The organism is Streptomyces sp. NPDC015139, assembly GCF_043079785.1.
Taxonomy (GTDB): Bacteria; Actinomycetota; Actinomycetes; order Streptomycetales; family Streptomycetaceae; genus Streptomyces; species Streptomyces albidocamelliae.
On sequence record NZ_JBIBUW010000004.1, the window covers coordinates 349,797 to 406,277 of the forward strand.

A 56,481-nucleotide genomic window follows, 5' to 3' on the forward strand; every position below is an offset into this window, starting at 1 on the left:
GCGCCGACGGCGTCGCGGTCGTGCAGTCCTATCTGCGGGGAGCGCGCGGGATGGAGTCGCCGGTGCTGGTGCTGCGCAACGGCAGCCGGCTGGTCAAGAAGGACGACGTGGGCGAAGCCGGGCTCTTCCCCACATACCGCGAGGAATTCGAGGTGGCCTGGGCGGATTCGCGCCCGGTGTCCTGAACTGTCCGCGGGGACGGTCGGAAGGCGGTCCCCGGATTGTCAGTGCCGCGTGCGAAGGTGGAGACCACTGGGGGAAAGCACCACCAAGAAGCAAGAAGGGGGGCCGCCGATGGGCTGGCACCGGGAGCTGCTGATCGGCTTCGACCTGGAGACGACCGGGACCGATCCGCGCGAGTCACGCATCGTCACCGGCGCGGTGATCGAGGTCAGGGCCGGTGAGCCCATGGGACGCCGGGAATGGCTCGCCGATCCGGGCGTGGAGATCCCGGCCGACGCGGTCGCCGTGCACGGCATCAGCAACGAACGCGCCTCCGCCGAGGGCCGCCCCGCCGACCAGGTCGCCGAGGCCATCGCCGGCGTCCTGGTCTCCTACTGGAGGACCGGCGTCCCGGTCGTCGCGTACAACGCGGCCTTCGACCTCACCCTGCTCTCCGCCGAACTGCGCCGGCACGGACTGCCGTCCCTCTCCGACCGCCTGGGCGGCGCGCACCCCGGTCCCGTCATCGACCCCTACACCATCGACCGCCGGGTCGACCGCTACCGCCGCGGCAAGCGCAATCTGGAGGCGGTCTGCGCGGAGTACGGCATAGCCCTCGACGCGGCCCACACCGCCTCGGCCGACGCCCTCGCCGCGGCGTGCCTGGCGTCCGCGATAGCCGAACGTCACCCGAAGATCGCCGCCCTGGGCGCCGCGGAACTGCACCGGCAGCAGATCCGGTGGTACGCGGAGTGGGCGGCGGACTTCCAGGACTTCCTGCGCCGCAAGGGGGACGCCACGGCGGTGGTGGACGGGACCTGGCCGCTGCGGGAGCTGGTGGACGAAACCGTCTGACCCGGCCGCACCGGTGCCGCCGGTGGCCGCGGTTCCGGCCGCTCCGCACCGGATTCAGAACGGATACCAGCGCACCGTCTCGTCCCCGTCCCGCAGGGACGCCACCCGGCGGCGGAACTCGGCCGGCGCCTTCGGATTGCTCGGCGCGTGCTGGGCCACCCACGCACAGCTGGCCGTCTCCCGGGCGCCCCGCAGCACCGCGCAGCCCTCCCACTCCCGCACGTCCCACCCGTACGCCTCGGTGAAGGAGTCGTACGCCTCGGCCGGCAGTCCGTACCGGTCGCGGGAGAGGGCCATCACCACCAGGTCGTGCTCGCGCAGATCGGCGGAGAAGGTCTCCAGGTCGACCAGGACCGGCCCGTCCGGGCCGATGTGCACGTTGCGCGGCAGCGCGTCGCCGTGGATCGGCCCCGGCGTCAGACGCGGTGTCAGGGCGGCCGCGGCAGCCGCGAAACCGTCCCGGCGCGCCCGGAGGTAGGCCGCGTCCGCGGGGTCGATCGCGTCTCCCGCCAGCCGCAGCCAGCGCTCCACACCGCCCAGCAGCTCCCGCGGCGGCAGCGCGAAGGGCGGCGCGTCCAGCGCGTGCACGATCCGCAGCAGCCGCGCCAGATCGCTCGGCTCGGCCGGGCGTACGGCGTCGGGCAGCCGGTGCCACACGGTCACCGGGTGCCCCTGGACCAGCCGCGGCTTCGGCTCGGCCGCCCGTACCGCCGGGACCTGCGCCCCGGCGAGCCAGCCGGCGATGTCCAGCTCGCGCCGGGCCCGCTCCAGCAGCTCGGCGTCCCGGCCGACCTTCACCACCAGGTCGCCGGCGGCGAACACCGCGTTCTCGCCGAGGGCGAGGAGCCGCGCGTCCCGGGCCCGGCCCGGGACGACTCCCGCCGCGTCCAGTACGTCCCGCGCCCGCGCCTCGTCCATCGTCGTGCCTCCGTGCCGTCTGCCCGTGCGGTCCGTGGGCCCACCGGGCGTGCCGGGTGCGGGCCGTTCCGGCCAGTCTCGCATCCGCACAGGTCGGCCCATGTGCGCGCCCCGGGAGGACGGCAGTACCGAAAATCGATTAGACGAGACGGTTCGTCTCGCGTACGGTCCTGCACATGACCGCGAAGACCGTCACCCCCGCCCACATCGCCATGTTCTCCATCGCCGCCCACGGCCATGTGAACCCCAGCCTGGAGGTGATCCGCGAACTCGTCGCCCGGGGGCACCGCGTGACCTACGCCGTCCCGCCGGTGTTCGCCGACAAGGTGGCCGCCACGGGGGCCCGGCCCGTGCCCTACACCTCCACCCTGCCCGGCCCCGACGCCGATCCCGAGGTCTGGGGGAGCACCCTGCTCGACAACGTGGAGCCGTTCCTGGACGACGCGATCCAGGCGCTTCCGCAGCTCGTTGACGCCTATGCCGGCGACGAACCCGACCTCGTCCTGCACGACATCGCCTCCTACCCGGCCCGCGTCCTCGCCCGTCGCTGGGGCGTCCCCGCGGTGTCCCTGTCCCCGAACCTGGTCGCCTGGGAGGGTTACGAGGAGGAGGTCGCCGAACCGATGTGGGCCGAGCCGAGGAAGACCGCACGCGGGCGGGCCTACTACGCGCGGTTCGAGGCATGGCTGACGGAGAACGGGATCAGCGAGCACCCGGACCCGTTCACCGGCCGCCCGGCACGCTCCCTGGTGCTCATCCCGAAGGCGCTGCAGCCGCACGCCGACCGTGTCGACGAACGCGTCCACAGCTTCGTCGGCGCCTGCCAGGGTGACCGGGCCGAGCAGGGCGACTGGCAGCGGCCCGCGGGCGCCGAGAAGGTCGTCCTGGTCTCCCTCGGCTCGGCCTTCACCCGGCAGCCCGCCTTCTACCGCAGCTGCGTCCGCGCCTTCGGTGACCTGCCCGGCTGGCACCTGGTCCTGCAGATCGGCGCGCACGTGGACCCGGCCGAGCTGGGCGACGTACCGTCCGGCGTCGAAGTACGCGACTGGGTGCCCCAGTTGGCGATCCTGCGGCAGGCCGACCTGTTCGTCACGCACGCGGGCGCAGGCGGCAGCCAGGAGGGGCTCGCCACCGCCACACCGATGATCGCCGTGCCGCAGGCCGTCGACCAGTTCGGCAACGCCGACATGCTTCAGGCGCTCGGGGTGGCCCGGCGCCTGTCCACCGAGGAGGCCACCGCCGAGCGCCTCCGCGAGACCGCCCTCGCGCTGTTGGACGACCCCGACGTCGCCCGACGTCTGAAGACCATTGGGGCGGAGATGGCCCGGGAGGGCGGCACCCTGCGTGCGGCCGACCTCATCGAGGCCGAACTGCCCACCGCACGCCGGCAGTAGCGCCGGGCGGGCACCCCGTGCCCCGCAACGGGCAGGGCCCGCCGGTTCCTCGGGGAACCGGCGGGCCCTGCGGGGTGGGTGGGATCAGACCGGCAGCCGTTCGCTCTCGCCGCGCACCGGCTCGGCGATCACCTCGGGCGCCTCGTCGTGGGTCAGGTCCGGGAGGCGGTGCAGCCACTTCGGGAAGTACCAGTTGCGCTCGCCGAGCAGTGCCATCACCGCCGGCAGCAGCACCCCGCGGATGACCGTCGCGTCGATCAGGACGGCCGCGGCGAGACCCACGCCCATCTGCTTCATGGACTGCATGGACAGCGTGCCGAAGATCGCGAACACGGCGACCATGATGACCGCGGCGCTGGTGACCACCCCGGCCGTGGTGACCACGCCGTGCCGGATGGCGTCCCGGGTGTCGCGGCCGCGCATCCGGGCCTCGCGGATCCGGGAGACCACGAACACGTGGTAGTCCATGGACAGTCCGAACAGGATCACGAAGAGGAACAGCGGCAGCCAGGTCACGATCGCGCCGACGCCCTCCGCGCCCACCAGTGAGGCGCCCCAGCCGTGCTGGAAGACGGCGACGAGGACGCCGTAGGCGGCCGCCACCGACAGCAGGTTGAGCACGATCGACGTGAGCGCCACGGTCAGCGAGCGGAACGACAGCAGCATCAGCAGGAAGGCGAAGACGACCACGAACGCGAAGACCGGCACCACCGAGCCCATCAGCTGGTCGTTGAAGTCGCTGTTGCCCGCGACCTGTCCGGTGATCGGTGCCTCCACCCCGTCGACCTTGCCGAGGGTCGCGGGCCGTACCTCGTCCCGCAGCTTGTCGAGGCTCTTCGTCGCCCTGTCCATGTCGGAGCCGCCGACCAGCGGCACGGACACCAGCGCCACGTTCTGCGCCTTGTGCAGCTTGATGTCGACCGGGCCGCGCGAGGCACCCGAGGAGATCGCCCGCTCCTTGAAGTCGGCCAGTGCCTGCCGGACTTCCGGTGCGCCGATGTCCTGGGCCCGTACGACGACCTGGGCCGGTTCGCTGCCGCCCGGGAAGGCGTCGTTGACGCGGTTGTAGGTCTGCACCATCGGCAGCGAGTCGCCGAACTCCTGGTCCAGGGTGAGCTGCTGGGTCTTCATGCCGAGCGCGGGTGCCGCGATCGCCAGCAGCGTGCCGCCCGCGACGACGACCGAGACCAGCGGCCTGGCGAGCACGCCCCGCAGCACCGCCGACCAGAACCGGCTCCCGCCGTCGGTGCCCCGCTCCCGGCGCCGCCGGCCCACGAAGGGCAGGCGCCCCTTCTCGACCCGCTCGCCGAGCAGCGACAGCAGCGCCGGCAGCACCGTCACCGACCCGACCATGGCGACCGCCACGACCATCAGCGAGGCGAGCCCCATGGCCTCGAACTCGGCGAGGCCGGTGAACAGCATGCCGGCCATCGCCACGCACACCGTGACACCGGAGACGACGATCGCCCGGCCACTCGTGGCGGCGGCGATCCTGAGGGCCGTGCCCGCGTCCCGCCCGGCGGCCCGCTCCTCGCGCTCGCGCCGCAGGTAGAACAGGCAGTAGTCGACACCGACGGCCATTCCGACCAGCAGCATCACGGAGTTGGCGGTGTCGCTCATCGGCTGGAGGTGGCTGACGATCCCCATCAGCCCCATCGTCGCCATGATCGCGGTGATCGCGAGCGCCACCGGCAGCAGCGCGGCCACCAGGGCACCGAAGGCGATCAGCAGGATGCCGAGGGCCACCGGCACGGCCGAGTACTCGGCCTGCTGGAAGTCGTCCCCGAAGGCGTCCTTGTACTGCTTCTGCATGCTGGCGCCGCCGATCTCCTCGATCCGCAGCGAGCCGTGGTCCTTCTGCACCCCGGCGACGGCGTTCAGCACCGGCTCGATCCGGTCGGCGGCCGTCTTCGCGTCACCGCGCAGATCGAACTGCACCAGCGCGCTGCGGCCGTCCCGGGAGATGGTGTGCGCGTCGTACGGCGAGGTCACACCGGTCACCTTGCCGGTGCCGCGCACCGCGTCGACGACATCGGCGACGGCGGCCCGGAACTCGCCGCTCGTGGCCTCGACGGAGCCGCCCTTCGACTGGATGAGCACGGTCTCACCGGCCGGCTCCTCGATCCCCGCGTCCTCGATGATGCGGGCCGCGGTGTGCGTCTCTCCCTTGAGCTGGTCGCTCTCGTCCACGTCGACCCGACCCGCCGCCGAGCCGAGCCCCATCGCCAGGACCACGAACAGCACCCATATGCCGACGGCGGCCCAGCGGTGCCGCGCGCTCCAGCCGCCGGCGCGGGCGGCCAGCCCCCGCACCTCTGTCTTCCCCATGACGGGTATGCCCCCTCGTGTGCGGTGGCGACCCCCTGCCGCCACTTCCGTGCTTTCTCCGTTCGACGGTATGGGCCCTGCGGGCGCGTCTCGTCGTGCTGCCCGGTGAGCTGCGGCGGCCCCGGCTCACCGCTGGGGAGGACGACGGGCCCTTACATCTATCGGGGATCCACCGGTACGAGGCTCAGGGGTGCCGCGTCTCGAGTGCGCGCGACGGTGTCCGATCCGCCACCAAGATCCACTTTGTGATTACGAAACCTTGTTGAACAAGTCACAGCTGCGTGTAGGAGTTGATCCGCACCCCGCTCATCCGGGAGAGTTTCGCGCAACCCGGCGCACGCCGGGCGCGGCCGTCGTGCCCACCCCCACGGGGCACGACGGCCGCTCTAAAGTGGGCCGGATGACGACCTATGCGGCGCTGCTGCGCGGAATCAACGTCGGCTGCACCAGGAAGCTCCCCATGGCCGACCTGCGCACCCTCCTGACCGGTCTCGGCCACTCCGGCGTACGCACCCATCTGCAGAGCGGCCAGGCCGTCTTCACCGCCGACCGCGGCGACGCGGAGTCCCTGGCCGCGGAGCTGACCCGGGCCATCGAGGAACGGTTCGGGTTCTTCGTCGACGTGCTCGTACGCGACCACGGCTATCTGGCGGCGGTCGCCGAGGCCTGCCCCTTCCCGGCCGCCGAACTGGCGGCCAAGCAGCTGCACGTCACCTACTTCTCCGCACCCGTCACCCCGGACCGCTTCGCGGACATCGACCCGGCCGCCCACCTCCCCGAGGAGTTCCGGCTCGGCGACCGCTGCCTGTACCTGTACGCCCCCGACGGCCTCGGCCGCTCCAAGCTCGCGGAGGCACTGGCCCGGCCGCGGATCACCAAAGGCCTGATCGCCACGAGCCGGAACTGGAACACGGTGGCCAAACTGGTCGAGCTGACGGCTCCGGGGGCGTGACCGCGCGTACGTCCCGCCGCCCGGGCGCGGGCCCCGACCGCATCGGCGAACCGCCCCGCGAGCGGCCCGGGTTCACCGATCCCGCACGTGGGCGACGGGTGGACACGGCACATGGTGTGCGAGGCTCTGCCCCATGCGCTACATCATCATCGGGGCCGGAGCGGTCGGCGGCACCGTCGGCGGCCGGCTGGCCCAGGCCGGGCGCGAGGTCGTCCTGGTCGCACGCGGCCGGCACCTCGCCGCGCTGAACGCGCACGGGCTGCGGCTGCGGGTGCCGCAGGGCGAGTCGACGTACCGGCTGCCGGCCGTCGAGGCGCCGGGCCCACTCGGCGAACTGCGCGCCGACGACGTGCTCGTCCTCGCCGTGAAGACCCAGGACACCGTGGCCGCCCTGGACGCCTGGGCGGCCGTGCCCGTCGCGGGCGGCGGCACGGCGGCCGAACGACTGCCGCTCGTCTGCCTGCAGAACGGTGTGGAGAGCGGACGGCTCGCCCTGCGCCGCTTCCGCCGGGTCTACGGCGTCTGCGTCTGGCTGCCCTCCACCTTCGTGGAACCCGGCGTCGTCTCGGCGGCCGGCACCCCGCTCACCGGCATCCTGCACCTCGGCCGCGTCCCGCACGGCACCGACGGCACCGCCCGCCGGATCGCCGCCGACCTCCAGGACGCGCACTTCGAGGCGCCGGTGGTACCGGACGTGGCCCGCTGGCAGTACGCCAAGCTGCTGGGCAACCTCGGCAACGCCCTGGAAGCGGTGAGCGGGCCCGTCACCGGCGAGACGGCCGAGGCCCTGTACGCCCGGGTGCGGGCCGAGGGGGAGGCCGTGCTCGACGCGGCCGGCATCGCCCACGCGAGCGCCGAGGAGCAACGCGCCGCACGCGGCGACAAGGTCACGCCGGTCCTGCTGGACGGGGCCGTGCGCGGCGGGGGTTCGTCCTGGCAGTCCCTCGTCCGGGGCACCGGCTCCATCGAGGCGGACTACCTCAACGGCGAGATCGTCCTCCTCGGCCGGCTGCACGGCGTGCCGACCCCGCTCAACGAGCTGCTCCAGCGGATCGCCGGAGAGTTCGCGCGGGAACGCCGGGCGGCCGGCTCCCTGCCGGTCGCCGAACTGGCCGCCCTGGCCGACCGGGCCGGCGGCGCGGCGGCACAACACGGTTGATCTTCCGGCCGGTTCGGTGTTTCGTGGCCCCGTCCGGGGCGCGCGGCCGCTCAGGACCGGCGGGCACAGGGGAGGACGGGAAACGGTGGACGACTTCACGGGGGACGCCGGACAGCGGCTGGCCGCGCGGTTCGAGGCGGACCGGCCGCACCTCGCGGCGGTGGCCTACCGGCTGCTCGGGTCGGCCACCGAGGCCGACGACGCGCTGCAGGAGGCCTGGCTGCGGGCCCGGCAGGCCGACACCGGCGAGGTCGGCAACCTCACCGGCTGGCTGACCACCGTCGTCACCCGCGTCTGCCTGAACCTGCTGCGGGCCCGCCGCAACCGTCGCGAGGACGCTCTCGACGCCCACGACTCCCCGGCCGCGGCCGTCACCGAGTCCGGCGACCCGGCCCGTGAGGCACTGCTGGCCGACGAGGTCGGCATCGCGCTGCTGGTCGTCCTCGACACCCTGAGCCCCGCCGAGCGGGTCGCCTTCGTACTGCACGACATGTTCGCGGTGCCGTTCGAGGAGATCGCCCCGCTGATCGAGAGGAACCCGGCCGCCACCCGGCAACTGGCCAGCCGCGCCCGGCGCCGGGTCCGGGGCCGGGAACCCGTGCCCACCGCCGACGCGGGCCGCCGCCGCGAGGCCGTCGAGGCGTTCCTGGCCGCCACCCGCGGCGGCGACTTCACGGCACTGTTCGCCCTGCTCGCCCCGGACGTCGCGCTGCGCGCCGACGCCCTGGTCGTCCCCACGCCCGAACCGCTCACCGTCCAGGGCGCCGAACCCGTCGCCCGGGGAGCCATGGCCGCCATGGCCCGGGCCCGGCTCACCGGGGTCGCCCTGCTGGACGGCCGGGTCGGCCTGGTCATGGCGGAGCGCGGACACCCGCGCCTGGTCCTGGCCTTCACCTTCGGCACGGACGGCCTGATCACCGGCATCGACATCACGGCGGACCCGCAACGCCTGCGCGGAATCGACATCGGCCCCGCGGACACCGACCGCTGAGCGGCGCCGGGGGTCCGGAAGCCGGCCGGGCCGGGGTTGGCCGATAAACGCCCATCGAGCCCGGATACCCCGCTTCACCTGTGACACACGGGGCGTGCCCGGCGCAGAACGAAGAGCCACCGCGGTCCGACGTCACAGGGGAACGCCGGACCGCGGGGGCCGTTACCACGGCGCCGCCCCCGAAGGGCCCGGGTCGCCGAACTCCGCGAGAAATCCGTGACCGCTCCCTAGTCTGGAGCGCGCGGAACAGCCGGAGGGGAGACGGATGAAGGCGACGGGCGGGCCCCTGCCCCCGTGCGGCGGCAGGACGAGCCCTCCGCACAGGCCTCCGGCCACCGGTCAACGGACCGTCGTCACCCGGACGGGTGGCGGTTTTCGGCCCACTTGGCGTACGTGCCGCCGTCCGTGGCACCGTGCCGGCGAATCCGCACCCGACGCGGCCCGCCGGACCGTCCTCCCCGCCCGAACGGCGCGTCGATGCGCATGTCACGGCGTCCGTCAAGGCGTACGTCAATGCCGCACCATACGGCCGTACTCGGACCACCGACATCGGTAACGTCGGCCCCCGGCACCGCGCGCCCGAATCCGGACCCGAGCCCGCCACGGCCGCTCAGGACCGAAGCCCCAGGACCAGAAGCGAGGACAGGACATGAGCACGTACAACTTCGGACATGTCAACGGACCGGCCGGCCTCGGTGATCCCGGCGGCACCGCCGACCCCTACGCCCTGGACCTCGAAAGCCTGATGAACACCGCCGACCGGCTCACCGCGACACTGCACGCCGAGTACCCGGCGCTCGTCGGCCACGGCGAGGTCATCCAGCGCGAGCTGGCGCTCTCCGCCGAGGACGGGCTGCCGCCCAACCGCGGCCGGATCCGCACCGCGCTGGAGGTCGTCGCCATCCGGGCGTCGGCCGGGACCGGCAGCCTCACCTACACCCAGCACCTCACGCACGCCCTCGGTCTGTGACCGGCCTGAGCCGCACCGGGCGCGGCGGCCGGGATCAGGCGCCGATCGCCGCGAGGACCGGCCGGCGGGCCGCGTCGTAGCGTTCCAGCAGCACGCGCGCCACCTCCGGCGCCGGGCCCAGCACATCCGCGAGCACGTCCGCCTCGGCCGCGCCCCGCGCGATGCGATCCGGCAGGAAGCCGGGGGCCAGGACGTACGGCGCGACGGCCACCCGCTCGCAGCCGAGGGCGCGCAACTCCCGTACGGCGTCCTCGGTGCGCGGAAGGGATGCGGAGGCGAACGCAGGCCGCACGGCGCACCAACCGGTGTGCCACCACTCCCGCGCGATGTCGGCGATCACTGCGCTCGCCTCCGGGTCCGATGACCCCGCCGAGGCCAGCACGACCCCGGTCGAGGACTTGTCGGCGGGCGTCAGTCCCGCCTCGTACAGGCGCCGTTCCAGCGCCGAGACCAGCAGCGGGGAGGGGCCGAGAACCTCCGCCTGCCGGATCCGCAGCCGCGCCGGCGCCTCCCGCAGCACGGCCGGGATGTCGGCCTTGGCGTGGAAGGCGCGGGTCAGCAGCAGCGGCAGGGCGACGACGTCCCGCACGCCCTCCGCCGCCAGGGACTCCAGCACCCCCTGCACCGAGGGGACGTTGAAGTCCAGGAAGCCGGTCTCCACCCGCAGCCCCGGCCGCAGCGACCGCACCCGCTGCACGAGGGCGTGCACGGTCGCGGCGTGCCGCGGATCGCGGCTGCCGTGGGCGACGACGAGGAGAACGGGCTTCGTGTGCACGCTGATCAGCTCTTCACCATCAGGCCGCGGCTGCGCAGCACCCACCGCTCCAGCGGGCTGAAGATCAGCAGGTCGATGGCGATGCCGACGAACAGGATGAGCAGGATCGCCTCGAACACCATGGCCATGTCGCTCGCGGTGCGGGCGTTCTCCAGCAACTGGCCGAGGCCCACGCCCAGATCAGGGAACTGGGCGATGATCTCGGCGGCCATCAGCGACCGCCAGGAGAACGCCCAGCCCTGCTTCAGACCCGCCACGTAACCGGGCAGCGCCGCGGGAAGGGTGACGTACCAGACGCCCTTGACGCCCGTCGCGCCCATCGTGCGGCCCGCGCGCAGGAACAGCGGCGGGACCTGGTCGACACCGGACACCAGCCCGTTGGCGATCGAGGGGACCGCGCCGAGCAGGATCACCGCGTACATCATGGAGTTGTCCAGGCCCAGCCAGATCACGGCCGGCGGCACCCACGCCACCGACGGCAGCGACTGCAGACCGGACAGGATCGGGCCGATGGCCGCGCGCACGAACTTCACCCGCGCCACCAGCAGTCCCAGCGGGGTGCCGATGAGCAGCGCGAAGAAGAAGCCCAGCAGACCGCGCGAGACGCTGGTCCAGATGTAGCCGAGCAGATTGCCCTGCACCCAGGCGTCCCGGAACGCGTGCCCCACCGCCGACGGCGAGGGCAGCTTGGTCGGGTCGTCGACGACCGGGTAGAGCAGGGACCAGACCACCAGGACCACCGCGATCGCGATGACCGGCGGAAGGACCTTGTTGACGAGGGTCTGCCGCAGGGTAGGCCGCCCGGTGGCCGCCGTCTCCAGTGCGTCCAGGCCCGCCTCGACGCTCCCCGCGTCCTGGCCCGGCTTCGTCTCAGTGCTGGCCATGACGGCGGATCTCCCCACGCAGTACATCGGTGATCTCGAGGGACAGTTCGGCCACGGGCGCGTCCTCGATGCGGCGCGGCTGCGGGATGTCGACCGTCCACTCGCGCGCGATCCGGCCCGGACGGGAGGACAGCAGGACGACCCGCTGGGCGAGCCGCACCGCCTCGCGCACGTTGTGCGTGACGAACAGGACCGACAGACCCGTCTCCTGCCAGATCCGGGTCAGCTCGTCGTGCAGCACGTCCCGGGTGATGGCGTCCAGGGCCGCGAACGGCTCGTCCATCAGCAGGATCTGGCTCTCCTGGGCCAGCGCGCGGGCCAGCGCCACCCGCTGGCGCATACCGCCCGACAGCTCGTGGACGCGCTTGCCGTACGCGCCCTTCAGCCGGACGAGTTCGAGCAGCTCCTCGGCCTTGCCGCGCCGCTCGTTCTTCGGCACCCCCCTGAGCTTCAGGGCGAGTTCGATGTTCTTGCCCGCGGTCAGCCACGGGAAGAGGGCGTGCTCCTGGAACATCAGGGCCGGGCGGCCGTCCGTCCGGATGGCACCCGCGGTGGGCCGGTCGAGGCCGGCCACCAGGTTGAGCAGCGTGGACTTGCCGCAGCCCGATGCCCCCAGGAGGGTGACGAACTCACCCGGCGCGACATCGATGCTGATGTCGTCCAGCACGAGCTGCTGCCCCGCCGGGGTCGCGAAGGACTTCGAGACGTGCTCAAGGCGTGCCGCGTACTCGACCGACTCGGCGGCCTTGGCGAGAGTCGTGGTCGTGGCCATGGTCGTCACCTCCTGGGAACTCGTCGGATCCGTGTCAGCTGCCGAGACCGGCGTCGCCGACCGCGCTCGCGCCCTCGGCCTTGAGGACCTTGTTGAGGAGCGTGAGGTCGTAGATCCCGTTCAGGTCCGGCTTCTCCAGCAGACCGGCCTTGACCGCGTGGTCCGCCTCGGTGTGGAGCGTGGACGCGAGCGGGTCGTCGGTGAACCGGATCGACTTCCACGCCGGGTCGAGGACGTCGGCGGGCAGCGCCTTGCCGGAGTCCGACTCCAGCTGCTTGTTCGCGGCGGCCTTCGCCTCGTCCGGGTTGGCGTTGATCCACTTGTTGGTCTCGACCGACGCCTTCAGGACGGCCTCGACCGCCTTCGGGTGCTCCTTGAGGAAGGCCTGCCGCACGATGATGTTCGTGATCACGAACTTCTTGTCCGGCCACAGCGACGACTCGTCCAGCAGCACCTTGCCGCCCTCGGCGACCAGCTTCGACGCGGTCGGCTCCGGCACCCAGGCACCGTCGACCGACCCCGACTTGTAGGCGTCCGGGGTGATCTTGTTGTCGGTGCGGACGACCGTCACGTCACCCTTGCCGCTCTGCGCGTCGACCTTCCAGCCCTGCTCGGCGGCCCAGTTGAGAAAGGCCACGTCCTGCGTGTTGCCCAGCTGCGGGGTGGCGATCCGCTTGCCCTCGACGTCCTTCAGGGACTTGATCTTCTTCGGGTTCACCACGAGCTTCACACCGCCCGACGCGGAACCACCGATGATCTTCAGGCTCTTGCCGCCCGACTTGGTGAAGCCGTTGATCGCGGGGGAGGGGCCGATCCAGCCGATGTCGATGGAACCGGAGTTCAGCGCCTCGATCTCGGACGGGCCGGCGTTGAAGGTCGCGTACGACGCCTTCGTGGCGCCGAGCTCCTTCTGGAAGAAGCCCTTCTGGTTGCCGACCAGCGCGGTGGCGTGCGTCAGGTTGCCGAAGTAGCCGATCTTGACGGAGTCGAGACCGTCGATCTTCTTCGCCCCGGCGGCGACCTTGGCGGTGTCGTCGTCCTTGGCCTCGGAGCCGTAGCCGCAGGCGGCGAGGGTGACAAGAGGGAGCGCGGCTATCACCGCGAGGGTACGGCGGAACGCTTGTGTTGCAGGCACGGGAGGTGTTCCTCTCGGAGGCCCGGCGGTCACGGTCTTTCAGGTCGTGGCCGGGAGGTCGGCAGGTCTGCGTCTACGGCTGTGGGGGGTCAGGGCGCGCGGGCAGTGCGCGTACGTCAGCACGCACATCGCGCCACTCCGCCCTGTCCGCTGCCGAGCGCTCCGCTGCCGACGCGGCCGCCCTCCTTCGCGAACGTGGAGAAGTAGTCGGTGGAGTTCATGGTCAGAAGTCCCACCCGTCGTCGTCGGTCGCGTCCTTGACCGGCTCGGGGGACGCGAACGACTCGCCGACCATGCCCGCGGTGAGCGTGGTGCCGTCGTTCGGGTCGATGAGGATGAAGGAGCCCGTGCGGCGCGAGTCGGCGTAGGCGTCGACCGGCAGCGGCTCGGCGGTACGGATCTTCACCCGGCCGATGTCGTTGGCGGCGAGCCGGCCCGGGTGCGGGTGCAGGGACAGGTCGTCGAGCGTCAGCCGGGACGGGATGTCCTTCACGATCGCCTTGACCGTGCGGGTGCCGTGCTTGAGCAGGACCCGGTGGCCGACGGTGAGCGCGGCGTCCGCGACATGGCAGACGGTCGCCTCCACGTCCTGCGTGGTGGCCGGCGCGTCCTTCGTCGGCACGATCAGGTCGCCGCGCGAGACGTCGATGTCGTCCTCCAGCAGGAGGGTCACCGACTGCGTCGTCCAGGCCACGTCGACCGGCGTGCCCAGCAGGTCGATGCCGGAGACCGTCGTCGTCCGGCCGGACGGGAGGACCGTGACCCGGTCGCCGACGCGGAACGTACCGGCCGCGATCTGGCCCGCGTAGCCACGGTAGTCCGGGTGCTCGGCGGTCTGCGGCCGGATCACGTACTGCACGGGCAGCCGCGCGTGGCAGTGCGCCAGGTCGTGGCTGACCGGCACGGTCTCCAGGTGCTCCAGCACGGTCGGGCCGCCGTACCAGTCCATGTTCGCGGACGGCTCCACGACGTTGTCGCCGGCGAGCGCCGAGATCGGGATCGCGGTGACCTCCGGGACGCCCAGCTCGGTCGCGTACGCCGTGAACTCCTCGGCGATCGCCGCGAAGACGCTCTCCTCGTAGCCGACGAGGTCCATCTTGTTGACGGCGAGGACGACGTGCGGGACCCGCAGGAGGGCGGCGATGGCCGCGTGCCGCCGGGTCTGCTCGACCACCCCGTTGCGGGCGTCGACCAGGACGACCGTCAGCTCCGCGGTGGACGCGCCCGTGACCATGTTGCGCGTGTACTGCACATGACCGGGGGTGTCGGCCAGGATGAAACGGCGGCGGGGCGTGGCGAAGTAGCGGTACGCCACGTCGATCGTGATGCCCTGCTCCCGCTCGGCACGCAGGCCGTCGGTGAGCAGCGCGAGGTCCGGGGCGTCCTGTCCACGGCTGGCGGAGGCGCGCTCCACGGCCTCCAGTTGGTCGACGAGGACCGACTTGGAGTCGTGCAGCAGCCGTCCGACCAGCGTGGACTTGCCGTCGTCGACGGAGCCGGCGGTGGCGAACCGCAGCAGCGTGGTGGCCGAGAGAGCCTCGGTCGTGGTCGTGCTCATGCTTAGAAGTACCCCTCGCGCTTGCGGTCTTCCATCGCGGCCTCGGAGAGCTTGTCGTCGGCGCGGGTCGCGCCGCGCTCGGTGAGCCGGGAGGCGGCGATCTCGGCGATGACGGCGTCCAGCGTGGTGGCGTCGGAGTCGACGGCGCCGGTGCAGGACATGTCGCCGACGGTCCGGTAGCGGACCAGGCGCCGCTCGACGGTCTCCCCGTCCTTGGCACCGCCCCACTCACCCGCGGTCAGCCACATGCCGGCGCGCGCGAACACCTCGCGCTCGTGCGCGAAGTAGATCTGCGGCAGCTCGATGTCCTCGCGGGCGATGTACTGCCACACGTCCAGCTCGGTCCAGTTGGACAGCGGGAAGACGCGGACGTGCTCGCCCGGGGCGTGCCGGCCGTTGTAGAGGTTCCACAGCTCCGGGCGCTGGCGGCGCGGGTCCCACTGGGAGAACTCGTCGCGCAGGGAGAACACGCGCTCCTTGGCGCGGGCCTTCTCCTCGTCCCGGCGTCCGCCGCCGAAGACGGCGTCGAACCGCTCGCTCTGGATCTTCTCCGTCAGCGGGAGGGTCTGGAGCGGGTTGCGGGTGCCGTCGGGACGCTCCTTGAGCACACCGCGGTCGATGTAGTCCTGGACGGAGGCCACATGGAGGCGCAGACCATGTGCGGCGACCACCCGGTCCCGGTACTCCAGCACCTCGGGGAAGTTGTGCCCGGTGTCCACATGCAGCAGGGAGAAGGGGACCGCCGCCGGGGCGAACGCCTTCAGCGCCAGGTGCAGCATGACGATGGAGTCCTTGCCACCGGAGAAAAGGATCACCGGGTTCTCGAACTCGCCCGCCACCTCACGGAAGATGTGGACCGCCTCGGACTCCAGCGCGTCCAGGTGCGAGAGCGCGTACGGGCTCTCCGTGCCTTCCTCCGCCTTGAAGGCCGTGGTCATGCCAGTCCCCTCTCGCTCAGCAGCGTGTGCACGGACGCGGCGGACTCCCGCACCGTCTGGTGCTGCGACTCGATCCGCAGATCGGGCGTCTCCGGCTCCTCGTACGGGTCGTCGACCCCGGTGAGTCCGGACAGCTCGCCCGCGGCCTGCTTGGCGTACAGCCCCTTCACATCGCGCTCGCTGCACACGTCGACCGGGGTCGCCACATGGATCTCCAGGTACGGCGTCCCGTTCTCCTCGTGCCGCTTGCGCACCGCGTCCCGGCTGTCCGTGTACGGCGCGATCACCGGCACCAGCGCCTTGACGCCGTTGCGGGCCAGCAGTTCGGCGACGAAGCCGATGCGCTGCACGTTGGTGTGCCGGTCCTCGCGGGAGAAGCCGAGCCCCGCCGAGATGAACTCGCGGATCTCGTCGCCGTCGAGCACCTCGACCCGGTGGCCCTCGGCACGCAGCCGGCCCGCCAGTTCGTACGCGATGGTGGTCTTGCCGGCGCTCGGCAGACCCGTGAGCCAGACGGTGGCTCCGGTCGTCACGTGGTTCTCCTGAATCCGCTCGTCGGTCATCCGTGCAGCCCGCACTCGGTCTTGTTGCGCCCCGCCCAGCGGCCGGCGCGCGCGTCCTCGCCCTCCAGGACCCTGCGGGTGCACGGGGCGCAGCCGACGGACGCGTAGCCGTCCGTCAGCAGGGGGTTGGTCAGCACGCCGTGTTCCGCGACGTACGCGTCCACGTCGTCCTGGGTCCAGCGGGCGATCGGGGAGATCTTGACCTTCCGCCGCTTCTCGTCCCACCCGACCACAGGGGTGTTCGCCCGGGTCGGGGACTCGTCGCGGCGCAGGCCGGTCGCCCACGCCCGGTAGTTCCGCAGGCCCTCCTCGAGCGGCCGCACCTTGCGCAGCCGGCAGCACAGGTCGGGGTCGCGGTCGTGCAGCTTCGGCCCGTACTCGGCGTCCTGCTCGGCGACCGTCTGCCGCGGTGTGAGGGTGATGACGTTGACGTCCATCACCGCTTCCACGGCGTCCCGGGTGCCGATGGTCTCCGGGAAGTGGTAGCCGGTGTCGAGGAAGACGACGTCGACGCCCTTGAGCACGCGCGAGGCGAGATGGGCGACCACGGCGTCCTCCATCGAGGAGGTGACGCAGAATCCGCTGCCGAAGGTGTCCACCGCCCACTGCAGGATCTCCAGGGCGGAGGCGTTCTCCAGGTCGCGGCCCGCCTGCTCGGCGAGCTGCTTCAACTCGTCGTCGGTGCGCTGGTCCTGAGCGGTCGTCATATGCGCTCGTCCCCTCCGTCGTCGGCTCGCTGCAGGCCCCGGGCGAGCAGCCCGAGGAACTTCAGCTGGAATGCGCGGTTGCACGCCCCGCATTCCCAGGCGCCGTGACCCTGCTCGTTCGGACGCAGGTCCTCGTCGCCGCAGTAGGGGCAGAAGAAGGGTGCGGCCCGTTCACTCACGACAAGGCCTCCTCGGAAGCGCGCGCGGTCCACGTGGCGAACCGCTCGCCGTCCTCGCGCTCCGCCTGGAAGCGCTTCAGGACCCGCTCGATGTAGTCGGGCAGCTCGTCCGAAGTGACCTTCAGACCGCGGACCTTGCGGCCGAAGCCCGCTTCCAGGCCGAGCGCGCCGCCGAGGTGCACCTGGTAGCCCTCGACCTGCTCGCCCCGCTCGTCGAGGACGAGCTGGCCCTTGAGACCGATGTCCGCCACCTGGATGCGGGCGCAGGCGTTCGGGCACCCGTTGAGGTTGATGGTGATCGGCTCCTCGAAGTCCGGGAGCCGGCGCTCCAGTTCGTCGATGAGCTGGGCACCGCGCTGCTTGGTCTCGACGATGGCGAGCTTGCAGAACTCGATGCCGGTGCAGGCCATGGTGCCGCGCCGGAAGGTGGACGGTCGGGCGGTGAGGTCCAGCGCCTCCAGGCCCTCGACCAGCGACTCGACCTGCCCCTCCTCGACGTCGAGGACGATCATCTTCTGCTCGACGGTGGTGCGGATCCGGCCGGAGCCGTGCGCCTCGGCGAGGTCGGCGACCTTGGTGAGGGTGGCGCCGTCGACGCGGCCCACGCGCGGCGCGAAGCCGACGTAGAACCGGCCGTCCTGCTGCCGGTGCACGCCGATGTGGTCGCGCCACTGCCGGCTCGGCTGCTCGGGGGCGGGCCCGTCGACCAGCTCGCGCCGGAGGTACTCGTCCTGCAGCACCTGACGGAACTTCTCCGCGCCCCAGTCGGCGACGAGGAACTTCAGCCGGGCGCGGTTGCGCAGGCGGCGGTAGCCGTAGTCACGGAAGATCGAGATGACGCCCTCGTAGACGTCCGGGACCTCGTCGATCGGCACCCAGGCGCCGAGCCGCACACCGAGCTTGGGGTTGGTGGACAGACCGCCGCCGACCCACACGTCGAAGCCCGGGCCGTGCTCGGGGTGGACGACGCCGACGAACGCCACGTCGTTGATCTCGTGCACCACGTCGAGCAGCGGTGAACCCGAGATGGCCGTCTTGAACTTGCGCGGGAGGTTCGAGTACGCCGGGTTGTTCAGGACCCGGCGCTTCATCTCCTCCAGCGCCGGCGTGGCGTCGATGATCTCGTCCTCGGCGATGCCCGCGACCGGCGAGCCGATCATCACGCGCGGGGTGTCGCCGCAGGCGGTGACCGTGGACAGGCCCACACCCTCCAGCCGGTCCCAGATCGCGGGCACGTCCTCGATCCGGATCCAGTGGTACTGCACGTTCTGCCTGTCGGTGATGTCCGCCGTACCGCGCGCGAACTCCTGCGAGATCTCCCCGATCACCCGAAGCTGCCGGGTCGTGAGCGCGCCGCCGTCGATGCGGACCCGGAGCATGAAGTACTCGTCGTCCAGCTCCTCCGGCTCCAGGATCGCGGTCTTGCCGCCGTCGATCCCGGGCTTGCGCTGGGTGTACAGCCCCCACCAGCGCATCCGGCCGCGCAGGTCGCTCGGGTCGATCGAGTCGAAACCACGCTTGGAGTAGATCGTCTCAATGCGTGTCCGCACATTGAGACCGTCGTCGTCCTTCTTGACCTGCTCGTTGCCGTTGAGCGGGGTGAAGTGCCCCGCTGCCCACTGACCCTCACCACGGTGACGACTCACCTTGCGGCGGGGCGCGGAGGCGGCAGGGTTCTGTGGGGTGGCGGCCATGGTTTGTACGTCCTTCGGGACAGGCGGAAAGCGGCTCTGACCTGCGTATACGGGCATGCGGGCACGCGTGCGCGTCCTTGCGCGGGCAGGAATGCGGGGAAATCCCGGGTTCTCGGCGGTGCTGGAGGCTCAGCTCGCCGGACAGATGGCGCTGGACATGCGGCCGAGGTCGACGTGCCGCCGACTCACCAAGGCAATTCCAGTTCCAGGCATGGCGGAAGCCTGTCACGGCGATCTGGACACAGTCCAGCTTCGTCCAAGATGCGGACACCGTTGTCCCGAAATGTGGAACAAGGGTGTCGTCGCTCACATGTGCCGTCGGGAGACTTGTCCCGGCTGGTCAGGCGGGGTATGCGCCCGGCCACGGCCCGGGAGTGGCGATCTCGGGCTCCAGCTCCACCTTGGTGTCGAACAGCTTGAAGCCGCGCCGCTGGTAATTGCCCATCGCGTACTCGCCGTCCTTGCTGCACGTGTGCAGCCACACCCGCTTGGTCGGCGTACGCCCGGGCCACCGCTCGGCCAGGTCCCAGGCGCGGGCCGTGCCGTACGACAGCAGATGGCCGCCGATGCGCCGGCCGCGGGAGGCGGGCAGCAGACCGAAGTAGACGATCTCGACGACGCCCTCGCCCTGTGCCTCCAGTTCGACGTAACCGGCCGGGGTGCCCCGGTCGTACGCCACCCAGGTCTCCACGCCGGGCCGCTCCAGGTGCTCCCGCCACCGCGCGTGGCTCCAGCCGAGCCGGTCCGTCCACCGGATGTCGCCGCCGACCGAGGCGTACAGGAAGCGGCTGAACTCGGGGGAGGGGACCTCCGCACGGACGATCCTGACGTCGCCCTCGGGGGCGGCGGCGGGCAGGAGGTCGGACGGGGACGTCTGCTCCAGGGACCAGGTGGTGACAGGGACGCTGCTCATGCGGGCCAGGGAATCATCCCGTCGGCCCGTCTGTCGATCGACCGGGTCAGGCGGGACGCGCAGGTGCGCAGGTCACGGCGGATGCGCACCGCCCACCCGGGCCGCCCGGCACCCGGGTCGTACGGCACCCGGGTCGGACGGGTGTCACCGCAGTGAGCGGTCGAGGGTCGCCAGGGGCAGGGAGAAGAGCATCCGGTCCGAGAGCGACCACACCTCGCCGGTCTCCTGCCAGTAGGAGAGGGAGCCGGCCTCCCGCGCCCAGCAGCGGTGCGAGGAGTCCGCGCCGCAGTGCGCCGCCCGCGCCCCCTTCGTGTCCTGCCGCCACAGCCCGCCGTGTCCGTCCCGCGAACCGGGCAGGTGTCCCACATACCAGGACGGCAGCTTCGCCCCGGGCTGCCGGTACGAGAGCACCCCCCGGATGCCGGAGGTCCCGGTCCGGTACGCCTCCACCGCGTCGGCCCGCCCCGCGGGGTCCGTCGCGAGCAGCCCGGCGCGGGCGGGATCGGTGCTGAACGCGTACCGCCACAGCCGGGCCCGCCGGTCGCCGCCGGGGGCGGTCCACTCCGCGGCGACCAGGCTGTCGGGGGCCGTGCCGCGGTCGAGGGCGAGGGCACCCGGGCAGGGCGCCCCGGCCGCCGTGCAGCGGCCGGCGGTGAAGCGGTACGAGCCGACCGCGGGCAGTACGTACCGGTAGCCGTCGGCGGACCAGCCGCCGGGCACCCGGCCGATCGCGGTGGCGTCGATCGTGGTGCGCTGGATGCGGTCGAGGTCGTAGACGTAGAGCGCGTCCGCGCTCCCGGTCCTGGTGGTCACCAGCAGTTTGTCCTGGTACCAGACCAGGCCCGAGATGCCGGAGGCCAGGCCCCGGTAGTCCCGGCCGCCCTGGACCGGGACGACCAGCAGCACCCAGTCGTAGGTGAGGTGGTCGGGGTCGTCGGCGTCGACGAGGGCGACCCGGGCGAGTCCCCGCTCCGCGGGACGGCCGGTGGCGGTGCTGTGGGTCCAGCCGGCCACCAGGGCGCGGTGGGTGCCCCAGACGCCGTCGTCGTCGGCGTCCCCGGAGCCGGTCACCGAGGCAGGGCGCCAGTCGGCGGACGCGGCGTCGGCCTCGTCCCAGCAGTAGGCGCGGGTGGCGGCCGGGGCCACGGGCAGGGAGGCGCGGTCGTCCGCGGAGCAGGCCGGGCCCTCCCGCATCGCGCGCTCCGCGTTCCCGAGCACCCCGTCCACGCCGACCGGACGGCCCATCGCGGCGGAGAGCCGGTCGAGCGTGCGGGCCGGGACCAGGTGCTCACGGAGCTGGAGCCTGCCGGTGTCCGCGGCGGAGGTGAGCGGCTTGAGCGCACCCGGGTCGTCGGTCACGTCGGCCTGGGACACGCTGATCATGGTGGCGGCCGCGGTGAGCGCCAGCGCGGTCCCGGTCAGGACCGCGCGGAGCGCCGCGCCCCGTCTGCGTCGGCGGTGTCTGCCGCGATGCTTCATGTCTCCTCCCGAGCGGGCCAACTGCGCCTGATGGTCCGTACGTTGACCGAGGAGCAGGTGGGGAGGCCCGTAGGGGACTCTACGGCAGTAACGGGCCGCGCAGGGCGAAGACCCCGCAAATATGCGGAAGACACACGCACGGAGCGCCTGCCCCGGCCGTCAGGGAAGCGCCCGCCGGACCGGTGCCGGGGCCGTCCGCCGCCTTACCACCGCGGGCGCCGTCGACCGGGGCAGCAGGTCACGCGGGTCGTCGGGGAGCAGGACGACGACCTCTCCGGAGCCGCCGAACCGGTAGGGCCGATGCTGAAGAAGTTCCCCGAGATACCGCCGGATTCGCGACATCTCCGCCCGTACGGTCACCGTCCGGGAGGTGTCCCCGAACAGATCTCCGGCCAGGTTCGCCGCGCCGAGCCCGGACGGGTGTTCGGCGAGCAGGAACAGCAACTCGGCGTGCCGCGGGCTCACTTCGTGGGACCAGGAACCCGCGGCGGCCTCGACGGTCAGCGTGCAGCGGCCCGGCCGGGCGAGGTCCAGCACGATCCGGGTGGCGGCGGTGGCGAGCGGTTCGTCGTCCGCCCGCAGCAGCCAGCCCCCGGCCAGCGGCTCCACGGCGCACGAACCCAGCGCGGGCAGCCACCGCCGGCCCGGCGTGCACGATGTGGGCAGCGCGACCCGCCGCACGTACGGCATCCCGGTCACCGCGGCGACCCAGCCGTCCCGGTCCGCCACCAGCGCCCGCCCCTCCAGCCGGGCCAGCACCGGCGCCGCGACCACCCGCAGCCGCTCCAGCGAGGCGCCGTGCAGTTCCCGCAGCCGCGCCTCCGCCAGCTTGGCCACCGAGTCCACCCAGGCCAGGGTCGCCGGATGCATGGTCTCCAGCGGACCGCTGACGTCCACGACCCCGATCAGCGTCCCGTCCCTGGGATCGGTGATCGGGGCGCCGGTGCACGTCCACGAGGTGTGCGAGCGGACGAAGTGCTCGCCGGCGAAGACCTGGACGGGCCGTCGTACGACCACCGGGGTGCCCACGCCGTTGGTGCCGACGACGTCTTCCCGCCAGTCCGCGCCGAGTTCGAAACCGAGTCCGTCCGCCTTGCGCAGCACCGGACGCGAGCCCTCCCGCCACAGCACGCGCCCCTCAGCGTCCGCGACCACCATGATGTGGTGGGCGACGTCCGCGACCGAAAGCAGCCCCTGGCGCAGCACGGGCAGGACGTGCCTGAGCGGTGACTCCTCACGCCTGCGCCGCACTTCCTCGGAGGGCAGCGGCGCCGATCTGGAGTCGTGGTCGGGATCGACACCGCTGCGCAGCATCCGCTCCCAGGACTGCTCGATCACCGGCCGGGGCGCGATCCGCGCACGTTGCCCGGCGAGGGTCGCCTCGCGCACCTCGCTCAGCACCCGCGCCGCCCGCGCCGCGTCGACGGCGGCCAGACGCGCCACGTTCATGGGCGAGTTCACCACTGGGGCCCTCCTGGGGGACGCATCGAACACGCTTGTCAAGCCGTCCGGGCGGCGGTTTCCGGTCCGGCTCCGCCTCTCATACTGCCGTCGCGAGCAGGACGGAGGCACACACTCCGCGCACGTGCGCCCACAAGTTGCAACCCCTTGCAACCCTGGTGCCCCGATGCGGGGTGGCTGAGACTTGACCTGACGCCTCGTGCGTCCGCGGGCTTCAAGGGGCCCACGTGGTGGGGGTGGTGCCGTGTCGGCGCAGCACCACCCCCACCGGGGGTTCGGCGGACAAACGGGTGGGTGCGCCCGCTCAGGAGACCGGCCGGGCCCGCTCCACCACCGCCGCGAGGTCCAGACCCGCGGGCAGGGTGCCGAAGGACGCGCCGTGGTCGCCTCCCAGCCGGGACGCGCAGAACGCGTCGGCGACCTCCGGGGGCGCGTGGCGCACCAGCAGCGAACCCTGGAGGACCAGCGCGAGCCGTTCCACCAGCCGCCGGGCCCGCCCCTCGATGCCGTCCAGGTCGGCGAGCTCGGTGAACAGGTCCTTCACCGCCCGGTCGAGACGGTGGTCGGCGCCGTGCGCCCGCCCGATCTCCGTGAGGCACGCGTCGAGCGCGCCCGGCTCCCGCCGCAGCGCCCTGAGCACGTCCAGCGCCTGCACGTTCCCGGCGCCCTCCCAGACGGAGTTCAGCGGCGACTCGCGCACCAGCCGGGGCAGGCCCGACTCCTCGACGTAGCCGTTGCCGCCCAGGCACTCGGCGGCCTCGACGGCCACCGGCGCGCAGCGCTTGGTGATCCAGTACTTCGCGGCCGGCACCGCGAGCCGCAGAAACGCACGCTCCCGCTCGCCGCCGTCGTCGTACGCGGCGGCGAGCCGGAGCGCGAGCGCCGTCGCGGCCTCGGACTCCAGCGCGAGGTCGGCGAGCACGTTGCGCATCAGCGGCTTGTCGATCAGCCGCCCGCCGAACGCCTCGCGATGGGCACTGTGGTGGACCGCCTGCGCCACCGCCTGCCGCATCAGGCCCGCGGAACCGAGCGCGCAGTCCAGCCGGGTCGCGGCGACCATCCCGATGATGGTCCGCACCCCCTGCCCCTCCTCGCCGACCCGGCGCGCCCAGGTGCCGTCGAACTCCACCTCGGCGGAGGCGTTGGAGCGGTTGCCCAGCTTGTCCTTCAGCCGCTGGAGACGGAAGACGTTGCGGGTGCCGTCGTCCAGCACGCGCGGCACGAGGAAGCACGTGAGCCCGTCCGGTGCCTGCGCGAGCACCAGGAAGGCGTCCGACATGGGGGCCGAGCAGAACCACTTGTGCCCGGTCAGCAGGTAGGTGCCGGCCTCGGCCAGGGGCCGCGCCTCGGTGGTGTTCGCGCGTACGTCGCTGCCGCCCTGCTTCTCGGTCATGCCCATACCGAAGACGGCCCCGGGCTTCTGTCCGGCGGGCCGCAGCTCACGGTCGTAGATCGTGGACGCCAGCCGCGGCTCCCACTCGGCGGCCAGCTCCGGGTCGGCGCGCAGCGCGGGTACGGCGGCGTGCGTCATCGACAGCGGGCAGCAGTTGCCCGCGTCGACCTGCGTCCACACCAGGAACCCCGCCGCCCGCCGCACATGCCCGGCCGGCCGGGACCAGGCACCGGTCAGGCCCGCCGAGACACCCTTGCCGAGCAGCCGGTGCCAGGCCGGGTGGAAGTCGACCTCGTCGATGCGGTGGCCGTACCGGTCGTGGGTGCGCAGCCGGGGCGGGTGCTCGTTCGCCTGCACCGCCCACTCCTGGAGCTGCGCGGAGCCGGAGGCCCGGCCGAGCGCGGAGAGCTCGGCGCGCACCTCGTCCAGCACGCCCGGGTCGGTGTACCGCTCGACCGCGTCGACGAGGGCCCGGTCGGCCGCGAAGACGTCGTAGCCGGCCAGCGGGGGCGGCTGGTTCGTCACGGTGTGGGTGGGGGTGCCTGCCATGACTGCGAACCTACCCGGGACGGCGGCGGTGATGACCCCAGAGTGGCACAGCGCCCGGAACCCGATGTCCCGTACCGGTGATCGCCCCCGGAAGGTGAGGGCGGCCCGGTACGGCGGATACCGTTAGGACGTGCAGCCAGCAAGTGAATCCCCAGAGCGGCCCGCCGGCCGGCTCCACCGGGCCAGAGCCCTCTACCGGAACGTCTCCAAGCGCAGGACCGCCTGGCTGCTGCTCAAGGACACCGTCAACTCCTGCATGGAGTACCGCATCCTGGGGCTGGCGGCGGAGGCGGCGTTCTTCACGCTGCTGTCCGTGCCGCCGCTGCTGCTGAGCCTCATCGGGCTGCTCGGTTACGTCGACGACTGGACCGGCGCGGACACCATCCACAGCCTGGAGACCAACCTTCTGGTCGCCTCGCACACGGTGCTCTCCGACAAGGGCGTGAAGGACATCGCCGAGCCGATCCTGCACGACGTGATGCGGGGCGGCCGGCCCGACGTCATCTCCATCGGCTTCCTGTTCGCCCTGTGGTCGGGCTCGCGCGCGGTCAACGTCTTCATCGACACGATCACGGTCATGTACGGCCTCGACGGCGTCCGGGGCATCGTCAAGACCCGGATCATGGCCTTCCTGCTGTTCATCGTGGCGCTGCTGATCGGCTCGGTGGCGCTGCCGCTGATGGTCGCGGGACCGGACGCGGTGGTGCGTGTGGTGCCCTGGTCGGAGACGGTCGTCCAGGTCCTGTACTGGCCGGTCGTGATGGTCCTGTCCATCGTCTTCCTGACCACGCTGTACCACGTGTCGGTGCCGGTCCGCTCCCCGTGGATCGAGGACGTGCCCGGTGCCCTGGTCGCCCTGGCCATGTGGGTCCTCGGCAGCTTCCTGCTCCGCATCTACCTCACGAACACCATCGAGGGCGCCACCATCTACGGCTCCCTCGCCGCCGCCGTCGCCGTCCTCCTGTGGATCGGTGTGTCCGCCTTCGCGGTCCTCGTCGGCGCCGCCGTGAACGCCGCGATCGACCGGGTCTGGCCCGCCGCGGCCACGGCCGCCGCCCGCGAGGCGAACGACCGGATCCGGGAGGCCCAGGTCGCCGAGTACGTGGCCCGTACGGCGGCCGGCCGCGAGACCGACCCGGACGACCCGGACATGCCCTCCGAGTTCCCCGAGCGCTGGTCCCGCTTCCTGCCCCCGGCGGACGTGACCGCCCGCCTGCGCACCCACGCCAAGAACCCGCACCACTCCCACAAGTCCGGCGGCGGCACCGGGGACGCGACGGCCCCGGAGAGGTGACCGCAACTCCACCTCCTCGGCGGACCCCGAGACCGCCGACACCTCGGTGCCCCGGGTGTTCTGTGCGTCGCGTGTCATGTCCGCCGGTCGGCCGGTGGGCGCGGCACACCGACACGGCCGAGCGGCTCGTCTCCACAGGCGTGCGTCCACGCGGCCGCCGTCGTGCGTCCGCACGGCCCGGAGCGTGCGTCTACGCTGCCCCCCATGGACGCACTCGCCGGCCTGCTGGACGGCCCACGCGCGCGGGGCGCCTTCATGATCCGCGCCTGCTTCGACCCGCCGTGGGCCGTACGCGTGGCGGACGAGGCGCCGCTGACGGTGATGCTCATGGCGCGCGGCAGCTGCTGGATCACCCACGACGCCGGCGGCGGTCCGGTGCGGCTCGGCCCGGGGGACCTGGCGATCGCGCGCGGCCCGTGGCCCTACACCTGCGGCGACACCCCGGACACCGCCCCCCAGGCGCTGATCCTGCCCGGCGGCGAGTGCCGGTATCCCGACGGCGGCTCCCTGAACGGCTCCATGGACCTCGGCGTGCGCACCTGGGGTGACCGCCCCGACGCGGGCACGGTGATGCTGATCGGCACCTACCTGATGCGCGGCGAGATCAGCGGCCGCCTGCTCGACGCGCTGCCGCCGCTGCTGACCCTGACGGACGAGCTGTGGTCCTGCCCGCTCACGCCGCTGCTGACGCAGGAGATCGTCCGTGACGAGCCCGGCCAGGAGGTGGTCCTGGACCGTCTGCTCGACCTGCTCCTGATCAGCTCCCTGCGGGCGTGGTTCTCCCGGCCGGACTCGGCGGCGCCCGCCTGGTACCGCGCCCTGGCGGACCCGGTCGTCGGCCCCGTGCTGCGCCTGCTCCAGGACGATCCGGCGCATCCCTGGACGGTCGCCGCGCTCGCCGCCGAGGCCGGGGTGTCCCGGGCGGCGCTGGCCCGCCGCTTCACCGGCCTCGTGGGCGAGCCGCCGATGTCCTACCTGACCGGCTGGCGGCTCGCCCTCGCCGCCGACCGGCTCCGCGACACCGACCTCACCCTCGACACCATCGCCCGCCAGGTCGGCTACGGCAGTCCGTTCGCCCTCTCCACGGCTTTCAAGCGGGTGTACGGCGTCAGCCCCCAGGACCACCGCGCCGGCACCCTCACGGCCGGCCGCGCCTGAGCGACGGTCCGGTGTCTCGTCCCCGGCCCGGGCACTCGGTGCGGCGCAGGGACCGGCGCTGCCGCTGAGCGGGGTGCCATCGGCACGGCGTCCGCTCTCCGGCGCGGTGCGGCATCGCAGGATCGACGGCGCGGACCGCGACCGCCCGCTCCTGACGTCACGTACGCGAAGCCAGGGCGGAACGGAGCGACCGTGACGCCCGCCCCACGCGACCCGCGCCGGCAGTCGTGCCGACGTAGGCTGGCAGCCGTGTACGCGGAACGTGCGTCGCGGCTGACCGGGGCGGTCGTGTGGACGAACACCCCGGCCGGGACCGGTGCCCGGCCCGTGCTGCCCGATGGCTGCATGGACCTGCTGTGGACCGAGGGCCGGCTGCTGGTGGCGGGCCCGGACACCCGGGCCCACGTCCCGGACGGACCGCCTCGCGTCTGGGCCGGCATCCGCTTCTTCCCCGGTACCGCGCCGGCTCTGCTCGGCGTCCCCGCGCACGAACTGCGCGACACCCGGGTGGAGTTGGCGGATCTGTGGCCTGCCTCCCGGGTGCGGCGGCTGCGCGACCGGGTCGAGGCGGCGCCCGACCCGGCGACGGCCCTGGAGGACATCGCCCTGGACCGGAGCGCGTGGGCGGCCGTGCCCGACCCGCTGCTGCACCGACTGGTGGAGTGCCTGGGCGAGGGCCGCCCGGTGGCCGGCACGGCCGACGAACTGGACCTGGGAGCCCGCCAGTTGCATCGCCGCTGCCTCGGTGCCTTCGGCTACGGGCCCAAGACGCTCGCCCGTATCCTGCGTCTGCAGCGCGCGCTCGCGCTGGCCCGCTCCGGGGTGTCGTACGCCGAGACGGCCGTCCGGGCCGGGTACGCGGACCAGCCGCACCTCGCGCGTGAGGTCAGGGAGTTGGCGGGCCGCCCGCTCGGGCGGCTACTCGGCGGGGGCCGGTAGCGGGGCGAACAGGTCCACGCCGTTGCCGTCGGGGTCGTGCACGGTGGCGTACCGCTGCCCCCAGAAGGCGTCCCACGGCTTCAGCTCCCCATGGTGGCCTGCGCTCACCAGGTCCTCGTAGAGCGCGTCGACCTCGGCCGGTGAGCCGCACCGGAAGGCGAGCCCGACCCGGCCGCCGCCGGCGGGGGGCCGCCAGCCGGGGTGGAAGGAGCGGACGGTGTCCTCGGTGTCCAGGGCGAGCACCGGGCCGCCGGGCAACTCGGCCTCGACGTGCGGCTGGTCCTCGGCGCCGTCGGGGAAGACCAGCCCGAGGCGGCGGTAGAAGGCGAGCGAGGCGGCGAGGTCGGAGGCGACCACGCCGATCACGGCGAATCGTGGAGTCATGGGGCCACCGTAGGCGGGCGGGGGTCAGCCGGTCTTGAAGGAATCGGACACCGCGGTCGGGCCGTCCTCGGGGTGGCCGGCGGTGCGGCCGGGCCCGGTGGCGGCGAGGTGTTCGACCAGCACGAACGTCACGCTGATCAGGAGGGACCAGGCGCCGAACTTGGTCAGCGGTACCGGCTGCCAGCCGGCGAGCTGCTGGGGATAGCTCCAGGCGCCGACGTAGGTGGCGGCGTTCTCGGCGACCCAGAGGAAGAAGCCGATCAGGACGAAGGAGAGGGCGAGCGGCAGACGGTAGCGGTGGGCGCCCACCCGGAAGCCGACCCAGGTCCCGGCGGTCGCGGCGGCCATGGCCAGCGCGAGCGGCCAGCGCAGGTCGGGCATCCAGTGGTGGGTGAAGAAGTTCAGGTAGACGGCGGCGGCCACCGTGGTCGTGGCCGCGGCGCGGTAGCGGGTGAAACGCAGCCGCATCAGCCGCCGGGCCCGGCACACGTAGCTGGCGACCGCCGCGTACATGAAGCCGCCGTACAGCGGCACTCCGGCGACCTTGGTGAGCGCGTCCTCCGGGTAACTCCACGACCCCATGCGCACCTTGACCAGCTCGAACAGCAGCCCCAGCACGTGGCACACGGCGATCACCGCGGTGTCCCGGCCCGTCTCCCAGCCCGCCTTGCGGGCGACGAGGGTGAGCAGCACCCCGTAGACCAGCACCAGGTCGTAGCGCGCCACCGGCAGCTGGGGCAGGAGCCGGGAGCCGGCGATGCCCGCGAGCAGTGCCACGGCGAAGGCGCAGCAGCGTGCCTGGGCCAGTCCGAACCGCACCAACTGTTCCAGGCCATGACGGAGCTCCCTCATCATGCGACGCATGCCCCCTTGTTCGAGCGCCGGTGAGGTCCCCGATCCTAGGGGTCCTGTTGAACGTGTTCAAATACCTGGGCGCGCGAGAGGGGCGATGTCGACGCGGCGGCGGACGTGCGTTCTACGCGGCACTCGGTCACGCGGGCCGCCGCCCGCCGCGATCCGGACGTCCTCACCCGTTCCGAAGGCGGCCCCGCCTGGGCGGGACGGCTCGCCGAGTGACGTTTCTGCGGTGAACCGCCTCCACCATTGGAGTGAGTAAAGCCGGCGTCCGTGGATGGTCACGCGAACACCTAGGGATGCTCTTGTCCTGGTAAAGGGCGTCGAGACGCGGCGGTCGACCCCGACCCGCGTCACCCACCCACAGAAGGAGCCGGACCTTGACCCACGGTAAGAAGCTGCGCGAGCGCATCGCCGGGCCCGGGACCACACCGCTGATCGGCGTGTACGACATGTACTCGGCGTCGATCGCGGCCAAGCACTACGACGGGATGTTCGTCTCGGGCTTCGGGTTCGCGGCCTCGTACTACGGCCTGCCGGACATCGGATTCATCGCCTGGCCGGACATGGTCGCCTTCGTCCAGCGGCTGCGCGGCGCGTTCCCGCACCACCACCTGCTGGTCGACATCGACGACGGCTACGTCGACCCCGAGGTCGCCTGTCACGTCGTCGAGGGCCTGGAGCGCATCGGCGCCTCCGGCGTGATCCTGGAGGACCAGAAGCGGCCGCGCCGCTGCGGGCACGCCGACGGCAAGCAGGTGCTGCCGCTGGAGGAGTACCTGGAGAAGCTGGACAAGGTCCTCCGGACGCGCACGGACCTGGTCGTCGTCGCCCGTACGGACGCCACCGACGAGCACGACATCCTGCACCGCGCCGAGCGGCTGGCAGCGACCGACGCCGACGTGGTCCTGGTCGACGGCGTGCGCAGCGTCGAGTGGATCAAGCGCATCCGCGAGGTGGTCGGCGGCAAGCCGCTGCTGTTCAACCAGATCGCCGGCGGCAAGTCCCCCCGCCTCTCCCTAGGTGAACTGTCCGACCTCGGCGTGGACGTGGCGATCTACAGCACCCCCTGCCTGTTCGCCGCGCACGAGGCGATGGACTCCGCGCTCTCCGGTCTGAAGGCGGCCGACGGCCGGCTGCCCGAGGTGGACCCCGCGAGCGGCATCGGGGTGAAGGCCTCCACCAGCCTGCTGGAACGCAACATCGCCCCCGAGCGGCTCACCCCCGAGGGTGTGGGCGTGTGACGGGTGCGGTTCCCCGGATCGGGGCCGCCGCGCTCTGCGCGGCGGCGCTCCTCGCCTCCGGTGCGGTGCCGGCCGCCGCGTCCGGCGGCGTGATCACCGTCATCGACAACTCGCGGACCGTGGTCGACAACTCGGAACAGGACTCGATCCTGGAGATCGACCGCGCGGGCAACGCCCAGACCGGCAGCGGCACCGCGGGCAGCGACCACGACGGCAGCGCCGTGGACGTGGTCGAGGCCCTGGTGGGAGCGGCCGGCCGGGGCGAGGAGGACTGAGCACGGCCACTCCGTGACGGACCAGCGCGTACGACGACGGCCGGGCATCCCGTGCGGGAGGTGCCCGGCCGTCCGCGCGGTCAGTCCTCACCCGGGGCCGGGGCGGCCGTTCTCGCCGACCCCGGCGTCCTCCCCGTCCTCCCGGTCCTGGTCCTCCCGGTCCTGCTGGTCCTCCTGCAGGTCCTGCCCGCCGACGGGCGCGGCCACGGTGGCGCGGTGCTGTCCCGGGGCGAGGACATGGTCGGCGGCCTGCGCCGTGCCGTACGCCGTGACCAGAGCGACTGCGGTCCCGGCGAGGGCCGCTGCGGTGCGCGAGGTGCGGTTCATGCCCGGCAAACGATCTTGCGGGGTGCCGGGTCACCTTCGAAAGTCCGCGCAGGGGAAGTCCGCGCAGCAGGGGGCCGAGGTCCCTCGAACGGCCCAGCACGGGGTCCGTGCACCGGAATACCCGCGCGCACTGTGATGCTCTGTTGTGAGCACTGTGATGCTCTGTTGTGAACGGTGCGGCAGTGCACCGGTGTGACCGAGGAGAGTGCGCGGACACGGCGAAGGGCTGGTGGGCGATGACGGCAGACCAGGCGGGCCCCGTGGTCGGAACGCCTCACGGGAGGGTGCGCGGCCGGTACGAGAAGGGCGTCGCCGTCTTCCGGGGCATCCCGTACGCCGCCCCGCCCTTCGGCCCCCGGCGGTTCCGCCCGCCCGAGCCGCCCGAGCCCTGGGACGGCACGCGTGAGGCCGTCGTCTTCGGGCCGACCGCGCCCAAGCCGCCGTACTCCGACGCCTTCGCCCACTACCTGTCCGACCCGGAGATCCCCGGCGACGACTGCCTCAACCTCAACGTGTGGACGCCCGCCCCGGACCCCGGCGCCCGGCTCCCGGTCCTGCTCTGGCTGCACGGCGGCGCCCTGACCCGGGGTTCGTCGGCCGTGCCCGTGTACGACGGCGGCACCTTCGCCCGGGACGGCGTGGTCTTCGTGTCGGTCAACTACCGGCTGGGCACCGAGGGCTACGGACTCTTCCCCGACGCACCCCCCAACCCCGGCCTGCGCGACCAGCTCGCCGCCCTGATCTGGGTGCACGAGGCGATATCCGCCTTCGGCGGCGACCCGGACCGGATCACCCTGTGCGGCCAGTCGGCCGGCGCGATCAGCGCCGGAGCCCTCCTCGCCGCGCCCCAGTCCCAGGGACTGATCCGGCGCGCCGTTCTGCAGAGCGGCGCGCCGGAGGCCTCGGACCGGGACAAGGTGCGCCGCATGGTGCGCCGCATGGCCACCCGGCTGAAGATCCCCGCCACCGCCGAGGCCTTCGCCGCCGTCGACCGCGACCTGCTGCTGCGCACCCAGGCGGAGGTCGGCCGCCTCAGCAGCCCGGTGCTGGGCGGACCCTCGTTCGGCATCGTCGTCGACGGTGACGTCGTCCCCCGCGACCCGCTCCAGGCCCTCCTCGACGGCGACGCGGCGCCCGGCGTCGAGCTCCTCATGGGCTGGACCCGGGACGAGTACCGGCTGTGGCTGGTGCCCGGCGGGCTGCTCGACCACGTCGACCGGCTCGGCCCGGTCGCCCTGGCCGGGGCCATGGCCCGCTGCCACGCCGGCCACGAGGTGGCCCGCGGTTACCGTTCCCTGTGCCCCGGCGCCGGCGCCGCCGAGATCGTCGGCCAGATGGTCACGGACCACCTGCTCCGCCTGCCGCTGCACCGCCTCGCCGACGCCCGCCCCGCCGAGTCCTGGCTCTACGAGTTCGCCTGGCCCTCCGGACTGACCGGCCTCGGCGCGTGCCACGCCCTGGAACTGGGGTTCGTGTTCGACACCGGTGACGTGCCCGAGTCGAAGAAGCTGGCCGGTGAGGGCGCCGCGCAGGAGCTGTGCGACGCGATGCACGGGGCGTGGGTGCGCTTCGCGAGGACCGGGGACCCCGGCTGGCAGGCCTGGGACGCCTCGCACCCCGTGCGGACCTTCGGCGACCCCGGGCCGGACGCATCGGACGCCGTGGCGTACACCGCCCACGGACCCCGGGACGCCGAGACCGCCCTGTGGTCGACCGTGCCCCTCGTCCCGGCGCCGGACCCCCGACCGGACACCCCGCCCACGGCCGACGTCCGCGCCCCCGGAGCCGAACTCGCGGCCGCGGTACGGCGTCTGCGGCGGACCGTGGGGGTGCGACGCCGCTGAGCCGGCGATCGCCTCCGTCCACGGCCGCGCCCGCCCGGTGGTCGCGCGGGCCGCACAGCCGGCTCGCGGCAGGCCGGCGCTCCCGGCTCGCGGGTGTCAGCGGAGCTCACGCACGGCCGTGGCGATCGCGGTGATCGCGTCCGGCCGCACCCGGCAGCAGCCCCCGATCAACCGCGCCCCGGCCTCCCGCCACGTCCGCACCTGCTCGGGGCCGAACGTCGTACGCCCGGTCCAGGCCCGTGCCCGCGCGTCCCAGGTCTCGCCGCTGTTGGGGTAGACCACGACCGGCTTCCCGGTGACCCTGGCCGCGATCTCCACGGCGGGCGCCACGTCCTGCGGCGCGCAGCAGTTCACCCCCACCGCGATCACCTCGTCCACGGCGGCGGCCGCCGCGAAGGCCTCCTCCAGGGGCTGCCCGGCACGCGTGTACCGACCGTCGACCGAGTAGGACAGCCACGCCGGCACCCCCAGCCCCCGCACCGCCCTGAGCAGCGCGGCGCCCTCGTCGGCGTCCGGCACGGTCTCCAGCGCCAGGACGTCCGGCTCGGCGGCGGCCAGCACCTCGATGCGCGGCCGGTGGAACCGCTCCAGCTCGTCGACGCCGAGGCCGTACCGGCCGCGGTACTCGGAGCCGTCCGCGAGCATCGCCCCGTACGGCCCGACCGAGGCCGCCACCCACAGCGGCCGGTCCACAGCCGCCTCCGCCGCCCGCCGGGCCGCCTGGCGGGCGAGGTCCACGCTCAGCGTGAGCAGCCGCGCCGCCTCGTCGTGGCCCGTGCCGCGCTTCGCGAAGCCCTCGAAGGTGGCCTGGTAGCTGGCCGTGATCGCCACGCTCGCGCCCGCGAGGAAGTAGCTCAGGTGCGCCTCGGCGATGGCCTCGGGCCGCTCGGCGAGCAGCCGCGCCGACCACAGCTCGTCGCCCAGGTCGTGTCCGGCGGACTCCAGCTGGTTGGACAGGCCGCCGTCGAGCACCACGGTCCCGTCGGCGAGGGCCTCGGCGAGGCCGGGGGAGGTGTCGCTGGTCATGTCACGACGCTAGTCGACGGGGTCCGGTTCGTGGGCCGGGGAGCGGCACCCCTTTCGAAAGCGCTTTCCCGAGCGGTACGGTCCCGGCGATCCCTCCGTCCCGAGCGACGGACCGCCCGCCGGGAAAGGACCGCCACCGCCGTGATCCGACTGCCCCCCGACGACCGCGGGCCGAGCCCGTACACCGGTTTCACCCGTGCCCACTGGGAGGCCGCCGCCGACGCGCTCCTCGCCGCGGTCGAGCCGTACGCCACCGCCGACCGCGCCCTCTACCACCTCCCCGGCGACCACGTGAGCCACTCCGGCCGCCTCTGTGACGGCCTGGAGGGATACGCCCGCACGCTGCTGCTCGCCGCCTTCCGGCAGGACGGGACCGCGCTCGGCCGGTACGCCGACGGACTCGCGGCCGGCCCCGGCGGAGTCTGGCCGGACGTCACCGACCGCAGCCAGCCGCTCGTCGAGGCCGCGTCGGTCGCGCTCGCCCTGCGACTGACCCGGCCGCTGCTGTGGGACCGGCTGGACGACACCGTGCGCGAACGGACGGCCGACTGGCTGGCGGATGCCCTCACCGCCGAACCCTGGCCCAACAACTGGGAGTTGTTCCCGGTCACCGTCGGCGGATTCCTGGCGGAGATCGGTTACCGGCCGGAGGCGGCGCGCAAGGCGATCGACCGCGGCCTGGAGCGGATCGAGACCTGGTACGTCGGCGACGGCTGGTACACCGACGGCGACGGCCGCAGGTTCGACCACTACAACGGCTGGGCCCTGCACCTGTACCCGGTGCTGCACGCCTGGCTGGCCGACGACCGCGAACTGCTGTCCCGATACGGCCGGCGCCTGGCACGGTACCTCGCCGACTACGCCCACCTGTTCGGCGGTGACGGCGCCCCCGTGCCCCAAGGGCGTTCGCTGACCTACCGTTTCGCCACCGCGGCCCCGCTGTGGCTGGGCGCGCTGACCGGTCACACACCCCTGTCACCGGGGGAGACGCGACGCCTGGCCTCCGGGGCGCTGCGGTACTTCGTCGACGGCGGCGCGGTCGACGGACGGGGCCTGCTCCCGCTCGGCTGGCTCGGGCCCGACACCTCGTTCGTACAGGGCTATTCGGGTCCGGCCTCCCCGTACTGGGCGAGCAAGGGCTTCCTCGGACTGCTGCTGCCGGCCGAGCACGAGGTGTGGACGGCGCCCGAGGAACCGGGGCCGGCCGGGCGCGCGGATGCGGTGAGGCCGCTGCCCGCCCCCAACTGGCTGGTGCAGTCGACCCGTTCGGACGGGCTGGTCCGGCTGCACAACCACGGCAGCGAGGACGTCCGTTACGACCCGTTCTACACGCGGCTCGCCTATTCCTCGGCCACCGTTCCGGCGGCGTCGTACGACAACAGCGTGATCGTCGGGGGGAGTCCGGGCCGTACGGGCACCGAGCCGCTGGGCACGGGCGAGGGGTGGATCGCCTCCCGGCACACCGTCGGCGACGGGATCACCGTGACCAGCGTGGTGCTCGCCGAGGGCGCGGCGGAGGTGCGGTGCCACCTGGTCTCCGGAGCCGAACCCGGCACGCCGGTGCGGGTCACGGGGTGGACGGAGGGGGCGGGCGTGCGGGCCGAACTCCTGCCGGCGGTGGGGCTGTCCGACGACCTCGCCGGGTCCGTCGGCGCGGGGGACACCCTGTTCGTCGCCCTGGCCCGCCTCACCGCCGAGCCGGATCCGCCGCCGCTGGGCGAGCTGGTGTCCGTACGGCCGGCCGGTGCGGCGGAACTGGAGGTCGAGTGGGCCGGGGGAGCGGGGGCGCGGGTGCGGTGGGACGGGCCGGGGGTGACGGTGACCGTGCGCGGGTGAGCGCCGCCCCGGACACGGCCGGCCGGGGCCGCCGGCCCGGCGGCGCCGCACACTTCGGCCGCGACCGAAACGTCCGGCGCCTAGCGTGGCCGTATGACCGCAGAGCCCACCATGACGTCCTTCGCGGCACTGCACCACCGGCCTGGCGAGCCGCTGCTGCTGCCCAACGCGTGGGACCACGCCTCGGCCGCCGCCCTCGCCGCCCGGGGCTTCCCCGCGATCGGCACGACGAGCCTGGCCGTGGCGGCGGCCGTCGGCCTGCCGGACGGGGCGGCGGCGACCCGCGAACACACCCTGCGCCTCGCCAGGACCCTCGGTTCGGAGCCGTACCCGCTCTCGGTCGACGCCGAGAACGGCTTCGGCGACGACCCGGACGAAGTGGCCGAGCTGGCCCGGGAACTGTGGGCCGCCGGGGTGGCCGGGATCAACCTGGAGGACGGTCTCGGGCCGAGCGGCCGGCACGCCGCGAAGATCGCCGCGGTGAAGGCGGCCGTACCGGAGCTGTTCGTCAACGCCCGCACCGACACCCACTGGTCGGGGGGCGGGGACGCGCGGGACACCCTGCGGCGGCTCGACGCGTATCAAGAGGCGGGCGCGGACGGGGTGTTCGTACCGGGGCTGACCGATCCGCGGGGGATCGCGTCCCTCGTCCGGCATCTCGAAGCACCCCTCAACATCCTCTACTCGCCGACCGGGCCCACCGTCGCCCAGCTCGCCGGCCTCGGTGTGCGCCGCGTCAGCCTCGGCTCGCTGCTGTACCGGCGCGCGCTCGGCGCGGCGCTGGACGCGGTGGCCGACATCGCCGCGGGGCGTGCCCCGGCCGGTCCCACCCCCTCCTACGCGGACGTCCGCGCGCTGGAGAGGAACGTGTCGGCGAGCCGGTCGGCGAACTCCAGCGGGTGATCGAGCGTGCCGAGATGGCCGCCCGGGAACTCCGCGAAGGCGCCGCCCAGCCGGCCGGCGGCGGACTCGGCCGTGCGGTGCAGGAGCTGACCGCGTGAGGCCGTGCCGGCGGCCACGGTGAGCCGGCCCGGCGGCGCGGTGAAGGCGGGCGCGTGGGCGGTGAACGGGCGCAGGACATGGGCGAGGAACACGCCCATCGGGGTCGCCGACTCGCCCTCGGCGGGCGGCCGTCCGGGGCCGTCCAGCTGTCCGACGAGCTCCGCGCGCCGCTCGGCCCCGTCGGGCAGCAGGGTGACGCAGGGCGGTTCGTGCGCGACCACGTGGGCCAGCCGGTGCGGGTGCCGGGCGAGGAGGTCCAGGGCCGTGATGCCGCCGGAGCTGGTGCCGCACACGTACGCGGACCCGCCTGCCGGAAGCACGGTCTGCAGCACCCGGTGCGCTCCCTCGCTCCAGTCCGCCACCCGCTGGTCGGCGACCGGGAGGCCCAGTCTGCCGTGGGCGAGGCCGAGCGGGTCGTACGTCACCACGGTGAAGCGCGCGGACAGGCGCTCGGTCAGCGGACCGAGCCCCATGGGGTGTCCGGCGCCGCCGGGCACGAGCAGCAGTACGGGACCGCTGCCCCGGACGTCGTAGGCGTCGGGAAGGGGTTCGGTCATCGGTCTTCCGCCTTCTTTTGGCCGGGGCCGGTCTCGCGCGGCCAGTGTGCGAGCGCCAGGTGCAGGGCGTCGACCGCCTTGTCCCAGGAGGCCTGGACGTCACGGTCCGCGCCGAAGCCGCCGGTGGACTCCAGGGCGCAGTAGCCGTGGAAGGTGCTGCGCAGCAGGCGCACCGCGTCGGTCAGATCGGGTTCTTCGAGCCCGTAGCCGCACAGCATGCCGTAGGTGATCTCGGCGGTGCGGCGCAGGGCGGGGGTGCCGGCGATCAGGGACTGGTCGACGCGGATCTGGGTGGCGGCGTACCGGCCCGGGTGCCGCAGGGCGTAGGCGCGGTAGGCGCCGGCGAAGGCGGCCAGCGCCTCCTTGCCCGCCCGTCCGGCCACGGCCACCGCGATCCGGTCGATCAACTCGCCGCCCGCGTACAGCGCGAGCCGGGTGCGCAGGTCCTCCATGCCCCGGACGTGCGAGTACAGGCTGGCGTCCTTCACCCCGAACCGGCGGGCCAGCGCCGACAGGGTGACCCGCTCGAACCCCACCTCGTCGGCCAGCTCGGCCGCCGCCACGACCACCCGCTCCCCACTGAGCCCCGCACGGGCCACGGGGACCCCCTTTCGCCGGTACCGTTTCCTAGGATCCCTAGGTTAGTGCCTAGGGAGGCCAGGAGTGCAAGGCGAGCGGCCGCCCGGCGGGGAGCCGGGCGGCCTCGGGTGGCGCGGGCGCGGGGGGAGTCAGGCGCTGTCGGGGGCCGGGCCGAAGACGAAGGAGAACTCCGTCGGTTCCGCGTGCAGGTGGTACTGGGGCAGGGGGCCGGGGCCGCAGGACTGCGAGCCGATGCCGTGGTGGGCGTGATCCAGGTTGACCCAGACCTGGTCGCCGGGTGTCAGGTCGGTGCGGTGGGTGGCGGAGTCCAGCCGCTCGGTCGTCCAGCGGCGGACGGTGAGGAGGAACTCCGGGTCGCCCTCGATGCGCAGCCCGCCCAGCTCCACCCAGCGCACGTCGACGCGGGCGCCGTTCTCCTGCGGGCGGAGGTAGGGGGTCTGCAGGTCGTCCACGGTCGACCGCCACCGGCCGATCGCGGACGCCGAACGGGTGTCCGGGTACGCCTCACCGGGGCCGCCGCCGAACCACCGGACACGGTCGGCGGCGGTCAGCCCGAAGCGGACGCCGAGCCGGGGGAGCGGCACCCGCCAGTCGCCCTCCGGGCCGACGGACACGGTCAGGCGCAGCCGCTCGCCGTCGGACGTCCACCGGTACACCGTCGCCAGGCCCAGCTCACGGGCCGCCGGCGCCACCCGGGTGCGGACCGTCAGCGCGTCCTCGTCGGCCCGTACCTCGTCCAGGCGGTGCCGCATGCGGTGCAGACCGAGCTTGCGCCACAGCGGGCCGTACCGGACGTCGCTCTGCCAGGCGGCACCGTCGTCGTTGTCGGTGGTCGCCCGCCACACGTCCAGCCGCGGAGCGGACACGGCCACCCCGCCGATCGCCGTCAGGGCGCCGGTGCGGGCGTCGAAGGTGCCGGGGCCGAGGGTGATCACCCCGTCGCCGGGCACCGGGCGGGCGGTCGCGGCGACATACGGCACCCGGCGCTCCGTCACCCGGAGCTGGCCCCAGGCGACGACGTGGTCCCGCGGTGCCCAGGGAGCGTCGGCCGCGAGGACCGCCCGGACCGTCCAGAGGGCCTCGCCGGCCGGTGCCCCGGGTGGCGGCTGGGGCAGCTTCACGTCGGCCGACTCGCCGGGCGCCAGCGCGGGCACCGGCAGGCCGCCGGACTCCACCGTCTCCCCGTCGACCTGGTACGACCACATGAACGCCAGTGCCGACAGGTCGGCGAAGTCGTACTTGTTGGTGATGCGGACCGTGCCGTCCGCGCCGTCATCGGCGACGGCGACCGGTTCGATCACCTTCTTGTACTCGACGAGACCGGGGGAGGGACGCCGGTCCGGGAAGACCAGTCCGTCGCAGACGAAGTTGCCGTCGTGCAGTTCCTCGCCGAAGTCCCCGCCGTAGGCGTAGCCCAGTTCGGGGTGGGCGATGCCGTGGTCGATCCACTCCCAGACGAACCCGCCCTGGAGCCGGTCGTACCGCTCGAACAGCCGCTGGTAGTCGGCGAGTCCACCGGGGCCGTTGCCCATGGCGTGCGCGTACTCGCAGAGGATGAAGGGCAGTTCGCGGCGCTTCGCGGGCCCGCCGTCCAGGCCGCGGCCGATCCGCTCGACCTCGGCGTGGTCGGCGTACATCCGCGAGTACATGTCGGTGTCGCGGCAGTCGATGTCGCCCTCGTAGTGCACGGGACGGGACGGGTCGCGGTGGTGGATCCAGTCGGCCATCGCGGTCAGGCCCCGGCCGGTGCCCGCCTCGTTGCCGAGGGACCAGACGACGACGGAAGGGTGGTTCTTGTCGCGCTCGACCATACGGGCCGCCCGGTCGAGCAGCGCCGGGGTCCACCGGTCGTCGTCGACGGGGTTGCCCCGCCAGCCCTGCTCGGTGAAGCCGTGCGTCTCCAGGTCGCACTCGTCGATCACCCAGAGGCCGTACTCGTCGCAGAGGTCGAGGAAGGCGGGGTGCGGCGGGTAGTGGGAGGTGCGGACGGCGTTGACGTTGTGCCGCTTCATCAGCAGCACGTCCTCGCGCATGGTCTCCAGGTCCAGCGCACGGCCCCGCTCGGGGTGCCATTCGTGCCGGTTGACGCCCTTGAAGAGCACGGCCCGTCCGTTGACCCGGATCAGGCCGTCCGACAGCTCCACCGTGCGGAAACCGATGCGCAGCGGCACCCGCTCGCCTTCGGTGGCGAGGACGGCGTCGTACAGCCTGGGGATCTCGGCCGACCACGGTTCCACCGGGACGGTCGCCTCGTCGCCGGTCCCGATGTCGATGCCGAGGTCCGGGACGGTGACCCGGCCGTCCACGTCGGAGTCCACGTGCAGGGTCCCGGTCCCGGAGCGGTGGTCGTAGGACGCGTGCACGAAGAAGTCCAGCGCGCTGCCCGCCGGGCGGTGCAGCAGGGTGACGTCACGGAAGATGCCGGGCAGCCACCACTGGTCCTGGTCCTCCAGGTAGGAGCCGGCCGACCACTGGTGGACGCGGACGGCCAGCACGTTGCCGGTGGCCTGGAGCAGGTCGCCGACCGCGAACTCGTGCGGCAGCCGGGAGCCCTTGAACTCGCCGAGGTCCGTGCCGTTCAGCCAGACCCGGGCGCAGGACTCGACCCCGTCGAAACGCAGGACGGCGCCGCCGTCGGACGGGCCGGGCCAGTCGGCCGGAAGGTCGAAGACGAGCCGGTGGTCGCCCGTCGGGTTCTCGGTGGGGACGCGCGGCGGATCGACCGGGAACGGGTAGAGGTGGTTGGTGTAGATCGGGGAGCCGTGGCCCTGGAGGACCCAGTGGCCCGGCACCTGGACCTCCGCCCAGGCACCGGCGTCGTACTCCGCCGCGGCGAAGGAGTCGTCCTCGGCGTCGGCCGTACCGGACAGCCGGAATCGCCAGGTGCCGTTCAGTGAGAGGGACGCGGCGTCGGAGGAGGCGTACCGGGCCCGGGGAGGCAGCGCCCCGTGGCCGGGGGAGACGTCCTCCACGTAGTCGGTGACGGAGTAGGGGCGGAAAGGCATCGGTCTCCCTGGCTCAGCTCACGAGTAGAGAAGGGGCGGTGGTCGACGGGCCCGGGTCACGCCCGGAGACGTCATGAGGGCGGTGCGGTACGGCTCCCCGCGAAGACGGTGCGTCCGGCGGTGCCGCTCCTCTGCCCTACCGACCGCAGCGCCCCTTCCAGCGCGAACGTGGCCGCGCCGAGGGACACCGGGTCGGTGGGGATCGGCGAGAGGACGATCTCGGTGGCGGCCAGCGGCCGGCGCAGGGCGTGCCGGGCGACGGCCCGGCGGACCTCGTCCAGCAGCGGCTCGCCCAGCCGGGCGGCGACCCAGCTGCTGAGGACGACCACCTCGGGGTTGAGGAGGTTGATCAGGTCGGAGATGCCGGCGCCGAGGTAACGGGCGGTCTCCCGGACGACCGCGAGCGCGACCGGGTCCCCCTCGGCGGCGGCGCGGGCCAGCGCGTCGATGGTGGCCGTCTGGTCGTCCGGGTGCAACAAGGGCGAGTGCGGGCCGAGTTCGCGCAGATGCTGCATGATGCCGGGGGCGCCGACGTACGTCTCCACGCAGCCGTGGCCGCCGCAGTGGCACGGCCGCCCGTCCAGCACCAGCGTGGTGTGCCCCCACTCGCCGGCGCTGTTGCTCACGCCCCGGTGCAGTCCGCCGCCGAGCGCCAGCCCGGCGCCGACCCCGGTACCGAGATTGACCACCACGGCGTCGTCGCGTCCGCGCGCGGCCCCGAACCAGAGCTCGGCCACCGTGCAGGCGCGCAGCGGGTTGTCCAGGTGGAGGGGGTGGGGGAGGTGTTCGGCGAGCAGGTCCAGCAACGGTACGCCGTGCAACTGCCAGTTGGCCGCGTACTCGACGACGCCGGTGTCCCGGTCCACCTGGCCCGGCACGCTCACCCCGACGCCCAGCACCCGGGCCGCCCGGGTTCCGGCCCGGCCCACCACCGCGGTGACCGCGGCGACGACCCGGCCGACCACCTGCTCCGGCCGGCTCTCGCCGGGCCGCAGCTGCTCCTCGGCGCGGACGAGCACGTTCAACGCCAGGTCGAACAGCTCGACATGGACGTACGTCTCCGCGATGTCGACGCCGATCAGCGCGCCTCCCGACGCGTCGACGGCGATCAGCCCTCTGGGCCTGCCCCCGGCGGAGTCCTCGAACCCGACCTCGGTGACCAGGCCGAGGTTCAGCAGCTCGCCGACCAGGGTGGCGACGGTGGCCAGGCTCAGACCGGTGGCGGCCGCCAGCTCCTGCCTGCTGGTGGGGGACGCGGCGATGAGCCGGCGCAGCACCTCGTAGCGGTTCGCGGTGCGGATGTCACGTGACGTGCGCTTCACGCGCCTGCCCCTCCAGTGCGGACCGGACCGCAGCGGCATCGGCTCCGGCGGCGCCAGGCTAGGGCCGGGACGGCCTTTCGACAAGGGGTTAGGAAAGGGGTTCGCAGAAGCAGGGGAAGGGTGGCGGGCCCGGGGTGGCGGCCGGATCACTCCGCGAGAAGGTCCCCCACGAACGCGTTGGTGAACTTGCCCGCGGGGTCCAGTGAGCGGGCGAGGGCGCGGAAGTCGGCGAGGCGGGGGTATCGCCGGCGGAGGTCGGCCGTCGGGATCTCGTACACCTTCCCCCAGTGCGGGCGCGGGTCGAAGGGGGCCAGCGCCTCCTCCAGGCGGCGCACCACCGGGAGGACCGCGGGGGCGTCGCGCACCCAGGTGAAGTGCAGTGCGACCGAGTCGCGGCCGTGGGCGGGGCTGAGCCACTGCGCGTCGGCGGCGACCGTCCGCACCTCGCAGATCCGCAGGACGGCGGCGACCGCCTCCCGGACCCCGGCGACCGCCTCCAGCGCGTCCACGGCCACCGGCCGCGGCAGCAGGTACTCCGACTGGATCTCCTCCCCGCTGCTCGGGGTGAACTCGGCCCGGAAGTGCGGCAGCCGATCGTGCCAGGGCCCCGGAATCCCCAGCTGCTCCGTGCAGTTGGCCGCAGGCATGCCCGGCACCGGATGCACCGGCCCGGCCGCCGGCGGCGCCCACGGGAAGTCCACCGCCGGCCGGTCGGTGCGCCGCTTGACCCACACCTGCCCGAAGGACGGTGCACGCCAGTCCGTGAACAGGCTGACGCTGTGCCCGGCGGCCGCGACCGCCGCGAAGTCCAGCCTGCGCAGCGGGAGTCCGGTGTAGACGTGCTGCGAGACGTCGTACGCGGGTTCCAGGTCGAGCGTGAGCGCGGTGACGACGCCGAGCGCGCCGAGCGCGGTCACGGCACCGTCGAACCGCGTGTCGCCGCGAGTGATCGTCACCGGCGACCCGTCCGCCACGACCAGCTCCACCTCTCGGACGGCCGAGGCCAGCGGCGCGTTGCCGACGCCCGAACCGTGGGTGCCGGTCGCCACCGAACCCGCCACCGAGATGTGCGGCAGGGAGGCCATGTTGGGGAGCGCGAGGCCGTACGCGTGGACCGCGCGGGCCAGTTCGGCGTACCGGACCCCGCCGCCCACCCGGACCGTGCGCGCGGCCGCGTCGACCTCGATCACCGGGGGCAGGGCGGCGGTCGACAGCAGGACGCCGTGCGGGCCGGGGTCGGCGATCCCGTTGAAGGAGTGGCCGCTGCCCAGCACCCGCAGCTTCGCGCTCCCGGCGACCAGGGCCCGCAGTGCGTCCAGGGTGGGCGGACGCCGGTACGCCTCGGCGGTGTACGTGATGGTGCGGGCCCAATTGGTCACCGTGTCCGTCATCCCGACGTCCCTCCCGGAGAGTGCGTGTCCGTTGACCCTCTCATTCGCCGCCGCCTACGGTGGAGAGCGGTTGCCCCGCACGCGTCGTCGAGCCGGAGGGTCACGTCCTTGCCCGAGCGTCCGCAGGCCCTGCTCGCCATGACCGCGCAGAACGTGGAGCACGTCTTCCCGCCGGACCTCCTCGCCCGGCTGCGCGCCTGCGTGGACCTCGATCCCGCCCTGGTGGCCCAGGACTTCACCGAGCCGCGGGTGCGGGAAGCCCTTGCCTCCACCGAGGTCCTGATCACCGGCTGGGGCTGCCCGCTCCTGGACACCGCGGCCCTGGACGCCGCCCCCGGGCTGCGCGCGGTGCTGCACGCGGCCGGCTCGGTGAAGGGATTCACCACCCCGGAGGTGTGGCGACGCGGCATCGCCGTCTCCTCGGCCGCCGCGGCCAACGCCCTGCCCGTGGCCGAGTACACGCTCGCCGTGATCCTGCTCGCCGGCAAGGACGTGTTCGGCTCCCGCGACCGCCTGCGCGCCCGGCGCGCCTTCCCCTACGGCGGCATCCTCCCCGGCCTCGGCAACCACGGCCGCCGGGTGGGTGTCGTCGGGGCCTCCCGCATCGGCCGCCGCCTGATCGAGCTGCTCCGCCCCCACGACCTCACGGTCACGCTCGCCGACCCGTACGCCGGCGCGGCGCAGGCCGCGCGGCTCGGGGTACCGCTGCTGCCGCTGGACGAGTTGCTGCGCACCTCCGACACCGTCACCCTGCACGCCCCGCACACCCCCGAGACCCACCACCTCATCGGCGCCCGGGAACTCGCCCTGATGCCCGACGGATCGGTGCTGATCAACACCGCGCGCGGCGCACTCGTCGACCACGACGCGCTGATCCGGGAGCTGCGCGCCGGACGGCTCGGCGCCGTCCTGGACGTCACCGACCCCGAGCCGCTGCCCGCCGACTCCCCGCTGTTCGACCTGCCGGGCGCGTTCGTCACCCCGCACCTGGCGGGCTCCCAGGGCAACGAGGTGGCCCGGCTCGGCCGCACGGTGGTGGAGGAGGCCGAGCGGCTGTCGTCGGGCGCGGCCCTTCTGCACGCCGTCGACCCCGCGGTGCTGGACCGCACGGCCTGACGCACACGCGGGGCGAGGCTGCGGATTTCGTTGTCCGAGGACTTCCAGGCAGGCCTGTTCGTCATGTGTCTGGCTGTTCGGTCGCGATATCGGTAGCGTGCGGGGATGACTTCCGAACCGCTCCCCGGCGCGCTGCCCGTCACCGACCGCACCCGCCACCGCAGGCTGCGCGAGCAGGGCAGCCACGAGCGGGCGGATCTGGAGGCGATCCTCGACGCGGGGTTCGTCTGCCACCTGGGAGTGGTGGTCGACGGACGGCCGGTGGTGGTGCCCACCGTCTACGGGCGGGACGAACGGTGGCTGTACCTCCACGGCTCGGTGGCGAGCCGCAGCCTCGCCGCGGACACCCCGGTGTGCGTGACGGTCACGCACGTCGACGGACTCGTCCTCGCCCGGTCCGTCTTCGAGCACGGCGTGAACTACCGCAGCGCCATGATCCACGGCACCGCCCGCAGGGTGACCGACCCCGAGGAGAGACTGACGGGCCTGCGCCGGCTGACCGAGCACTCGGCACCGGGCCAGTGGTCGTACGCCCGCCGCCCCGACCGCAGGGAGCTGGCCGCCACCACCCTCCTCGCCATCTCCCTCCACGAGGCCTCCGTCAAGATCCGCACGGGTGCCCCCGACGACGGCGACGGCCCCGACGCCGCGCTCGGCCTGTGGGCCGGGGTCCTGCCGCTCACCAGCGCCTGGGGCGCTCCGGAACCCGACCCGGCGCTGCCGCCGGACACCGCCGTACCGGAACACATCGCGCGACGTGCGGGGACCCGGCACGGCTGACCGGGAGGCGGGGGCATACGGTGAGGGACGAACGCCTGAGCCGGGAGGAGACATACGGATGGGCAGCCGCACCGCGCTGGTCGAGGATCTGATGGAGCGCTTTCCCCACGTGCCACGGGAAGCCGTCTTCAAGGAGGACCTGCTCCGCGGCGGCGTCGCCTTCGACCCGTCCGCCCTCAGCGACAACGAGAGCGGCGAGGTCAAGCCGAAGTCGTACTTCATCTTCTCCTTCGACCACGGCACCCTGCCCGAACTGGGCGAGGCCGCGCTGCGCCGGCCCCCGGAGGAGATCATCCTCACCGGCGGGCCGTACGACCTGCGCCGAACGGTCGTCTCCGTACGGGTGAATCCCGCCTCGCCCTACCGGGTCGCCGCCGACGACGAGGGGCTCCTCGGGCTCTACCTCGACGGCAGGCGCATCGCCGACGTCGGGGTGCCGCCCATGCCGGAGTACTACCGGCACACGCTCTCCAACGGGAAGTCCGTGATGGAGGTCGCCCCCACCATCCAGTGGGGCTACCTGATCTACCTGACCGTCTTCCGGGTCTGCCAGTACTTCGGCGCCAAGGAGGAGTGCCAGTACTGCGACATCAACCACAACTGGCGCCAGCACAAGGCGGCCGGCCGGCCGTACACCGGCGTCAAGGACGTGGAGGAGGTCCTGGAGGCGCTGGAGATCATCGACCGGTACGACACCCAGAAGGCGTCCACCGCCTACACCCTGACCGGCGGCGCCATCACCAAGACGGTCTCCGGCCGCGACGAGGCCGACTTCTACGGCCACTACGCCAAGGCCATCGAGGAGCGCTTCCCGGGCCGCTGGATCGGCAAGGTCGTGGCGCAGGCGCTGCCGAAGCCGGACGTGCAGCGGTTCAAGGACTACGGCGTACAGATCTACCACCCCAACTTCGAGGTGTGGGACCGGCGGCTGTTCGAGCTGTACTGCCCGGGCAAGGAGCGGTACGTCGGCCGGGACGAGTGGCACAGGCGGATCCTCGACTCCGCGGACGTCTTCGGCGCGCGCAACGTCATCCCCAACTTCGTCGCGGGCGTGGAGATGGCGGAGCCGTTCGGCTTCACCACGGTGGACGAGGCGATCGCCTCCACCACCGAGGGGCTGCGCTTCTTCATGTCGCACGGCATCACCCCCCGCTTCACCACCTGGTGCCCGGAGCCCACGACGCCGCTCGGCAAGGCCAACCCGCAGGGTGCGCCGCTGGAGTACCACATCCGGCTGCTGGAGGCCTACCGGGCCACCATGGACGACTTCGGACTGTCCTCGCCCCCCGGCTACGGCCCGCCCGGACCCGGCCGCGCCGTGTTCTCCGTCAGCTCCTTCATGGACAGCCTGCCCGCCCGGGAACCGGCGGAGGAACCGGCGGAGGTGTGACGTCCGCGGCCGGCCCCGCGGCGGTGAACGCGAGGCCTCCGGTATCCGTACAGGAGGCCGGAGTCGCGGGACCGGCGCGGGGCGCGCCCAGGCCGCCACTGTCGGTGACCGGATGTGAACAGGCCGCTTGTCAGTTGTGTCGAGGACGTGAAAGGCTCAGTGCCCTGCCGCGAGGTACCGTGCAACTCCCTGTCGCCCTTGGTGAGTTGCCCTCGCACGTGGATGCAGGAGTCAGATGCCCGACCTGCCGACCCCCCAGGACGCCACCGAGGCCGCGCTGTTCTCGGAGGGCTGGGACGCGGTGCTGTCCTACGCGGACCTGTGCACCTCCGGGTCCCTGACGGCCCATCAACTGGCGAACGAGGCGTTCGCGCTTGGCATGCGCGAGGTCCGCGCCGCCGCGAGCACCCACGTGCGCGGCGCGGGCCGCCGCACCGGCCGGCTGCCGACGATACCGGCGCTGCTCACCGCCGTGCGCGACACCGCGGCCGGCTGGGAGGCCGGCGGCCAGGGGCACCGACTCGACCCCGACCTCAGGCTGTGGCTCAACTCCGGTAACGCCGCCCGCTTCTCCGGGCCCCCGCTGCAGCGCCCCGTGGCCCTGCGCGGCCTGCGGGACATGCAGGAGGACGACGCCTCCCTGCTGTGGCTGGCCGAGGTGGAGGCGCTGCCCCTGCCCACCGTGGCCCGCCGGATCGGCCTGGACCCGGCCACCGTCGCGGACGAACTCGACCAGGTCCGCACCCTGTTCCGGGACCGCTGCCGCCGCGCCCACCTGGACACCCCGCTGGACCCGGAGTGCCGCAGCTACGCCCGGCTGCTCGACGCGGTCACCCGCTCGGCCGCCGCCGACACCCCCGAGGACCTGTCCCGGCACCTCGCCACCTGTGTGCGCTGCGCTGAGGCCGCCGCCTGTCTGCGGCTGCACGGCGGCGGACTGCCCGCCGCGCTGGCCGGCGGGGTCGTCGGCTGGGGCGGCCTCGCCTACCTGGAACGCCGCCGCCGCGCCGCCGAGGTCCGCCTCGGTGCCCCCGCCGCCTCCGGTCCCGACGCCGGCGACCCGGCGGACGAGGCGGGCGCCGGCAGGGTGCTGCGACGCGGCCTGCTCGCGGCCGCCGTGCTGCTGTCCGCGCTGGCCCTCGGCGTGTCGCTGATGCCGTTCGGCGGGTCCGGCGACGAGACGGTCGCCGCCCACCAGAACCGCCCGCCCGTCGTCGGTCCCGACGTCCCCAGCACCGTCCCGCACACCACCCACGCCTCGCCCCGCAACGCCACGCCCACCGTCACGCCGTCCGCCACCACCACGAGCGCGACACCCGAGCGGAAGAAGCCCGACCCCGAACCCCGGGGCACCTCCTCCGCCACGCACCACCCCCGGCGCAGCACCGCCCCGGCCACCCCCGAGGCGGCCGCCTGCCGGGTCGCGTACGACGTGACGGACCAGTGGGCCGACGGCTTCCAGGCCACCGTCAGCGTCACCACCGACCGGGCCCTCACCGGCTGGCAGGTCGCCTGGAGCTTCCGCGACGGCCAGCAGGTGGGCCAGATGTGGGACGCCACCGGCCGGCAGGACGGCTCCCGCGTCACCGCCACCGCCGCCGACTACGACAAGGTGGTCGCCGCGCACGGCACCCTCTCCTTCGGCTTCATCGGGTCCCTGCGCAACGGCAACCGGGCGCCGTACGACTTCACCCTCGACGGGGCCCCCTGCACGGCCGGCTGAGCGCGCGCGAACAAATACGTTGACGCAAGAGCCCGCCCGCGGGCTACAGTTGCCCCGCACGCCGAGATGGTGTGCGGACGTACGAGTGGAATCGAGGAGGTGTCGACCGATGGCTGTCACTGTGCTGAGCGCTGCCCTCATCCAGGAACTCATCAAGTCCACCTCCGTGGCCACCGGCTGACACGACCGCGCCGAAGCGCCTGCCGGGCCACCCTTGTGAAGGGTCACCCTTGACTTCCACCTCTGCTCAGTCCACCGCTCTGACTCCCTACGGCTGGGACGACGCCTGGGCCGACGCGTTCACCCCCCACGCCGCCGAAGGGCTGCTGCCCGGCCGGGTCGTCCGAGTCGACCGCGGTCAGTGCGACGTCGTCACCGAGGACGGAGTCGTCCGCGCCGACACCGCCTTCGTCACCCCGCACGACCCGCTGCGGGTCGTGTGCACCGGCGACTGGGTCGCCGTCGAACCCGGCGGCCACCCCCGCTACGTGCGCGCGTACCTGCCGCGCCGCACCGCCTTCGTGCGCTCCACCTCCTCCAAGCGGTCCGAGGGGCAGATCCTCGCCGCGAACGTCGACCACGCGGTCATCGCGGTGTCCCTCGCCGTCGAACTCGACCTCGGCCGCGTCGAACGCTTCCTCGCCCTCGCCTGGGAGTCGGGCGCCCAGCCCGTGGTCGTCCTCACCAAGGCCGACCTCGTGCCGGACCCGGCCACCCTGGCCCACCTGGTCCAGGACGTCGAGACGAGCGCGCCCGGCGTGCCCGTCCTCACCGTCAGCGCCCTGTACGGCGACGGGCTCGACATCCTCGTCTCGCTCGTCGGCTCCGGCACGACCGTGCTGCTCGGGCAGTCCGGCGCGGGCAAGTCCACCCTGGCCAACGCCCTCGTCGGCGACGACGTCATGGACGTCCGGGCCGCGCGGGACGTCGACGGCAAGGGCCGCCACACCACCACCACCCGCAACCTGCTCGCGCTGCCCTCCGGCGGTGTGCTCATCGACACCCCCGGGCTGCGCGGCGTCGGCCTCTTCGACGCGGAGACCGGCGTCGGCCAGGTCTTCGCCGAGATCGAGGAACTCGCCGCGGACTGCCGCTTCCACGACTGCGCCCACGAGACCGAGCCGGGCTGCGCGGTCCGCTCCGCCGTCGAGGACGGCGCGCTCCCGGTCCGGCGGCTGGAGAGCTACCGCAAGCTCAAGCGGGAGAACCAGTGGATCGTGGCCAAGACCGACGCCCGGCTCCGGGCCGAGATCAAGAAGGACTGGAAGCGGAGGGGGGCCGAAGGCAAGGCGGCGATGGTGGCCAAGCGGGGCCGCCACGCGTAGCCGCCCACAGCCGGGGGCGGGGCCGGGAGCGACCGCCCCCGGCCCTGCCACCTCCCGGGGCCCCGTCGCCGTACGGCCGGGCCGCTGATCGGCGCGGCCGCGGCACGCCGCAGCTCCATGTCCGAATCCCGCTGGCCCGGCCCCGGCCCGCCGTTCCACACTGGAACCGTGATGGACGAGGACAGCAGGTACGAGGCGGTGCGCAGCCGGGACGGACGGTTCGACGGCGCGTTCTTCTTCGCCGTCGAGACGACCGGGATCTACTGCCGGCCGAGCTGTCCGGCGGTGACGCCCAAGCGGCACAACGTCCGCTTCTTCCCGACCGCCGCCGCGGCGCAGGGCTCCGGCTTCCGGGCCTGCCGCCGGTGCCGGCCGGACGCCGTGCCGGGCTCGGCGGAGTGGAACGTCCGCGCGGACGTCGTCGGCCGGGCCGTACGGCTGATCGCCGACGGCGTCGTGGACCGCGAGGGCGTCGCCGGACTCGCCGCACGCCTCGGCTACAGCGCCCGGCAGGTGCAGCGGCAGCTCACCGCCGAGCTGGGCGCCGGGCCCGTGGCGCTCGCCCGGGCCCAGCGGGCGCACTCCGCGCGGGTGCTCCTCCAGACCACCGACCTCCAGGTCACCGAGATCGCGTTCGCGTCCGGATTCGCCAGCGTGCGGCAGTTCAACGACACCGTCCGCGAGGTGTACGACGCGACACCGACCGAGGTGCGCGCCGCCGCACCCCGGGGCCGCGCGAACCGCCGGGCCACCCCCGGCGCCGGCATCCCGCTGCGGCTGGCGTACCGGGGCCCGTACCAGGCCGCCGCCGTCTTCGACCAGCTGGCACGCGAGGCCGTACCGGGCGTCGAGGAGGTGCCCGGCACCCCGGGCGGCCGTACCTACCGGCGCACCCTGCGCCTGCCGTACGGCACCGCGCTCGTCGCCGTCGCCGAGCGCACCGGGGCGCCGAGAACGACCGGCGGCACGCATCCGGGCGGCTGGCTGGAGGCACGGCTGCACCTGACCGACCCCAGGGACCTCGGCAGCGCGGTGCAGCGGCTGCGGCGCCTGTTCGACCTCGACGCCGATCCCTACGCCGTCGACGAGCGGCTCGGCGCCGACCCCCGGCTCGCCCCCCTCGTCGCCGCCCGGCCCGGGCTGCGCTCGCCCGGCGCCGCCGACCCGCTGGAACCCGCCGTACGCGCCCTCGCCGGTCCGGAGGGGGCCGAGCGGCTGGTGCTCCGGTACGGCAAGGCGCTCGACGCGCCCTGCGGCAGCCTCACCCACCTCTTCCCGGAGCCGGCCGCCCTCGCCGAGGCCGAGCCCCACGGCCCGCTGGGCGCGCTCGCCGCCGCCCTCGCGGACGGCACGGTGCGGCTGGACCCGGGCGCCGACCGGGACGACGCCCAGCGGGCGCTGCTCGCCCTGCCCGGCATGGACCCGGCCACCGTCGCCACCGTCCGCGTCCGGGCCCTGGGCGATCCGGACGTGGTCCCGCCCGGGACCGCCGTACCCGACGAGTGGCGGCCGTGGCGGTCGTACGCCGTCCAGCATCTGCGCGTGGCAGGAGAGCCGATCCGATGACGACCGTGTACCACACCCGGCTGGACGCCCCCGTCGGGCCGCTGCTGCTCACCGCCGACCCGGACGGCACGCTCACCTCGCTGTCCGTACCCGGGCAGAAGGGCGGCCGGACCGTCCAGGACGGCTGGCGGCACGACCCCGGACCGTTCCGCGCGGCCGCCGACCAGCTCGCCGCCTACTTCGCCGGGGAACTCAAGGAGTTCCGGCTGCCGTTGCGCGCGGAGGGCACCGAGTTCCGGCAGCGGGTGTGGGCCGCGCTGGACGAGGTGCCCTACGGAGCCACGGTGACCTACGGCGAGATCGCGGCCCGTATCGGCGCCCAGCGCATGGCCGTTCGCGCCGTCGGCGGGGCGATCGGCGCCAACCCCCTGCTGATCGTGCGCCCTTGCCACCGGGTCATCGGCGCGAACGGGGCGATGACCGGATACGCGGGCGGACTCGAGCGCAAGGTGTGGCTGCTGACCCTGGAAGGCGCGGTCACCGGCCGCTAGGGCCTGTCGTTCGGATCAGGCCGGCCTGGCTCATGGTGCCTTGTCGGCCGACCCGAGCGGGGATGATCCAAACGACAGGCCCTAGCCGCCCTCCGGGCCCCGGGCGTGGACCGGGCGCGGTCTCGCTCGGCCGCCGTCATGAGCGGATTCCGTGACCCGCACAGGGGCGGTGCGCCCCAGGGCCGCCGTCCTTGGCCGGGTTGAGCCGAGCGGGTGGACCGGCGCCGGTGATCCGGTGGCGCGGGCCCGGCGTGTGGGACGGTCGCCTCCGACGAGCCGACGGGGAAGGGCGGGCGCTCACATGGCCAAGGTCCGACGGGTCCTCACGGTCCTGCTGCTGACGGTGCTGCCGGGCACGGCGGCACCGGCGGTCGCCGGGTTGGCGACCCCGCCGTGGACCGGCAGTTGGGAGACCGCGCCCTCGGGCACCACGCCCGCGCTGCCCGGCGCCGCGGTCCGCAACGTCGTCCACCTCAGCGTCGGGGGCAGCGCGGTGCGCGTCCGGCTGAGCAACCGGCTCGGCACCGCGCCGCTCACCCTCGGCGCCCTCACCGTCGCCCTGCGGGGGACGTCCGGCGCGGACGCGGCACCCGGCACCATGCGCACCGCCACCTTCCGGGGCGCCACCGGCGTCACCGTCCCGGTGGGCCGCGACATCGTCTCCGACCCGGTACCGCTGACCGTCGCGCCCGGCGCCGACCTCCTCGTCACCGTGTACACCCCCGGGGACAGCGGACCCGCCACCCAGCACCGCACCGCCCTGCAGACCAGCTACGTCGCCAGGGCGGGCGCGGGCCGGGCCGCCGACGAGGCCGGCACCGCCTACACCAGGAAGATCAGCACCTGGTACTACGTCACCGGCGTCGACGTCCGAGGGCCCAGCCGGGGCAGTGTCGTCGCGTTCGGCGACTCGCTCACCGACGGCAACGGCTCCACTCCGAACGCCAATCACCGCTGGCCCGACCGGCTCGCCGAGCAACTGCGCCCGGAACGGCTCGGCGTGCTCAACGCCGGCATCGCGGGCAACCGCCTGCTGCGCGACGGCACCGGCCCCGGCGCCCTCGCCCGCCTCGACCCCGACGCCCTCGACCGGGCCGGGGTCCGCGCCCTGGTCGTGTTCGAAGGCATCAACGACATCAAGGGCACCCCCGAGGCGTTCGACGCCGTCGCGTACGCCGACGCCTACCGCACCCTCGTCGCCCGCGCCCACGCCCGCGGCATCCCCGTGGTCGGCGTCACCCTCACGCCGTACGGCGGCTACCCCGCCCACACCGCCGCCGGCGAGGCCGTACGGCAGCGGGTGAACGCCTTCATCCGCACCGGCGGCGTCTTCGACGCGGTCGCCGACGCGGACGCCGCCGTACGCGACCCGGCCGACCCCACCCGCATCCTGCCGGGCTACGACCCCGGCGACCACCTGCACTTCAACGACGCGGGCATGACGGCCGTCGCCGACACCGTCCGGCTGGCGCTCTCCGGGGGCCCGGCGGGACACCTCGTGCACTACTGGCCCGCACACTCCGGCCACCGCCCGCCGGCCCCGGCCCACCGCCCGGCCCGCCCGGTCACGCCCACACCACCGTGACCAGCCACCCGGCGGCCGTCAGCAGACACGCGAAAAGCTCCGCCAGCACGCTGGAACCACCCGCGCGCATCGTCGTGCGCAGGGCGGCCACGGCCTCGGCGCGGCCGCCCAGCCGCAGCCGCTCGTGCAGATAGATCCCGGCCAGGAAACCGGGCACCGCGCCCACCACCGGCAGCAGCACGAAACCGAGGAGCGCCCCGGCCCCGGCGTACACCCCCATCCGGGGCGTGGCGCCACTCTCCCGCAGCCGGCGGGGCGGCAGTGCCCAGCGCACCACGAGCGACAGCAGCAGCACCGCGGTGGCTCCCACCAGGACCGCCCAGGCCACCGGCCGGGGGTCCGTCAGCGCCCACCACAGCACCCCGGCCCACACCAGCCAGGACCCCGGCACCCCGGGCACCAGCACCCCGCACACGCCGAGCGCGATCACCACGCCGACCAGCACGAGCTCCCACACGCCCATCTGCCCAGAGTGCCGGACGGGCGAAGAAACCGCAGGTCAACCCGGTCAGGACGGCCTGCTCACCCAGCCCCGCTCGTAGGCGTGCCAGCCCAGCTGGAGCCGGGTCGTCACCCCGGCCAGCTCCATCAGCCGCTTCACCCGGCGCTGCACGGTCCGCAGGCCCAGATCGAGCTGTTTGGCCACACTCACGTCGGTCAGCCCGGCCAGCAGCAGCGACAGCACCTCCAGATCGGTGGCGTCCGGACCGTCCGGACGCTCCTCGGCCGCCCCGGACGCGCCGAGACGCAGGGGCAGCGCGTCCCGCCACACGGACTCGAACAGCCCGGCCAGCAGCTCCAGCAGCCCGCTGGCGTGCACCACCAGCGCGGCGGGTTCCGCCGTCCGCGAGGTCAGCGGCACCATCGCGAGCGACCGGTCGGCGATCACCAGCTTCGTCGGCACCCGGTCCACCACCCGCACCTGCTCGTCCCGGCCCAGCGCGGCCGTCAGCTCGGTCATCCCGTGCGGCAGCTCCAGCACCGCCCGCTCCATCACCACCCGGTAGCGCACCCCGCGTCCGGCGGCCTGTTCCTCCGCGTGGTTCTCCATGCCGGAGACGACCATCGGCTTGCCGGTGACCAGCGCGCACACCTCCTCGGTGGCGCCCAGCTGCAACTGCAGGAAGCGCTGGGCGACCGCCGGGGCGCCGGTCACCACCTCCACCAGGTCGTGCACCGCCGGCTCGGCCGCCGTCGCCCGGTACTCCTCCGCGAGGAGCGCCGTCGCCAGTTCCGCCTTCTCCAGCTCGTGCCGCTGCTGGATGAGCAGCGCGCCCAGGGCCACTCCGGGCGGGGCGGCCACCCAGCGCCCCGGGCGGGCCGAGGACCGGGCCGCGAGCCCCTGAAGCTCCAGCCGGCGCAGGGCCCGCTCGGTGTCCGGCTCGGCCAGCGTCAGGTGCCGGGCCAGGTCGGCCACCTCGGCCGCGCCCACGGACACCAGCGCCCGGTACGCCGCCTCGTGCGTCTCGTCCAGCCCTATCGCCGCCAGCATCGGCCTACGTCCCTCCCCGGTGAACGACCTGTGTGAACCAGCCCTGTGAACGAGCTGTGGAGGTGGTACGTCGTGGCGGAAACCGGCCACGGCGCAAACCCGCCGCAGCACATCATCGCCGTACCGGTGGGGACTCTGCCAAGGTGGCAGGACCGCGGGACGCGCGGCCGTACCCACGGCCCACCGCCGTCGCCGGGGAATCCGAGCCACGATCCGGCCGTCCGGGCCACCCAGGATGTCGCCGGGCGGTCCTCCCGTGGGGGGTGGGGCCGCCCGGCGGCCATCACCCCTTTCTCGTACGGCTGTTCGCCCGTTCACTCGACACGCCGTTCGAGGGGTACCGGGAGCCGCCGAATTTCCCGATGCCCCGTTTTCATCCGGCCCTCGCGGTGGACAATTGGGGGCATGAGCCAGCAGGGGGGAAGGCCCGCCCGTCGTGACGACGACTGGTGGCGACAGCTGTACGACGACTCCACCGAGGACACGGGCCCCTCGGCCGCGCCGGATTCCCTGGACGACCGGTTCGCCTCGGCCCGGAACACGGTGGCGGGACGTCCGGGAGGGCAGTCGGGAAGCGGTGCGGAACCGGGTGCCGAGGGCGGCGACGGTGACGACGACGGCGGCGGCACCGGGACGAGACGGCGCCAAGAGCCGTCGGTCCCCGGGCAGCGCGCCCCGCACGCTCCCCCCGGCGGACCGCCGGCCGACCGTCCGGCCCCCGCGGCACCCGCACCGCCCGCCGAGCCGCCGGAAACGGCACCGGTGACGCCCCCGGTACCCGCCGAGCCGCCGAGGACCGCCCCGGCCGGCCCGCGGGTACCGGCACCGCCCTCCCAGCCGCCGGCAGCGGCACCCGCGACACCCCCGGCACCGGCCGGGCCGCCGCCCGCACCCGTCCTCGCGAGCCCCGCACCCCTCGCCGAGCCGCCCGTGGCCTCCGCGCCACCCGGGACGCCCGCGCCCCCCGGCGAACCACCCGCGCCCCCCGGCGAGCCGCCGCGGGCCGCGCCCCGGACGCCCGCGCAGCCCCCGGACTCCGCCGCACCCGCCTCCGTCGACTACGTGGGCTCCGGACCCCCCACCTACGACCCCGAGCCCACCGCGCTGCCCACCGCGGAGCCGGACGAGCTCGGCGAACTCGTGCCGGACACCGTGCTCGACGGCGCCCGGTACGGGGCCTGCACCCTGCGGGCGGTGTCACTGCGCGGGGACTCCGCCCGGTACC

At 73.6% G+C, this 56,481-nt stretch carries 51 protein-coding genes and 1 pseudogene (2 of these 52 running past the window's edge); 24 read left to right on the forward strand and 28 right to left on the reverse strand.

The genetic code is table 11. The features are described 5' to 3' along the window. Positions 1–185 carry the end of an SAV2148 family HEPN domain-containing protein gene (locus ACF08B_RS13820; RefSeq protein WP_392317519.1) on the forward strand. Its footprint begins 1,054 nt before the window's first position, so only the last 185 of its 1,239 coding nucleotides appear in the window; its start codon lies off the left edge, out of view; it ends in the stop codon at positions 183–185. Between the two features lie 109 nt (positions 186–294). Next, positions 295–1,017: a 3'-5' exonuclease gene (locus tag ACF08B_RS13825; RefSeq protein WP_392317520.1), complete on the forward strand. Its 723-nt coding sequence runs from the start codon at positions 295–297 to the stop codon at positions 1,015–1,017. Between the two features lie 54 nt (positions 1,018–1,071). Here the strand turns inward: ACF08B_RS13825 and ACF08B_RS13830 are convergent, their stop codons facing one another. Continuing rightward, positions 1,072–1,935 carry a phosphotransferase enzyme family protein gene (locus ACF08B_RS13830; RefSeq protein WP_392317521.1) on the reverse strand — a complete coding sequence of 288 codons (864 nt, stop codon included), beginning with the start codon at positions 1,933–1,935 and terminating at the stop codon, positions 1,072–1,074. A 100-nt stretch (positions 1,936–2,035) separates the two neighbouring features. Here ACF08B_RS13830 and mgt point away from each other — a divergent pair. Continuing rightward, a pseudogene (gene mgt / locus ACF08B_RS13835) lies at positions 2,036–3,329 on the forward strand (macrolide-inactivating glycosyltransferase). Positions 3,330–3,413: 84 nt separating this feature from the next. Here mgt and ACF08B_RS13840 read toward each other — a convergent pair. Continuing rightward, a complete protein-coding gene (locus tag ACF08B_RS13840) occupies positions 3,414–5,657 on the reverse strand; it encodes an MMPL family transporter (protein WP_392317522.1) in 2,244 nt (747 codons plus the stop codon). Positions 5,658–6,057: 400 nt separating this feature from the next. Between ACF08B_RS13840 and ACF08B_RS13845 the strand changes: the two genes are divergently transcribed. From ACF08B_RS13845 to ACF08B_RS13860, 4 genes are all read left to right on the forward strand, one after another. Next, the gene (locus tag ACF08B_RS13845) at positions 6,058–6,609 is read left to right on the forward strand and encodes a DUF1697 domain-containing protein (RefSeq protein ID WP_392317523.1); all 552 of its coding nucleotides are present in this window, start codon (positions 6,058–6,060) and stop codon (positions 6,607–6,609) included. Positions 6,610–6,742: 133 nt separating this feature from the next. Further along, the gene (locus ACF08B_RS13850; RefSeq protein ID WP_392317524.1) at positions 6,743–7,768 is read left to right on the forward strand and encodes a ketopantoate reductase family protein; all 1,026 of its coding nucleotides are present in this window, start codon (positions 6,743–6,745) and stop codon (positions 7,766–7,768) included. Positions 7,769–7,853: 85 nt separating this feature from the next. Then, complete coding sequence (locus ACF08B_RS13855) at positions 7,854–8,759, forward strand: sigma-70 family RNA polymerase sigma factor (RefSeq protein WP_392317525.1); 906 nt, start codon at positions 7,854–7,856, stop codon at positions 8,757–8,759. Positions 8,760–9,408: 649 nt separating this feature from the next. After that, positions 9,409–9,729, forward strand: a complete 321-nt coding sequence (locus ACF08B_RS13860; RefSeq protein ID WP_392317526.1) for a hypothetical protein — start codon at positions 9,409–9,411, stop codon at positions 9,727–9,729. 34 nt (positions 9,730–9,763) lie between these two features. Here the strand turns inward: ACF08B_RS13860 and ACF08B_RS13865 are convergent, their stop codons facing one another. The 15 genes from ACF08B_RS13865 to ACF08B_RS13935 all read right to left on the reverse strand — a co-directional run bounded on the left by ACF08B_RS13865 (position 9,764) and on the right by ACF08B_RS13935 (position 24,729). Then, a complete protein-coding gene (locus ACF08B_RS13865; RefSeq protein WP_392317527.1) occupies positions 9,764–10,504 on the reverse strand; it encodes a sirohydrochlorin chelatase in 741 nt (246 codons plus the stop codon). Between the two features lie 5 nt (positions 10,505–10,509). Continuing rightward, positions 10,510–11,388 (reverse strand): ABC transporter permease, encoded by an 879-nt coding sequence (locus ACF08B_RS13870; protein WP_392317528.1) that lies wholly within the window; start codon positions 11,386–11,388, stop codon positions 10,510–10,512. Continuing rightward, positions 11,375–12,160 (reverse strand): ABC transporter ATP-binding protein, encoded by a 786-nt coding sequence (locus ACF08B_RS13875; RefSeq protein WP_392317529.1) that lies wholly within the window; start codon positions 12,158–12,160, stop codon positions 11,375–11,377. The genes ACF08B_RS13870 and ACF08B_RS13875 overlap by 14 nt, the downstream gene beginning before the upstream one ends. Positions 12,161–12,194: 34 nt before the next feature. After that, entirely contained in the window at positions 12,195–13,295 is a 1,101-nt protein-coding gene (locus tag ACF08B_RS13880) for an aliphatic sulfonate ABC transporter substrate-binding protein (protein ID WP_392317530.1), read from the reverse strand. Positions 13,296–13,518: 223 nt separating this feature from the next. Then, a complete protein-coding gene (locus ACF08B_RS13885) occupies positions 13,519–14,853 on the reverse strand; it encodes a sulfate adenylyltransferase subunit 1 (RefSeq protein WP_392317531.1) in 1,335 nt (444 codons plus the stop codon). Positions 14,854–14,855: 2 nt separating this feature from the next. Continuing rightward, a complete protein-coding gene (gene cysD, locus ACF08B_RS13890) occupies positions 14,856–15,791 on the reverse strand; it encodes a sulfate adenylyltransferase subunit CysD (protein ID WP_073897319.1) in 936 nt (311 codons plus the stop codon). Next, positions 15,788–16,354, reverse strand: a complete 567-nt coding sequence (gene cysC / locus ACF08B_RS13895) for an adenylyl-sulfate kinase (RefSeq protein ID WP_093473802.1) — start codon at positions 16,352–16,354, stop codon at positions 15,788–15,790. The genes cysD and cysC overlap by 4 nt, the downstream gene beginning before the upstream one ends. Then, positions 16,351–17,061 (reverse strand): phosphoadenylyl-sulfate reductase, encoded by a 711-nt coding sequence (locus ACF08B_RS13900; protein ID WP_392317532.1) that lies wholly within the window; start codon positions 17,059–17,061, stop codon positions 16,351–16,353. Before ACF08B_RS13900 ends, cysC begins: the two co-directional genes overlap by 4 nt. After that, a complete protein-coding gene (locus tag ACF08B_RS13905; RefSeq protein ID WP_093473799.1) occupies positions 17,058–17,240 on the reverse strand; it encodes a hypothetical protein in 183 nt (60 codons plus the stop codon). The genes ACF08B_RS13900 and ACF08B_RS13905 overlap by 4 nt, the downstream gene beginning before the upstream one ends. Then, positions 17,237–18,934, reverse strand: a complete 1,698-nt coding sequence (locus ACF08B_RS13910) for a nitrite/sulfite reductase (RefSeq protein ID WP_392317533.1) — start codon at positions 18,932–18,934, stop codon at positions 17,237–17,239. The genes ACF08B_RS13905 and ACF08B_RS13910 overlap by 4 nt, the downstream gene beginning before the upstream one ends. 129 nt (positions 18,935–19,063) lie before the next feature. Beyond that, entirely contained in the window at positions 19,064–19,147 is an 84-nt protein-coding gene (locus ACF08B_RS13915) for a putative leader peptide (RefSeq protein WP_310739661.1), read from the reverse strand. 127 nt (positions 19,148–19,274) lie between these two features. Further along, positions 19,275–19,847 carry a GNAT family N-acetyltransferase gene (locus ACF08B_RS13920; RefSeq protein WP_392317534.1) on the reverse strand — a complete coding sequence of 191 codons (573 nt, stop codon included), beginning with the start codon at positions 19,845–19,847 and terminating at the stop codon, positions 19,275–19,277. A gap of 144 nt (positions 19,848–19,991) precedes the next feature. After that, complete coding sequence (locus ACF08B_RS13925; protein ID WP_392317535.1) at positions 19,992–21,326, reverse strand: hypothetical protein; 1,335 nt, start codon at positions 21,324–21,326, stop codon at positions 19,992–19,994. Positions 21,327–21,485: 159 nt separating this feature from the next. Further along, positions 21,486–22,775, reverse strand: coding sequence for a GAF domain-containing protein (locus ACF08B_RS13930; protein ID WP_392317723.1), 1,290 nt, complete (start codon positions 22,773–22,775; stop codon positions 21,486–21,488). Positions 22,776–23,091: 316 nt separating this feature from the next. Then, positions 23,092–24,729, reverse strand: a complete 1,638-nt coding sequence (locus tag ACF08B_RS13935) for an acyl-CoA dehydrogenase family protein (protein ID WP_392317536.1) — start codon at positions 24,727–24,729, stop codon at positions 23,092–23,094. Between the two features lie 130 nt (positions 24,730–24,859). Between ACF08B_RS13935 and ACF08B_RS13940 the strand changes: the two genes are divergently transcribed. The 3 genes from ACF08B_RS13940 to ACF08B_RS13950 all read left to right on the forward strand — a co-directional run bounded on the left by ACF08B_RS13940 (position 24,860) and on the right by ACF08B_RS13950 (position 28,120). Further along, positions 24,860–26,023, forward strand: coding sequence for a YihY/virulence factor BrkB family protein (locus tag ACF08B_RS13940; RefSeq protein WP_392317537.1), 1,164 nt, complete (start codon positions 24,860–24,862; stop codon positions 26,021–26,023). 204 nt (positions 26,024–26,227) lie between these two features. Then, the gene (locus tag ACF08B_RS13945) at positions 26,228–27,181 is read left to right on the forward strand and encodes an AraC family transcriptional regulator (RefSeq protein WP_392317538.1); all 954 of its coding nucleotides are present in this window, start codon (positions 26,228–26,230) and stop codon (positions 27,179–27,181) included. Between the two features lie 249 nt (positions 27,182–27,430). After that, positions 27,431–28,120 (forward strand): helix-turn-helix domain-containing protein, encoded by a 690-nt coding sequence (locus tag ACF08B_RS13950; RefSeq protein WP_392317539.1) that lies wholly within the window; start codon positions 27,431–27,433, stop codon positions 28,118–28,120. Here ACF08B_RS13950 and ACF08B_RS13955 read toward each other — a convergent pair. Both ACF08B_RS13955 and ACF08B_RS13960 read right to left on the reverse strand, forming a co-directional pair. Further along, positions 28,100–28,504: a VOC family protein gene (locus ACF08B_RS13955; RefSeq protein ID WP_392317540.1), complete on the reverse strand. Its 405-nt coding sequence runs from the start codon at positions 28,502–28,504 to the stop codon at positions 28,100–28,102. The two genes, ACF08B_RS13950 and ACF08B_RS13955, sit on opposite strands and share 21 nt — an antisense overlap. Before the next feature lie 24 nt (positions 28,505–28,528). Beyond that, entirely contained in the window at positions 28,529–29,359 is an 831-nt protein-coding gene (locus ACF08B_RS13960; protein ID WP_392317541.1) for a DUF817 domain-containing protein, read from the reverse strand. Between the two features lie 380 nt (positions 29,360–29,739). Here ACF08B_RS13960 and ACF08B_RS13965 point away from each other — a divergent pair, with 380 nt between their 5' ends. After that, entirely contained in the window at positions 29,740–30,603 is an 864-nt protein-coding gene (locus ACF08B_RS13965) for an oxaloacetate decarboxylase (protein ID WP_392317542.1), read from the forward strand. Beyond that, positions 30,600–30,878 carry a hypothetical protein gene (locus ACF08B_RS13970; protein ID WP_073897291.1) on the forward strand — a complete coding sequence of 93 codons (279 nt, stop codon included), beginning with the start codon at positions 30,600–30,602 and terminating at the stop codon, positions 30,876–30,878. Before ACF08B_RS13965 ends, ACF08B_RS13970 begins: the two co-directional genes overlap by 4 nt. Before the next feature lie 87 nt (positions 30,879–30,965). Here ACF08B_RS13970 and ACF08B_RS13975 read toward each other — a convergent pair whose 3' ends face one another. Further along, entirely contained in the window at positions 30,966–31,205 is a 240-nt protein-coding gene (locus ACF08B_RS13975; protein WP_392317543.1) for a hypothetical protein, read from the reverse strand. Between the two features lie 236 nt (positions 31,206–31,441). On the opposite strand from ACF08B_RS13975, the gene ACF08B_RS13980 reads away from it, so the two are divergent. Beyond that, on the forward strand, positions 31,442–33,049 hold the full coding sequence (locus ACF08B_RS13980; protein ID WP_392317544.1) for a carboxylesterase/lipase family protein: 1,608 nt from the start codon (positions 31,442–31,444) through the stop codon (positions 33,047–33,049). Between the two features lie 96 nt (positions 33,050–33,145). Here the strand turns inward: ACF08B_RS13980 and mmuM are convergent, their stop codons facing one another. After that, a complete protein-coding gene (mmuM, locus tag ACF08B_RS13985) occupies positions 33,146–34,075 on the reverse strand; it encodes a homocysteine S-methyltransferase (protein WP_392317545.1) in 930 nt (309 codons plus the stop codon). 144 nt (positions 34,076–34,219) lie between these two features. On the opposite strand from mmuM, the gene ACF08B_RS13990 reads away from it, so the two are divergent. Both ACF08B_RS13990 and ACF08B_RS13995 read left to right on the forward strand, forming a co-directional pair. Further along, a complete protein-coding gene (locus ACF08B_RS13990; RefSeq protein WP_392317724.1) occupies positions 34,220–35,911 on the forward strand; it encodes a DUF2264 domain-containing protein in 1,692 nt (563 codons plus the stop codon). Positions 35,912–36,004: 93 nt separating this feature from the next. Further along, entirely contained in the window at positions 36,005–36,814 is an 810-nt protein-coding gene (locus ACF08B_RS13995; RefSeq protein ID WP_392317546.1) for an isocitrate lyase/phosphoenolpyruvate mutase family protein, read from the forward strand. On the opposite strand, the gene ACF08B_RS14000 is transcribed toward ACF08B_RS13995, so the two are convergent. The 5 genes from ACF08B_RS14000 to ACF08B_RS14020 form a co-directional block, all read right to left on the reverse strand. Then, complete coding sequence (locus ACF08B_RS14000; RefSeq protein ID WP_392317547.1) at positions 36,748–37,470, reverse strand: alpha/beta fold hydrolase; 723 nt, start codon at positions 37,468–37,470, stop codon at positions 36,748–36,750. The genes ACF08B_RS13995 and ACF08B_RS14000 overlap by 67 nt on opposite strands. Beyond that, positions 37,467–38,069: a TetR/AcrR family transcriptional regulator gene (locus ACF08B_RS14005; RefSeq protein ID WP_392317548.1), complete on the reverse strand. Its 603-nt coding sequence runs from the start codon at positions 38,067–38,069 to the stop codon at positions 37,467–37,469. The genes ACF08B_RS14000 and ACF08B_RS14005 overlap by 4 nt, the downstream gene beginning before the upstream one ends. A 129-nt stretch (positions 38,070–38,198) precedes the next feature. After that, positions 38,199–41,075: a glycoside hydrolase family 2 TIM barrel-domain containing protein gene (locus ACF08B_RS14010; protein WP_392317549.1), complete on the reverse strand. Its 2,877-nt coding sequence runs from the start codon at positions 41,073–41,075 to the stop codon at positions 38,199–38,201. 71 nt (positions 41,076–41,146) lie between these two features. Beyond that, the gene (locus ACF08B_RS14015; RefSeq protein WP_392317550.1) at positions 41,147–42,436 is read right to left on the reverse strand and encodes an ROK family transcriptional regulator; all 1,290 of its coding nucleotides are present in this window, start codon (positions 42,434–42,436) and stop codon (positions 41,147–41,149) included. Between the two features lie 107 nt (positions 42,437–42,543). After that, positions 42,544–43,788, reverse strand: a complete 1,245-nt coding sequence (locus ACF08B_RS14020; protein ID WP_392317551.1) for an FAD-binding protein — start codon at positions 43,786–43,788, stop codon at positions 42,544–42,546. Between the two features lie 108 nt (positions 43,789–43,896). Between ACF08B_RS14020 and ACF08B_RS14025 the strand changes: the two genes are divergently transcribed. The 8 genes from ACF08B_RS14025 (at position 43,897) to ACF08B_RS14060 (ending at position 53,764) form a co-directional block, all read left to right on the forward strand. Further along, complete coding sequence (locus ACF08B_RS14025) at positions 43,897–44,904, forward strand: hydroxyacid dehydrogenase (RefSeq protein ID WP_392317552.1); 1,008 nt, start codon at positions 43,897–43,899, stop codon at positions 44,902–44,904. A 105-nt stretch (positions 44,905–45,009) separates the two neighbouring features. Then, positions 45,010–45,684 carry a pyridoxamine 5'-phosphate oxidase family protein gene (locus tag ACF08B_RS14030; protein ID WP_392317553.1) on the forward strand — a complete coding sequence of 225 codons (675 nt, stop codon included), beginning with the start codon at positions 45,010–45,012 and terminating at the stop codon, positions 45,682–45,684. 58 nt (positions 45,685–45,742) lie between these two features. Further along, entirely contained in the window at positions 45,743–47,074 is a 1,332-nt protein-coding gene (locus tag ACF08B_RS14035; protein ID WP_392317554.1) for a radical SAM protein, read from the forward strand. Positions 47,075–47,309: 235 nt separating this feature from the next. Continuing rightward, on the forward strand, positions 47,310–48,797 hold the full coding sequence (locus ACF08B_RS14040; RefSeq protein WP_392317555.1) for a cellulose binding domain-containing protein: 1,488 nt from the start codon (positions 47,310–47,312) through the stop codon (positions 48,795–48,797). A 230-nt stretch (positions 48,798–49,027) separates the two neighbouring features. Beyond that, positions 49,028–50,122, forward strand: a complete 1,095-nt coding sequence (gene rsgA, locus ACF08B_RS14045; protein ID WP_392317556.1) for a ribosome small subunit-dependent GTPase A — start codon at positions 49,028–49,030, stop codon at positions 50,120–50,122. Between the two features lie 171 nt (positions 50,123–50,293). After that, positions 50,294–51,688, forward strand: coding sequence for a DNA-3-methyladenine glycosylase 2 family protein (locus ACF08B_RS14050; RefSeq protein ID WP_392317725.1), 1,395 nt, complete (start codon positions 50,294–50,296; stop codon positions 51,686–51,688). Further along, positions 51,685–52,179 (forward strand): methylated-DNA--[protein]-cysteine S-methyltransferase, encoded by a 495-nt coding sequence (locus tag ACF08B_RS14055; protein WP_392317557.1) that lies wholly within the window; start codon positions 51,685–51,687, stop codon positions 52,177–52,179. The genes ACF08B_RS14050 and ACF08B_RS14055 overlap by 4 nt, the downstream gene beginning before the upstream one ends. A 301-nt stretch (positions 52,180–52,480) precedes the next feature. Further along, positions 52,481–53,764 (forward strand): SGNH/GDSL hydrolase family protein, encoded by a 1,284-nt coding sequence (locus tag ACF08B_RS14060; protein ID WP_392317558.1) that lies wholly within the window; start codon positions 52,481–52,483, stop codon positions 53,762–53,764. Here the strand turns inward: ACF08B_RS14060 and ACF08B_RS14065 are convergent. After that, the gene (locus ACF08B_RS14065; protein WP_392317559.1) at positions 53,745–54,227 is read right to left on the reverse strand and encodes a DUF456 domain-containing protein; all 483 of its coding nucleotides are present in this window, start codon (positions 54,225–54,227) and stop codon (positions 53,745–53,747) included. The genes ACF08B_RS14060 and ACF08B_RS14065 overlap by 20 nt on opposite strands. A 45-nt stretch (positions 54,228–54,272) precedes the next feature. Beyond that, a complete protein-coding gene (locus ACF08B_RS14070) occupies positions 54,273–55,256 on the reverse strand; it encodes a helix-turn-helix domain-containing protein (protein ID WP_392317560.1) in 984 nt (327 codons plus the stop codon). A gap of 405 nt (positions 55,257–55,661) precedes the next feature. Between ACF08B_RS14070 and ACF08B_RS14075 the strand changes: the two genes are divergently transcribed. Further along, on the forward strand, positions 55,662–56,481 hold the 5' portion of the coding sequence (locus ACF08B_RS14075) for a protein phosphatase 2C domain-containing protein (RefSeq protein WP_392317561.1). 794 nt of this gene lie beyond the right edge of the window; the window shows 820 of its 1,614 coding nt (coding positions 1–820); it begins with the start codon at positions 55,662–55,664; the stop codon falls past the right edge of the window.

Bases quoted from the DNA above. Each gene is read 5' to 3' on its own strand.
- ACF08B_RS13825 (WP_392317520.1), top strand. From the start codon at position 295: ATGGGCTGGCACCGGGAGCTGCTGATCGGCTTCGACCTGGAGACGACC.
- ACF08B_RS13830 (WP_392317521.1), bottom strand. From the start codon at position 1,935: ATGGACGAGGCGCGGGCGCGGGACGTACTGGACGCGGCGGGAGTCGTC.
- ACF08B_RS13840 (WP_392317522.1), bottom strand. From the start codon at position 5,657: ATGGGGAAGACAGAGGTGCGGGGGCTGGCCGCCCGCGCCGGCGGCTGG.
- ACF08B_RS13845 (WP_392317523.1), top strand. From the start codon at position 6,058: ATGACGACCTATGCGGCGCTGCTGCGCGGAATCAACGTCGGCTGCACC.
- ACF08B_RS13850 (WP_392317524.1), top strand. From the start codon at position 6,743: ATGCGCTACATCATCATCGGGGCCGGAGCGGTCGGCGGCACCGTCGGC.
- ACF08B_RS13860 (WP_392317526.1), top strand. From the start codon at position 9,409: ATGAGCACGTACAACTTCGGACATGTCAACGGACCGGCCGGCCTCGGT.
- ACF08B_RS13870 (WP_392317528.1), bottom strand. From the start codon at position 11,388: ATGGCCAGCACTGAGACGAAGCCGGGCCAGGACGCGGGGAGCGTCGAG.
- ACF08B_RS13875 (WP_392317529.1), bottom strand. From the start codon at position 12,160: ATGGCCACGACCACGACTCTCGCCAAGGCCGCCGAGTCGGTCGAGTAC.
- ACF08B_RS13885 (WP_392317531.1), bottom strand. From the start codon at position 14,853: ATGAGCACGACCACGACCGAGGCTCTCTCGGCCACCACGCTGCTGCGG.
- cysD (WP_073897319.1), bottom strand. From the start codon at position 15,791: ATGACCACGGCCTTCAAGGCGGAGGAAGGCACGGAGAGCCCGTACGCG.
- cysC (WP_093473802.1), bottom strand. From the start codon at position 16,354: ATGACCGACGAGCGGATTCAGGAGAACCACGTGACGACCGGAGCCACC.
- ACF08B_RS13900 (WP_392317532.1), bottom strand. From the start codon at position 17,061: ATGACGACCGCTCAGGACCAGCGCACCGACGACGAGTTGAAGCAGCTC.
- ACF08B_RS13910 (WP_392317533.1), bottom strand. From the start codon at position 18,934: ATGGCCGCCACCCCACAGAACCCTGCCGCCTCCGCGCCCCGCCGCAAG.
- ACF08B_RS13915 (WP_310739661.1), bottom strand. From the start codon at position 19,147: ATGCCTGGAACTGGAATTGCCTTGGTGAGTCGGCGGCACGTCGACCTC.
- ACF08B_RS13920 (WP_392317534.1), bottom strand. From the start codon at position 19,847: ATGAGCAGCGTCCCTGTCACCACCTGGTCCCTGGAGCAGACGTCCCCG.
- ACF08B_RS13925 (WP_392317535.1), bottom strand. From the start codon at position 21,326: ATGAAGCATCGCGGCAGACACCGCCGACGCAGACGGGGCGCGGCGCTC.
- ACF08B_RS13930 (WP_392317723.1), bottom strand. From the start codon at position 22,775: ATGAACGTGGCGCGTCTGGCCGCCGTCGACGCGGCGCGGGCGGCGCGG.
- ACF08B_RS13935 (WP_392317536.1), bottom strand. From the start codon at position 24,729: ATGGCAGGCACCCCCACCCACACCGTGACGAACCAGCCGCCCCCGCTG.
- ACF08B_RS13945 (WP_392317538.1), top strand. From the start codon at position 26,228: ATGGACGCACTCGCCGGCCTGCTGGACGGCCCACGCGCGCGGGGCGCC.
- ACF08B_RS13955 (WP_392317540.1), bottom strand. From the start codon at position 28,504: ATGACTCCACGATTCGCCGTGATCGGCGTGGTCGCCTCCGACCTCGCC.
- ACF08B_RS13960 (WP_392317541.1), bottom strand. From the start codon at position 29,359: ATGATGAGGGAGCTCCGTCATGGCCTGGAACAGTTGGTGCGGTTCGGA.
- ACF08B_RS13975 (WP_392317543.1), bottom strand. From the start codon at position 31,205: ATGAACCGCACCTCGCGCACCGCAGCGGCCCTCGCCGGGACCGCAGTC.
- ACF08B_RS13980 (WP_392317544.1), top strand. From the start codon at position 31,442: ATGACGGCAGACCAGGCGGGCCCCGTGGTCGGAACGCCTCACGGGAGG.
- mmuM (WP_392317545.1), bottom strand. From the start codon at position 34,075: ATGACCAGCGACACCTCCCCCGGCCTCGCCGAGGCCCTCGCCGACGGG.
- ACF08B_RS13995 (WP_392317546.1), top strand. From the start codon at position 36,005: ATGACCGCAGAGCCCACCATGACGTCCTTCGCGGCACTGCACCACCGG.
- ACF08B_RS14000 (WP_392317547.1), bottom strand. From the start codon at position 37,470: ATGACCGAACCCCTTCCCGACGCCTACGACGTCCGGGGCAGCGGTCCC.
- ACF08B_RS14010 (WP_392317549.1), bottom strand. From the start codon at position 41,075: ATGCCTTTCCGCCCCTACTCCGTCACCGACTACGTGGAGGACGTCTCC.
- ACF08B_RS14015 (WP_392317550.1), bottom strand. From the start codon at position 42,436: ATGCCGCTGCGGTCCGGTCCGCACTGGAGGGGCAGGCGCGTGAAGCGC.
- ACF08B_RS14020 (WP_392317551.1), bottom strand. From the start codon at position 43,788: ATGACGGACACGGTGACCAATTGGGCCCGCACCATCACGTACACCGCC.
- ACF08B_RS14030 (WP_392317553.1), top strand. From the start codon at position 45,010: ATGACTTCCGAACCGCTCCCCGGCGCGCTGCCCGTCACCGACCGCACC.
- ACF08B_RS14035 (WP_392317554.1), top strand. From the start codon at position 45,743: ATGGGCAGCCGCACCGCGCTGGTCGAGGATCTGATGGAGCGCTTTCCC.
- ACF08B_RS14040 (WP_392317555.1), top strand. From the start codon at position 47,310: ATGCCCGACCTGCCGACCCCCCAGGACGCCACCGAGGCCGCGCTGTTC.
- ACF08B_RS14050 (WP_392317725.1), top strand. From the start codon at position 50,294: ATGGACGAGGACAGCAGGTACGAGGCGGTGCGCAGCCGGGACGGACGG.
- ACF08B_RS14055 (WP_392317557.1), top strand. From the start codon at position 51,685: ATGACGACCGTGTACCACACCCGGCTGGACGCCCCCGTCGGGCCGCTG.
- ACF08B_RS14060 (WP_392317558.1), top strand. From the start codon at position 52,481: ATGGCCAAGGTCCGACGGGTCCTCACGGTCCTGCTGCTGACGGTGCTG.
- ACF08B_RS14065 (WP_392317559.1), bottom strand. From the start codon at position 54,227: ATGGGCGTGTGGGAGCTCGTGCTGGTCGGCGTGGTGATCGCGCTCGGC.
- ACF08B_RS14070 (WP_392317560.1), bottom strand. From the start codon at position 55,256: ATGCTGGCGGCGATAGGGCTGGACGAGACGCACGAGGCGGCGTACCGG.